The 57,671-nt window shown below is 53.9% G+C and carries 41 protein-coding genes (2 of these 41 running past the window's edge); 5 read left to right on the plus strand and 36 right to left on the minus strand.

Annotation, left to right across the window (positions count from 1 at the left end; genetic code table 11):
• The 18 genes from fba to ACFOLF_RS07450 all read right to left on the minus strand — a co-directional run.
• Positions 1-68, minus strand: the start of a protein-coding gene (fba, locus tag ACFOLF_RS07365; RefSeq protein ID WP_210037797.1) for a class II fructose-1,6-bisphosphate aldolase. 802 nt of this gene lie to the left of the window's left edge; 68 of the gene's 870 nt are visible here — the first part of the coding sequence; it begins with the start codon at positions 66-68; the stop codon falls past the left edge of the window.
• A gap of 66 nt (positions 69-134) precedes the next feature.
• A complete protein-coding gene (locus tag ACFOLF_RS07370) occupies positions 135-1,595 on the minus strand; it encodes a CoA-acylating methylmalonate-semialdehyde dehydrogenase (RefSeq protein ID WP_210037798.1) in 1,461 nt (486 codons plus the stop codon).
• 21 nt (positions 1,596-1,616) lie between these two features.
• Positions 1,617-2,612, minus strand: coding sequence for a 5-dehydro-2-deoxygluconokinase (gene iolC, locus ACFOLF_RS07375; RefSeq protein ID WP_210037799.1), 996 nt, complete (start codon positions 2,610-2,612; stop codon positions 1,617-1,619).
• 151 nt (positions 2,613-2,763) lie between these two features.
• Entirely contained in the window at positions 2,764-4,629 is a 1,866-nt protein-coding gene (gene iolD, locus ACFOLF_RS07380) for a 3D-(3,5/4)-trihydroxycyclohexane-1,2-dione acylhydrolase (decyclizing) (protein WP_210037800.1), read from the minus strand.
• A gap of 26 nt (positions 4,630-4,655) precedes the next feature.
• The gene (locus ACFOLF_RS07385; RefSeq protein WP_210037801.1) at positions 4,656-7,805 is read right to left on the minus strand and encodes an alpha-mannosidase; all 3,150 of its coding nucleotides are present in this window, start codon (positions 7,803-7,805) and stop codon (positions 4,656-4,658) included.
• 27 nt (positions 7,806-7,832) lie between these two features.
• Positions 7,833-8,585, minus strand: a complete 753-nt coding sequence (locus ACFOLF_RS07390; RefSeq protein WP_379114041.1) for a sugar phosphate isomerase/epimerase family protein — start codon at positions 8,583-8,585, stop codon at positions 7,833-7,835.
• Positions 8,582-9,523, minus strand: coding sequence for an aldo/keto reductase (locus ACFOLF_RS07395; protein WP_210037802.1), 942 nt, complete (start codon positions 9,521-9,523; stop codon positions 8,582-8,584). Before ACFOLF_RS07395 ends, ACFOLF_RS07390 begins: the two co-directional genes overlap by 4 nt.
• A gap of 33 nt (positions 9,524-9,556) precedes the next feature.
• A complete protein-coding gene (locus tag ACFOLF_RS07400; protein WP_210037803.1) occupies positions 9,557-12,598 on the minus strand; it encodes a glycoside hydrolase family 2 TIM barrel-domain containing protein in 3,042 nt (1,013 codons plus the stop codon).
• Positions 12,599-12,630: 32 nt separating this feature from the next.
• Entirely contained in the window at positions 12,631-13,911 is a 1,281-nt protein-coding gene (locus ACFOLF_RS07405) for a glycoside hydrolase family 125 protein (protein WP_379114039.1), read from the minus strand.
• A 20-nt stretch (positions 13,912-13,931) separates the two neighbouring features.
• Positions 13,932-14,888 carry a carbohydrate kinase family protein gene (locus tag ACFOLF_RS07410; RefSeq protein WP_210037805.1) on the minus strand — a complete coding sequence of 319 codons (957 nt, stop codon included), beginning with the start codon at positions 14,886-14,888 and terminating at the stop codon, positions 13,932-13,934.
• Positions 14,889-14,943: 55 nt separating this feature from the next.
• A complete protein-coding gene (locus ACFOLF_RS07415; protein WP_210037806.1) occupies positions 14,944-15,963 on the minus strand; it encodes a LacI family DNA-binding transcriptional regulator in 1,020 nt (339 codons plus the stop codon).
• Between the two features lie 51 nt (positions 15,964-16,014).
• Positions 16,015-16,830 (minus strand): carbohydrate ABC transporter permease, encoded by an 816-nt coding sequence (locus ACFOLF_RS07420; protein ID WP_210037807.1) that lies wholly within the window; start codon positions 16,828-16,830, stop codon positions 16,015-16,017.
• Between the two features lie 21 nt (positions 16,831-16,851).
• Positions 16,852-17,736, minus strand: coding sequence for a carbohydrate ABC transporter permease (locus tag ACFOLF_RS07425; protein WP_210037808.1), 885 nt, complete (start codon positions 17,734-17,736; stop codon positions 16,852-16,854).
• 89 nt (positions 17,737-17,825) lie between these two features.
• Positions 17,826-19,118 (minus strand): ABC transporter substrate-binding protein, encoded by a 1,293-nt coding sequence (locus tag ACFOLF_RS07430; protein ID WP_210037809.1) that lies wholly within the window; start codon positions 19,116-19,118, stop codon positions 17,826-17,828.
• A gap of 536 nt (positions 19,119-19,654) precedes the next feature.
• Positions 19,655-20,419, minus strand: a complete 765-nt coding sequence (locus ACFOLF_RS07435; protein WP_210037810.1) for a hypothetical protein — start codon at positions 20,417-20,419, stop codon at positions 19,655-19,657.
• A 144-nt stretch (positions 20,420-20,563) separates the two neighbouring features.
• Positions 20,564-23,899 (minus strand): AAA family ATPase, encoded by a 3,336-nt coding sequence (locus ACFOLF_RS07440; RefSeq protein WP_210037811.1) that lies wholly within the window; start codon positions 23,897-23,899, stop codon positions 20,564-20,566.
• A 332-nt stretch (positions 23,900-24,231) separates the two neighbouring features.
• Positions 24,232-24,420 carry a YezD family protein gene (locus ACFOLF_RS07445; RefSeq protein ID WP_210037812.1) on the minus strand — a complete coding sequence of 63 codons (189 nt, stop codon included), beginning with the start codon at positions 24,418-24,420 and terminating at the stop codon, positions 24,232-24,234.
• A gap of 102 nt (positions 24,421-24,522) precedes the next feature.
• The gene (locus tag ACFOLF_RS07450; RefSeq protein ID WP_379114122.1) at positions 24,523-25,542 is read right to left on the minus strand and encodes an aldo/keto reductase; all 1,020 of its coding nucleotides are present in this window, start codon (positions 25,540-25,542) and stop codon (positions 24,523-24,525) included.
• A gap of 471 nt (positions 25,543-26,013) precedes the next feature.
• Between ACFOLF_RS07450 and ACFOLF_RS07455 the strand changes: the two genes are divergently transcribed.
• Together ACFOLF_RS07455 and cysK are read left to right on the plus strand one after the other, a co-directional pair.
• The gene (locus tag ACFOLF_RS07455) at positions 26,014-27,357 is read left to right on the plus strand and encodes an LLM class flavin-dependent oxidoreductase (RefSeq protein ID WP_210037814.1); all 1,344 of its coding nucleotides are present in this window, start codon (positions 26,014-26,016) and stop codon (positions 27,355-27,357) included.
• 31 nt (positions 27,358-27,388) lie between these two features.
• Positions 27,389-28,330, plus strand: coding sequence for a cysteine synthase A (gene cysK, locus ACFOLF_RS07460; protein WP_210037815.1), 942 nt, complete (start codon positions 27,389-27,391; stop codon positions 28,328-28,330).
• A gap of 61 nt (positions 28,331-28,391) precedes the next feature.
• Here cysK and ACFOLF_RS07465 read toward each other — a convergent pair whose 3' ends face one another.
• The 12 genes from ACFOLF_RS07465 to ACFOLF_RS07520 form a co-directional block, all read right to left on the minus strand.
• A complete protein-coding gene (locus tag ACFOLF_RS07465) occupies positions 28,392-29,465 on the minus strand; it encodes an isocitrate/isopropylmalate dehydrogenase family protein (protein ID WP_210037816.1) in 1,074 nt (357 codons plus the stop codon).
• An 83-nt stretch (positions 29,466-29,548) separates the two neighbouring features.
• Positions 29,549-31,366 carry an ABC transporter ATP-binding protein gene (locus ACFOLF_RS07470; protein ID WP_210037817.1) on the minus strand — a complete coding sequence of 606 codons (1,818 nt, stop codon included), beginning with the start codon at positions 31,364-31,366 and terminating at the stop codon, positions 29,549-29,551.
• Positions 31,350-33,104 carry an ABC transporter ATP-binding protein gene (locus tag ACFOLF_RS07475; protein ID WP_210037818.1) on the minus strand — a complete coding sequence of 585 codons (1,755 nt, stop codon included), beginning with the start codon at positions 33,102-33,104 and terminating at the stop codon, positions 31,350-31,352. Before ACFOLF_RS07475 ends, ACFOLF_RS07470 begins: the two co-directional genes overlap by 17 nt.
• A 719-nt stretch (positions 33,105-33,823) precedes the next feature.
• Complete coding sequence (locus ACFOLF_RS07480) at positions 33,824-35,209, minus strand: ABC transporter substrate-binding protein (protein WP_210037819.1); 1,386 nt, start codon at positions 35,207-35,209, stop codon at positions 33,824-33,826.
• A 75-nt stretch (positions 35,210-35,284) separates the two neighbouring features.
• A complete protein-coding gene (locus ACFOLF_RS07485; RefSeq protein ID WP_379114037.1) occupies positions 35,285-36,250 on the minus strand; it encodes a carbohydrate ABC transporter permease in 966 nt (321 codons plus the stop codon).
• Between the two features lie 19 nt (positions 36,251-36,269).
• On the minus strand, positions 36,270-37,139 hold the full coding sequence (locus tag ACFOLF_RS07490; protein ID WP_210037821.1) for a carbohydrate ABC transporter permease: 870 nt from the start codon (positions 37,137-37,139) through the stop codon (positions 36,270-36,272).
• Positions 37,136-39,394, minus strand: coding sequence for a DUF5696 domain-containing protein (locus tag ACFOLF_RS07495; RefSeq protein WP_210037822.1), 2,259 nt, complete (start codon positions 39,392-39,394; stop codon positions 37,136-37,138). Before ACFOLF_RS07495 ends, ACFOLF_RS07490 begins: the two co-directional genes overlap by 4 nt.
• The gene (locus tag ACFOLF_RS07500) at positions 39,391-41,571 is read right to left on the minus strand and encodes a YIP1 family protein (RefSeq protein ID WP_379114035.1); all 2,181 of its coding nucleotides are present in this window, start codon (positions 41,569-41,571) and stop codon (positions 39,391-39,393) included. Before ACFOLF_RS07500 ends, ACFOLF_RS07495 begins: the two co-directional genes overlap by 4 nt.
• 20 nt (positions 41,572-41,591) lie before the next feature.
• Positions 41,592-42,440 (minus strand): carbohydrate ABC transporter permease, encoded by an 849-nt coding sequence (locus tag ACFOLF_RS07505; protein ID WP_210037824.1) that lies wholly within the window; start codon positions 42,438-42,440, stop codon positions 41,592-41,594.
• A 2-nt stretch (positions 42,441-42,442) separates the two neighbouring features.
• Positions 42,443-43,339, minus strand: a complete 897-nt coding sequence (locus ACFOLF_RS07510; RefSeq protein ID WP_210037825.1) for a carbohydrate ABC transporter permease — start codon at positions 43,337-43,339, stop codon at positions 42,443-42,445.
• Positions 43,329-46,295 carry an extracellular solute-binding protein gene (locus ACFOLF_RS07515; protein ID WP_379114033.1) on the minus strand — a complete coding sequence of 989 codons (2,967 nt, stop codon included), beginning with the start codon at positions 46,293-46,295 and terminating at the stop codon, positions 43,329-43,331. Before ACFOLF_RS07515 ends, ACFOLF_RS07510 begins: the two co-directional genes overlap by 11 nt.
• 29 nt (positions 46,296-46,324) lie before the next feature.
• Positions 46,325-47,431 (minus strand): ABC transporter ATP-binding protein, encoded by a 1,107-nt coding sequence (locus ACFOLF_RS07520; protein WP_210037827.1) that lies wholly within the window; start codon positions 47,429-47,431, stop codon positions 46,325-46,327.
• Between the two features lie 494 nt (positions 47,432-47,925).
• Between ACFOLF_RS07520 and ACFOLF_RS07525 the strand changes: the two genes are divergently transcribed.
• From ACFOLF_RS07525 to ACFOLF_RS07535, 3 genes are read left to right on the plus strand one after another with little or no spacing between them, the layout of a single operon-like run.
• Entirely contained in the window at positions 47,926-49,266 is a 1,341-nt protein-coding gene (locus ACFOLF_RS07525; protein WP_210037828.1) for an LLM class flavin-dependent oxidoreductase, read from the plus strand.
• Between the two features lie 36 nt (positions 49,267-49,302).
• Positions 49,303-50,529, plus strand: a complete 1,227-nt coding sequence (locus ACFOLF_RS07530; RefSeq protein WP_210037829.1) for an LLM class flavin-dependent oxidoreductase — start codon at positions 49,303-49,305, stop codon at positions 50,527-50,529.
• Between the two features lie 7 nt (positions 50,530-50,536).
• Complete coding sequence (locus ACFOLF_RS07535; protein ID WP_210037830.1) at positions 50,537-51,673, plus strand: NAD(P)-binding domain-containing protein; 1,137 nt, start codon at positions 50,537-50,539, stop codon at positions 51,671-51,673.
• A 458-nt stretch (positions 51,674-52,131) separates the two neighbouring features.
• Here the strand turns inward: ACFOLF_RS07535 and nfsA are convergent, their stop codons facing one another.
• The 6 genes from nfsA to ACFOLF_RS07565 form a co-directional block, all read right to left on the minus strand.
• Positions 52,132-52,881, minus strand: coding sequence for an oxygen-insensitive NADPH nitroreductase (gene nfsA / locus ACFOLF_RS07540; protein ID WP_210037831.1), 750 nt, complete (start codon positions 52,879-52,881; stop codon positions 52,132-52,134).
• Positions 52,882-53,167: 286 nt separating this feature from the next.
• Complete coding sequence (locus tag ACFOLF_RS07545; protein ID WP_210037832.1) at positions 53,168-53,857, minus strand: HAD family hydrolase; 690 nt, start codon at positions 53,855-53,857, stop codon at positions 53,168-53,170.
• Between the two features lie 309 nt (positions 53,858-54,166).
• Positions 54,167-55,507, minus strand: coding sequence for an LLM class flavin-dependent oxidoreductase (locus ACFOLF_RS07550; RefSeq protein ID WP_210037833.1), 1,341 nt, complete (start codon positions 55,505-55,507; stop codon positions 54,167-54,169).
• Positions 55,504-56,835 carry an LLM class flavin-dependent oxidoreductase gene (locus tag ACFOLF_RS07555; RefSeq protein WP_210037834.1) on the minus strand — a complete coding sequence of 444 codons (1,332 nt, stop codon included), beginning with the start codon at positions 56,833-56,835 and terminating at the stop codon, positions 55,504-55,506. The genes ACFOLF_RS07550 and ACFOLF_RS07555 overlap by 4 nt, the downstream gene beginning before the upstream one ends.
• 28 nt (positions 56,836-56,863) lie before the next feature.
• Positions 56,864-57,640 (minus strand): extracellular solute-binding protein, encoded by a 777-nt coding sequence (locus tag ACFOLF_RS07560; protein WP_210038079.1) that lies wholly within the window; start codon positions 57,638-57,640, stop codon positions 56,864-56,866.
• Positions 57,641-57,649: 9 nt separating this feature from the next.
• Positions 57,650-57,671, minus strand: partial view of an extracellular solute-binding protein gene (locus ACFOLF_RS07565; protein ID WP_210037835.1) — the final stretch only. It continues 599 nt past the right edge of the window; the window shows 22 of its 621 coding nt (coding positions 600-621); its start codon lies off the right edge, out of view — the gene reads right to left on this strand; the stop codon is at positions 57,650-57,652.

Raw genomic sequence — 57,671 nt, forward strand, 5'->3', positions numbered from 1 at the left:
AACTGACCGACAGCGTATCGGCCCCTGACAGCTTCATTCAACATTTCCTTCATCGAAACCAGCGGCATTTCCCCATCCTCCTTTTTTTATAAGTGTAATGAGAACAACCTTATTCTGCAAGGGAGACCTTAAGCTTACCAGCGGGAGGTTACCATTTTCTTTCTCGTATAGAATTCGACGCCGTCCGTTCCATTCGCATGCAAATCGCCGTAAAATGATTTCTTCCAGCCCGAGAATGGAAAAAAGGCCATCGGAGCCGGAACACCCAGATTCACACCAAGCATTCCTGCATCGATGGTTTCACGGAACTGCCGGACATTCCCGCCATCCCGGGTAAAGATGCAGGCACCGTTCGCAAATTCCGAGCGGTTGGCCAGATCAATGGCTTCCTCCAGGCTGTCAACGCGCACAACTGACAGCACCGGCGCGAATATTTCATCTTTCCAGATCTTCATGTCGCTGGATACCTGATCAAAAATCGTCGGCCCGACAAAGTATCCGTCGCCGCTGATTGCGGCATCCTTGCGTCCATCGCGAAGCAGCGCTGCTCCTTCCTGCACGCCTGCTTCGATATATCCCAGTGTACGTTCCTTATGCTGTTCCCTGATGACAGGACCGAGGAAAACTCCCTCTTCCATACCGTTGCCGATAGTGAGTTCGTCTGCCGCTGCGACGAGCTTGCGTGTAAGGGTCTCAGCCGCATCGCCGACTGCGACAACAACGGCGCATGCCATGCAGCGTTCGCCGGCGGAGCCAAACGCCGCATTAACAATTTGTGCGACCGTATTATCCATATCCGCATCCGGCATAACGATGGTGTGGTTCTTCGCGCCTGCAAGGGCCTGTACTCGTTTGCCATGCGCTGTTCCGGTTTTGTACACATACTCGGCGACCGGCTGGGAGCCGACGAATGAAATCCCCTTGACATCCGGATGCTCCAGCAGACCGTTGACGACATCATGCGCTCCATGCACCAGGTTCAGAACACCGTCCGGCAGACCCGCTTCCCTGAAGAGCTCAACAAGACGCTTTGCAAGAAGCGGCGTGCGCTCGGAAGGCTTCAGCACGAATGTATTTCCACAGGCAATGGCCAGAGGAAACATCCAGCAAGGAACCATCATCGGGAAATTGAACGGCGTGATTCCGCCTACAACGCCTATCGGATAGCGGTACATACCCGATTCTATGTTGGTGGCGATGTCCGGAAGCTGTTTGCCCATCATCAGCGAAGGTGCTCCTGCGGCGAATTCGACGCATTCGATGCCGCGCAGCACTTCACCGTGAGCCTCCTGGTAATTTTTTCCATTTTCCATTGTAATGATTCTGGCGAGCTCATCCCAATGCTCCACCAGCAGCTGCTGATATTTGAACAAAATACGGGCCCTGCGGGGAACCGGCGTTTTGCTCCATGTTTTGAAAGTGTCTTTGGCATTTTGGACAGCCTGATCAAGATCCCGTTTGGAGGACAAAGGAACGTAAGCTATAATTTCTTCCGTTGCCGGATTATATACAGGATCATAATTGCCTGATGTGGAAGCGATCCATTCGCCTCCGATGAAATTTTTTAACTGAGCTGGCGCATTCGTTTGAGACATATCGGGAATTCCCCTTTCGGATTAAGCTTGTTTGGAAGCGAGCATAAATTGTTCAACCTGCATGACAGTCGGCATGGCGTCGGAGCTGCTGTGACTGGAAATAACGATGGAGGCGGAAGCACTGCCGAATTCCATGCTGCGGCTCGGACTCCATCCCTGCATCAGACCATAGATAAAACCTGCCGCATAGGAATCGCCCGCCCCGAACGTCTTAATGACCTTGGCGGGAAAAATCGAGCCCCGGTGAGAGCTGCCATCCTTGCCGTAGGCAATGGAGCCGTCTTTGCCGTGCTTGATGACGACGATCTCGGCGTGACAGCCGAACCATTGCGCGGCTGTTACTTCATCGCTGCGGGTCGGATTCGCGGCGAACCGCTCCAGCATATCGAATTCTTCCCGGGTTCCGATAATGATATCGCTTTTTTCGGCGGCCAGATGGTAATAGATCGCCGTTTCCTCGGGAGATGTCCATGTATAAGGGCGATAGTCGATATCGAAGACGACCTTTGTTCCGTGTTTGCGGGCGTATTGGAGAGCAAGCAGCACGGCTTCCCGGGAGGGGCTTTTCGCCAGTGCCGTACCGGAAACAAGCAGTACCCTGCTGCCCGCAATCAGCGACTCGTCGACTTCTTCCGGCGCCAGCAGCAAATCGGCGACATGATCGCGGTACATCAGAATGCTGCAATCCTCCGGGCTTTTGATTTCCGTGAATGCAAGACCCGTGACCGCGCCTGTCCGGTCTGTCGTAATACCGGATGTTTCAATATCATTATTCTGCAAATATTGCACGATAAACCGGCCCATCTGGTCATCGGCCACTTTGCCGATGAAGGCTGATTTCATGCCAAGCCGGGACATGCCGATACAGATGTTGGCCGGTGAACCGCCCACATATTTCGTGAATGTCATGGTCTCTTCCATCGGACGATTAATCTCATTCGCGTTCAAATCGATGCACAGACGGCCGATCGCCACAAAATCGAGCGCTTTGTCGGCGGCAAATGAAACAGATTCCATCTTAATCCCTTCTTTCGATTCGGTTGGAGAGGCTACTTACAGGCGGATGCCTGTGTTAACCCCCTACCTTCTCCCATGTTCAGGCCAGCCTAAGGCAGGCTGGCCTGCTCAATAACGAGCAGGGCTTAACCTCTAATGTTCCGTCCAATTATTAGTAAGGCCGTGCAGCCTTCACATTCTTGCGCATTTGCTGGTGTGCTTCCAGCACCTTATCGCTCACCGACACCTCGGGCACGCCGACATGCCACCATGATTCATAGCTGTCCGTGTTCGTTCCCGGAAGCACCTTAATTTCCACAAGCACCGGTCCCGGCTCCAATTTGGCCTGCCGAAGGGCTTGCTCCAGCTCATCCGCCGTTCGCGCCGTATATGACGCTGCCCCCAGACTGCGGGCATGCGCGGCAAAGTCGATCGGCATATAAGAACCGTTTAAGCGGCCCGTCTCCTTGGCGCGGAAGCGGAATTCATTGCCGAAGCCGTCGCTGCCATGTCCGCGCTGCAGGTTGTGGATGCACTGAAAGCCATGATTGTCGAACAGCAGAACGGTCAGCTTCACGCCTTCTTGAATGGCGGTTACAAACTCGGAGTGCAGCATAAGATAGCTGCCATCGCCTACGAATGAATATACATTCCGGGACGGCTCCGCGAGAGCTGCGCCGAAAGCGCCGCTGATTTCATAGCCCATACAGGAGAATCCATATTCCATATGATACGTCTTGGGCTCGACAGACCTCCAGACCCGATGCAGGTCGCCAGGCAGGCTGCCGGCAGCGCAGACAATGACGTCTGTCGGTTCTACGAATCCGTTAATGACGCCGATCGCTCTCGTCTGAGTCAATCCCTCATCGCTTTCCAGCGCATACAGACGATTAACTTCCTCATCCCACTCCGCTTTGAGGCCGCTGATTCTTCCTTCTGTGTAGCCGGAGCGGTACCCTCGCTTGGTTAATGCTTCCTGCAGGGCGGCAATCGCCTCCTTCGCATCAGCCGTGATCACTGCGGCATCCATCTTGACCGCATCGAATGCGCTGATATTCAAGTTCAGGAAAGCGGCATCCGGATTCTGGAAGGCGGACTTGGAGGCTGTCGTAAAATCAGAAAACCGTGTGCCGACGCCGATGATCAGATCCGCTTCTGCGGCGATCCGGTTGGCCGCGAGCGTTCCGGTTGCACCGACGCCGCCAAGACTCAGAGGATGATTCCACGGGACAGCGCTTTTTCCAGCCTGCGTCTCCGCCACGGGAATACCGAAGGCTTCGGCGAACGCAAGCAGCTCCTGCGCAGCAGCCGCATAATGCACGCCGCCGCCTGCAATAATCAGCGGCTTCTTCTTGCCCGCAACCAAATCCGCCGCACGCTTAATCGCATGAGGAGAGGCCGGACGGCGATCAAGGGTGTGAACGCGCTTCTCGAAGAAAGAAGCCGGATAATCGTAAGCCTCCGCCTGAACATCCTGGGGCAGCGCCAATGTCACGGCGCCAGTCTCCACAGGATCAGTGAGCACCCGCATCGCATGAAGCAGCGACGTCATCAGCTGCTCCGGGCGGATGATCCGATCCCAGAACTTGCTGACCGGCTTGAAAGCATCGGTCGCAGAGATCGAATAATCGGTTGGAATCTCCAGCTGCTGCAGCACAGGATCCGGCTGGCGGGAGGCAAAGTTATCTCCCGGCAGCAGCAGGACCGGAATACGGTTGACTGTCGCCGTCGCTGCGCCAGTCACCATGTTGAGCGCACCCGGTCCAATCGAGGTCGTGCAGGCAAAGATCTGGCGGCGATTCTTCTGCTTGGCATATGCGGTGGCGGCATGAACCATCCCTTGCTCATTTTTGCCCTGGATAAATATCAGCTCGCCCGCCTGCCGCTCGAGCGCTTCGCCAAGCCCCGTTACATTGCCGTGTCCAAAGATGCCCATGAAGCCCCGGACAAACTTGGTTTCTTCGCCATCCACGGACAAATACTGCTGGTCCAAAAACTTCAGCAAAGCCTGTGCCATGGTCAATCGGATCGTTTTCATCGGCAAAACCTCATTTATATCAGATTTCATGACTTCACCTCAAGCTGTACAAGAAAGGTCTTGATTTCATATGGCTTCAGCGCGAATTCGCCATCATGAATCCCGGCCTCTCCAAGCTTGCGTTCCATCAGATCGCATTCCTCCAGCGAGCGGATTCGAAGATCGCTGCCGAGCTTCACTTGAGTGCGGATGCCCGCAAACTCATGGACACGCAGCACCAGCTGCTCGCCGTCCTCCGCTTTTTTGACGGCATCCACCATCACATTGGGAGCGGACAATTGGAACATCGAAAGCGAATGGAGATCCGCTCCTCCTTCGAAGGCGGTCAGCGGGTTATTCAGTGACCACGCCTCTTGAACGGTACCGCCAGCATACCAGTCTCCCTCATGCGGAAGGAGCGCATAGACAAAGGAATGCTCGCCGATATCCGCATCCGGATCCGGATTAATGGCCGATTTCAACAACGACAGCCGGATCACATTATCCTTGATGTCATAGCCGTATTTGCAATCGTTCAGCAGGCTTACGCCGTATCCGCGTTCGGATAAATCCGCCCATTGATGGCCGACCGATTCGAATCTCGCCAGATCCCAGCTTGTGTTCCAATGCGTGGAACGTTTAACATTCCCGAACTGAATATCATAGGTAGCCTCTGTGGAGCGCACATCCACGGGGAAAGCAACCTTCAACAGCTGCTGGTGCTCCTGCCAATTGATATGCGTACGGAAATCGATCCGTCTGCTTCCTGAATAAACCATCATCCGCTGCGATATCCTGGACCTCCCGTAGCGCCACTTGAATTCAACAACCGCTGCGAGCGGACCAATTTCCACAAGCTCGACAGAAAGCAGCTCGGAGATTGTCCGCATCTTTTCCTGATAGAAAATATCGATATCCCAAGCATCAAAATTAAGCGGCTTGTCTTCAAATACCTGCAGCACATTGCCAATTGCATCTCTGGCCAGAACATTCCGGCGATTGTCCAGGTCGTAAATGCGAACCAATTGGCCGGATCCATTCCACTCGATCTCATAATGAGGTGTCTTAAGCAGGCTGCCCTCCATCATGAAGGGAGCTTCGGCAATTCCGCCAGACGGCTGCGCGGAATCAACCGCATAATGAATGGCTGCCATGCCTAATGAAGGCAGATCGGCAGCTTCAACGAGCCAGCGTCCATTGGCATACTGCGAAAGCAGTCTTTGGCCATCCTGATTCGTCCATATGCTTCCGGGAGGCACATTCTCCCCGGTTATTTCCAGCAAATCGTTTCGTTTCCAGGACGAGCTGTTAAAGACGGTCCATGCACCTTGTTCCTGTCTGCTGCCAACCAGGGAAGCTGCCTCGTTCCAAGCTTCTGTGGCAATCGATAAGGCTTGCGCATACTCCTCTTTGCTGTCCGCGTACACTTCCTTAATGGAAGAACCGGGAATGATATCATGAAACTGATTGCGCAGAATGATGGTCCATCCGCTGTTCAGCTGCTCTTGGCGATAACGGCTCCAGTCGCTGCCCATCAAGACAGCCAGCGCGCTCAGCCATTCCGTCTCGCGGTAGAGAAGCTCGAGCTTGCGATTCATTCGTTTATTGTAAGCCTGGCTTGTATAGGTCCCGCGATGATACTCAAGGTAGAGCTCCCCGTCCCAAACATGCACGTAGCGGTCGGTCTCCTCGACGGTTTCATGCAAACGGTCGAAGTAATCATCCGCCCGCCCTGCCTTCACATTCGGCAGACCAGGCATCGTCTCCAGGCGGCGGCGCATCTCAAGCATCTCCCGGTTAACGCCGCCGCCTCCATCGCCATAACCATAAGATAGCAGAAGCTCTTGATTCATTTCTTTGTCCTGATAGCCGTCCCATGCCCCTTTGACGGTTTCCGGCGAGATCAAGCCGTTATAGGTATAGAAGAAGTTGTTGGCTCCTTCCCAATCGTCCGGTGTCGTAATAAAATGCGTCAGAACCTCGGAGCCGTCGATTCCGCGCCATTTGAAGGTGTCATGCGGCATCCGGTTGAACTGGTTCCAGCTGATTTTCGTAGTCATAAAGGTTTTGAAACCGGATTTCTTCAAAATTTGCGGCAGCGCCCAGCTGTATCCGAAGACATCGGGCAGCCACAGGTACGTGCTCTCCACGCCAAATTCCTCTCGCATGAACCGGGTTCCAAACAGGAACTGCCGCACCAGCGATTCCCCGGAGGTCAGATTGCAATCCGCCTCCAGCCACATGCCGCCGCCAATCTCCCAGCGCCCTTCACGGATCCGGTCACGAATTTGCTCATAGATTTCCGGGTAATCCTGCTTGATATAGGCGTATAACTGTGGCTGCGTCTGCAAAAACACATAATCAGGGAAGCGTTCCATCAACCGCAGGACAGTAGAGAACGAACGGGCGGATTTCTCCCGGGTATGCTTCAGTCTCCAGAGCCACGCAACGTCGATATGCGTATGTCCGACACAAGTGACCGTAACCGGATGATGCTTCTCGAACCGGGCTAATTCGGCAGATAGCAGCTCTCTTGCTTCATATACCGAATCATAATAAGCGGCAGAGCCGGGCTCGGACCAATCCACCTTGAGGAATGCGCGGTCCAGCGCTTTGATAAGGCCCATGCGATCAGGGCTTCCTGCATCCAGCACCTGAACCGTTTCAAGAACAGCGGTTCCCGTGTAGTAGAAATCGTCAACTCTTTCATCCAGCCAGCACAGATCGGCACGGTTTATCGTATGCTTTATCTCGCGCGGCTTGCCGCCTCCGTCCAGCCCGGACCACAGCCGGATATCCAATCTTCCGGACGTTCCGGCGGATTGCTCCGGCAGAAAAACCTCCTGATGGTAAGAATCGACGCCTTGATACGGAGTGCCGTTCCAGTAAAGCAGCGATTCAAAGCCCTCATTGTTGCCTCCGCCGGTCTCACCGAAGTCGAAGAGTGCAAGCACCGTTTTACCGTTCCATTCCTGAGGAACCTCAATGCTGCGGGAGAGCCAGATATACCGGTCGCGGCCGCTCCAGCTGTCTCCGGTCTTCAGCTCAAACGTCGGAGGGACGTCCATCGGCCTTGCCCCTGCTGCGCCATGCTCGTCCTCCGCTGCGGAGAAGCTCCCGAGCGGTATAAGATTGCGATAGCGGGTCTCGCTTAACTCATGCAGCCTTGCCTTGAGTTTCTTTTCTGCAAATAACATGTCATCCTCACCCTTCGGGATTCAACTTTAGAGAGCCTGCTCCAGCTTCAATAAATTTTCCAGGCTCAGTGCCAAGCTGTCCATTGGTTTTCCCGGGCAGTAATCCTGTTCTACGGCGAACCATTCGACTCCATGATCCAGGCCCCAGCGGAGAATGGGAGCAAAATCGATAAGGCCGGTACCAATTTCCGCGAATGTTCGCCGATCGTCTGCCGTCATATCCTTCAAATGCAGAATCGGCATGCGATTAGCGTAATTGCGAATGAACGTAAGCGGATCCTGGTCGGCTTTCAGAACCCAATACGTATCGATTTCGGCATAAACAGCCGGATCCTCAAGCAGATATTCGAGGGCAAACTTACCGTCGATCAGGGTATGAAATTCAAAGTCATGATTATGGTAACCCACCCTGTAGTCCATGCCTTTTACTTTGGCGGCTACATCAAGCAGATCTCTTCGCACACTCCTGTAGCCTTCCAGATTCTGCAGGCCATCCGGCAGCGAGTGGCAGATGAAATCTCTCGTTTCGAACAGGTCCGCTTCCTTAAGGACAGCATCCAGATCCGTCTTCATCCGTTCAAGACCGACATGCATGCCTGCGGTTTTCAATCCCAGTTCCTTCATAAGTGAAGAGATATCCCTGGCGGAGTTGCCGTGCAGCCCGTCGATTTGAACGGCAGCCCAACCCATTTTGCTCAAATCTCGAAGGACGGCTTCAAAATCCTGTTTAATTTCGTTTCGCAATGTATACAGTTGTGCAGCCAGTTGATGTCTGATCATTTTGAAATTTCCTCCCTTTGTAAATCCAGCCATTCCACTTCCTGTGGGGTTAATTCAAGATTCAACGAAAGAATGGAAGACTCAAGCTCCTCCGGATTACGCGGTCCGATAATTGCGCTGGTCGGGAAAGGCTGGTAGAGAACATAGGATAAGGCAATTTGTATAGGAGTAACCTGCTTCTCTTCCGCCAGCTTCACGGTGCGGCGGTACCGTTCCCAGTTGCCGCTGCTGTAATACACTCTTACCATTTCCTCATTGGACCGGTCTTCCGGCGTAAAGTTCCCCGAGAAAAACCCACCCGCTTGAGCAGACCAGGACAACAGCGGCAGCTGGTTGCCCGCATGCCAGCGGCAGGTATCCTCGTCAGCCGACACAACGCCTTCCCATCTGGGTTCGATAGGCTTCGCCAGGCTCAGATTGGAGCTGCTGAAGGCAAAGCCTGTCAGCTTGTGCCCGGCGGCATATTCATTGGCTTCCTGGATGCGCTGGTACGACCAGTTAGAAGCGCCGATCGCCCGAATCCGCTTGGCTTGAAGATGCTCATTCAATTCCTCCATAATCGGTCCGACCGCTACGCTCGGATCATCGCGGTGAAGAGCGTACAAATCCACATAATCGGTACCCAGCCTTTCCAGGCTCTCCATCAAATCTTTTCTGATCGCCTGCGGATTGACCCGCGGACCCGGACTCCCGTCATCATGATGGGCGCCCTTGGAAAGAATGACGACCTGCTCCCGCAGCTGCTTTTCCGCCAGCCAACTCCCGAGTATTTGTTCTCTTCCCCGATACTGATGAGCCGTATCAAAAGCATTGCCTCCGGCTTGAATATAGGCATCCAGCATCATCCGCTCGGGCTCGCCCAAGTTCCTCAAATCCCCTGTCCCCATGATCAGGCGGGAAATTTGCTTGTTTACTCCTTCAATCTGCATATATTTCATCTTATTACCTCCTTGGCATGTCTCAGCGAGCTTTTATTCATCTTCTTTAAACAGCGGCCTCAGCCTGAGTTCGAACTGGAATTCCTTTTCGTTCAGACGGTAGGGCTCAGCCAGCTCCGGTCCGCAGGAATTGGAGCCTACGCCGCTCATCCGGTAATCCAGATGGACGATCGTTTCCTTCCTCTTCGCCAGCTCCCAGCTGTGTGCGGCATTCGTCAGGTCCTCTGGCGTAAAATGGGATGCGTGGAAGGAGAATCCCTCCGATGCGGAGAATTGAAGGCCCATGCCCTGCTCATTGGAAAGGATTGCCCAATCCGTACCATATCTCGCACCATTTTCCTGGGGCATGATGTAGTTTTCGAACATTTCATCAACGCTCGTCAGGAACCGGCCTCTTCTGACGCTTTGGCGCTTGTCGATGTAGCTCTCATGCGGCCCGAAGCCGGAATACTCGACTTCTTCCATCCCTTGCGGCATGGACAGCCTCAGTCCGAAGCGGGGCAGATACGGAAACTCGCGCTCCTCCCCCATCTTCACCTTTACCAGCAGATCGACCGCTCCACTCGGGCTCACCCTCCAGCATGCTTCACCTCGCAGGATCGTAAAGCGGGAAACAGCGCCTATTGAGAACCGGCTTCTGACTTCGATTGCCCCTTCGCCGGTTTGTTCCCAATCGCATTGATACACCTTTGTGATTGCCCGGTCATAGCCTTCATTACACCATTTTTCCTTCACATGCATATCATTGTCTGTCGGCGCCCGCCAGATCGAGAACCGGGCGGGGGCATCCAGCATCTCCACTCCGTTCCTCGACAACCGCTGCAAAGTACCTTCAATCAAGTCAAATTCATGCTGGAAATCAAAACCTTCGACCATCAGCCGATGGCCCTTATGCTCCACTTGAATTGGCGGCTGCCACGCATGCACCGCTTCAGGCTTCGGATCGCTTTGTACACCGCTCATCCATTCCAGCTGATGGAACGTGATTTCATGGCCGGCTGCCGCCCAGGCTGTTTCTTCCTTCAGCCAGCAGGATAAGGTGAGGACAAACTGCCCATTAACCGCCTCCGGCAGTTCGTATGGAAGGCTCACAATCCGCGAGCTGTGAGGCTCGATCCCGCCAAGCTCCAGCTGTCCTTGGTGAATCATCTGTCCATCGTGTTCCAGCTTCCAGAAAACGCCAGCATGGGAAAGATCAATAAAGTCATACAGGTTCGTGACCTTAATCTCTCCGGTTGGCAGGTTTTGTTCCTCGATCCGGATGGGAGCAATAACCTTCTTGAGCTCCAGCAGTCCCGTGTGAGGCTTGCGGTCAGGTGTGACAAGTCCGTCGATACAGAAGTTGCCGTCATTGGGTGTATCTCCAAAATCGCCACCATAACCATAAAAAGGCGTTCCGTCCTTAGTCTCTGTCTTGATCCCGTGATCCGTCCACTCCCACACGCAGCCGCCCATCAACTTCGGCTGGCGATAGATCGCTTCCCAATAATCGTTCAAATCGCCGGGACCGTTACCCATCGCATGACTGTATTCACACAGGAACAACGGCTTTTTGTTATTCTCATCGCGGGCATACGCTTCTATCTCTTGCACAGAGGTATACATCCGGCTTTCCAGATCCAGGCATTCGACATGAGGACTGCCTTCGTAATGGGGAGCTGCCCCCTCGTAATGAATGGGCAGGGAAGCATCACGCAATTTCGTCCATTCGGCCATCGCGATATGATTAGCCCCATAACCCGACTCATTTCCCAATGACCACATTACGACGCATGGGTGATTCTTGTCCCGTTCAACCATTCGGACAGCCCGTTCCACAAACGCTTCCTTCCACGCCGGATCACGGGACAGCTTATGGAAAACCCCATTTTGAAAATCACCGGCGCTTCCGATTCCGTGACATTCCAGATCGGCTTCATCTACAACATAAAATCCGTATTCATCACACAGCTCCATAAAGCGGGAATCATTGGGATAATGGGAAGTTCTGATTGTATTGATATTATGTTTCTTCATTAGAATAAGGTCCTTGATCATATGCTGGACCGGAATCGTCTGCCCGAGCTCCGGATGGGAGTCATGCCTATTGACGCCTTTGAGCTTGACAGCCTGTCCATTGATCAGAAATACGCCATCCACAATCGCAACTTGCTTGAAGCCCACCGGGAACTGGAGCGTTTCTCCGCCGCCATAAACATAAAGGCGGTATAGATAAGGCTTCTCGGCATTCCATAAGACGGGATCTATCAGCTCGAACCGGAGCGCGCCTTTGCCATCCACATGCTCTTGTGCCGAAGCGACGACGCGCCCCTTGGCATCCTTCAATTCAGCACGGACCTCCAGAGGTCCTGTCGTATCAATCTCCGATACCAGTGCAGCCTTGCTGAACCCGTCCTCGAAAGTCTGTTTATTAAATACATCCCGGATATGGACAGCGTCACGCGCAAGCAAATATACATCCCGGAATATACCCGTGTACCGCCAAAGATCCTGATCTTCCAGGTAGGAGCCGTCGCACCATTTCAGCACCATGACAGCGATACGATTCTTCCCCTCCCGAAGGAGCGGGGATATATTAAATTCCGCCGGCATGCGGCTGCCTTGACTGTAACCGGCAAACTGCCCGTTAACCCATAAGTAAAAACAGGCGTTAACCCCTTCAAAGACAATAAATCGTTCTTTATTTAATCCAACTGGCGCCGCATTAAACTCCCTCACATAAAGTCCGGCCGGATTATTTTCCGGAACATAGGGAGGATCGCATGGAAAGGGATAATTGAAATTTGTATATTGAGGCTGATCATAGCCCTTTACCTGCCAGCAGGACGGAACCGTTAAATCGTCCCACCCGCTAACATCGGCAGTCTCCTTATAAAAAGCTTCTTTCACATCATAAACCGTTCCGTGATATTGGAATTTCCAGTTTCCGTTCAAGGTTTGATAATAAGGGGACTGTCCCCGTTTGCCTGATTTCGCCGCCCGTTCATCCGCATAGGGAATATAATAGGCCCTGGGAGGCTGTCTGTTCACCTGAAGAACGTTCAGATCTTCCCAATATCTCTTGATTTGAATCATGTATCCCATTCCTCTCTGTTAAAGGAAAAACATCAATCGAAGTATCCGTCTCTCATCAGGCCGTGGATCATTTCACTAAACAGACTGTTGGCCCAGGCAAACCAGGGGCGCGTGTAATTCTCGGGACAATCCTTGTCAAAGCCTTCGTGCATGTATCCCGTATTCCCATCCGTCTGAATCAGCGTCGTCAAGATTTCTCTTATTTCGCGCTCATCCTTCGATGTCATGGCCTGCATAGCCAGGCTGATTGGCCAAATATAACCTTCCGGCGTATGCGGACTTCCGATTCCTTTTGCAAATTTACCTTCATAGTAATAAGGATTATCGGCGCTTAACACGAACCGGCGCGTATTCTGATAGATCTGATCCTCGCAGGTCGTGTAGCCCAAATAAGGAATGGACAGCAAGCTGGGAACATTGGCATCATCCATCAGGTTATGGTTTCCAAAACCGTCTGTTTCGTATGCGTAGATCTTTCCGTATTTCGGATGTACAAAGGTGCCGTAGGTCCGGATGCCAAAATCGATCTCTTCACGCAATTCCGCCGCCAGCTTCGCACCATTTGCATCCTTCCATATTTCACTGGCAATCTCCTCGATGTAACGAAGCACGACGACAGCAAACATATTAGAGGGAATTAAATAACCGAAGGTGCAGGCATCGTCGCTTGGCCGGAAACCTGACCAGGTCATTCCCGTATAATTGACCGGCATCCCCATTCTGTTATTGCGCAGCGTATCGCTTGGCGGACAATCGATGCGTGCGAACCGGTAAGGAGATTGCTCCGCATGTCTTTGCTCTGTCCGCCACAGGTCCATAATCTTGTACACTGTCGCTTGAAAAGCATCATCGAACAGATCCGTTCTTCCCGTCTCCCTCCAGAACAAGTAGGCTAACTGAATCGGATAACAAAGGGAGTCGATCTCATATTTCCGTTCCCAGACCCACGGGTTAAGCTCGGTCAAATCTTCATCATACCGGTTGTCATTTGCTTCTTCGTTGAACGCATTGGCATAGGGATCGATATGAATATAAGTGATTTGCCTGCGGATTAATCCTATAAACAATTCCTGCAGCTTGTGATCCCCGGCAGCGAGCGGCAGGTAATGCCTGATCTGCGCGCTTGAATCACGGAGCCACATGGCAGGAATGTCCCCCGTAATGACATAGACGGATTGGTCACTCAGAAATTTTGTTGTCGTTTCAAGCGTATTTGGATAACAATTCTTGAACATTTGCAGCAGCTTGGGATGGGCAGCAAGCTTCGTTTCCGCTTCTTCAAGCAAGGCTGTAACTGACGCTGGCAATGTCATTGTCGGTATGGTCTCCCTCTTCATCTTGTTGAGTCAGATACACTCAAACCCTCTTCGCGCTGATTGATAAATACGTTCAACTCTTCAAGATCAGGTGCGCTTGTACTTCCGCCATAAGCGCCAACTGAGAGTGCGCCGCACGCATTTCCGTAACGAAGGCTGGTGGCGACATCCTTGCCTGATAAAAAACCGTATAGATAGCCCGCGTTAAAGGAATCCCCTGCGCCGGTTGTATCTACCGCTTTAACCTTATAAGCCGTGCTGCGGGTCAGCAGCCCGTCTTTCATGGCAATGGCGCCGCTCGCTCCAAGCTTCACCACCACATGATTGCAATATTTGCTCATATAACGAAGGCTCTCTTCCTTGTTCTCAAGTCCTGTATAATGAAGAGCTTCCGTTTCATTCATGAGGAAAACATCAAAATACCGCATAAAGTCAAATATGCTTTTGTCCCATTCTCCGGAATCATCCCAGCCTACGTCGCAGGACAGAGTAATTCCCTTTTCCTTGAGCGACCGGGCTAATTTCACATACTGCTCATGATTCCGTCTTCCTTTATATCCGGTGATATGAACATGCTTGCCTTGGGAAATTTGGTCCAGATCCAGTTTGTCTACCTGCAGCTCCATATTCGATCCCGCATATGTAATGAAGGATCGATCCGTTTCCGGATTGAATGCAATGGAGATGCCGGTACTGTGGATTTGACTGGTTTGAATCATTCTGGTATCGATACCATATTCGGCAAAACGATTCCGAATAAAATGTCCGTTGGCATCATCCCCCAAGACACCGTTAAAGGCTACCTGAAGGCCTAGCTTTGCGAGAGAAACCGAGAATAAAGCGGCTCCCCCGCCCAAGTGGATCATCATATTGTCCACAAAAACTTCCTGACCAGACTCGGGAACCTGGCCGGACCCTACTACCACAAGATCGATATTAGCATCGCCGATTACAACAGCATCAAATGTTTCCAACTCTTTCTCCCTCTTCCAATCGCTTATGATTTGGTTTCTTTATCTTTATCTTTATTCAAACATGCTCCTGATAAGCCTTGCAGCTGTCACGCACCACTAATTTATGCTTCAGAATAACGTCATTCACAGGTGCGCCTTCGTTGCCTGAAATCATATCAAGCAGCTTCTCAATCGTCACTTTGCCCATCTCCAGGATAGGCTGCTCCATAGACGACAACTGCGGACGCACCTGCTCCGTCAGCTGGCTTCCGTCAAAGCCAATTACGGATAGATCCTCCGGAACCTTCAGCCCGTGGTCATGGATGCAGTTCATGGCGCCGACAGCCATATCGTCACTGACAGCAAAAACGGCCGTCGGACGCGTATCACAATTCAGAATTTCTTTCATTAAATTATAACCGCTTTGGGTTTTGTAATCACCGAAACGGATATAGTCGATAGCGACCGGGATACCGCTCTCGGCCAGGGCGTCGGTGTAACCGATGTAACGGTTTTGTCCTGAGGTGACGTCACTCATATCTCCGCCAAGAAATCCGATTCGCTTGTGTCCAAGTCCGATCAAATATCGCGTTGCATCATAGGATGCCGCGTAATCGTCTATAATGACGGAAACAAACGGCTGATCCGCCGGCTTCACACTGGAGAACAAGAGCGGAATGTCCAGGCTCATGATGAGCTCCCGAATTTCATCGCTTAATTTCTCATGCATGATAATAATGCCATCGACGCGCATCTGCTTGAATACCTGCAAATATTTCAGTTCTTTATCGTTATCCTCAATAATATTGCACAGCATAAGATTGTAATCATTGAGGCTTGCGGTTTTCTCAATCGTGCTCAGGATTGTGGAGTAGAAGCTCGATGTAATATCGGGAACGATTACGCCAATAAGGTTCGTTTTTTTCAGTACAAGGCTTCTGGCGATATGACTGGGTGTATAGCCAAGCTCGGCAATCGCCCGCTGCACCCTTTCCTTCAAATCGTCCTTGACATACCGTTCGCCATTCAATACCCTCGAAACTGTCGTTACAGAGACGCCCGCTTGCCTGGCGACGTCTTTAATCTTCGGCGCCATTATTGTCACCCCGCCTTCTGAATAACTGAACCTTACTCGATATCTGCGTCCTTAGCTTTTAACCGCTCCTTCCATGATCCCGGCAATGAACTGCCGGCTAACCAGCAGGAAGAAGATGATCAATGGAACGGTCGCCATAAGCGTTCCTGTCATAACCATGGAGTAATCTGCCGTATGAGCCGACTTTAACTGCTGCAGCGCCAGCATCAACGTGAATTTGGACGTGTCCGTCAGGACAATCAGCGGCCATAAGTAATCTTCCCAAACTCCCATGAAGGTCGTGATGGCCAGAAACGCAAGGGCAGGCCTCAGGATGGGAAGCGCAACACGCCAATAAAGCCCGAATTTGCTGGAGCCATCGATACGGGCAGCCTCAAGCAAATCATCGTGAATGGCCAGCGCATACTGCCTGATCCAGAAAATCCCTAACGCGCTTGCTATACTCGGAACAATGAGCGCCTTGTAGCTCCCCAGCCACCCCAACTCCTTGATAATAATGAATTGTGGCACAAGCAGCATTTGTGCGGGAATCATCATCGTCAGGATCATTAAATAGAACAGCGCCTTGGAGCCCGGAAACTTGAATTTCGCGAAAGTAAATCCGGTCAATGAATTGAAAAACAGCTGCAGTGTAGTGCTGATCACAGCAATAAACACCGTGTTCAGGAAAGCCCGTGTAAAATTGATATTGTCCATGACATGGTTAAAGTTCATCACAAAATAACCGCCGAAAGTCAGCTTCGGAGGAAACGCAAAAATCGCGCTTGTTTCATTCGTTGACATGACTACAAGCCAATAAAATGGAAATATAGAAAATATAACACCGATTAACAAAAAAGTATGCACGAATATTTTTTTTGAAATCATCTTATTATGCTCCTTTTAGTATTAATCGTCTGATTTATTAAAGATTTTCCAGTTCAATAACGATATGATACCAATAATGAAGAACAGCACCCAGGATACAGCTGCCCCATATCCATAATTCTGATAGGTGAAGCCTTCCCGGTACATATAAAGCACGATGGTATCAGAGCCCGGGTAAGGAGCTTGATTCCCGGCCAGCACCTGAGGCTCCGTGAAAATCTGAAAGCCGCCGATGGTAGACATCATAACGGAGAACAGGATAATCGGTCTAAGCATTGGAATCGTAATTTTGGTAAAGATCTGGAATCCGCTGGCACCGTCGAGATTTGCCGCTTCATACAAGTCCTTGGGAATCCTCTGCAAGCCGGATAAAAAAATGATGGCATTGTAGCCCATATATCTCCAGCCAATCATTGCGGCAATGACGGTCCTGACACCGGCGCTGGTATTGAACCAGGCAATTTTATCTAGCCCAAGCTTTTCAAAGAAAAAGTTGATCAGCCCGTACTCATTGCCAAACATAGACTGAAATATTATGACAACGGCAACCATAGCCGTTATATTCGGCAGAAAATAGGCGATTCTAAAAAATCCCTTGAAATTCACGATCGACAGATTAATCACAAACGCCACGATCAAAGCGATGACTAGCATAGGTCCATTAGATAATAACCAGAGCGCTACGTTGTTGATTAATGCCTGCCAGAAAGTGGGATCGTGAAACATGTAAACAAAGTTGTCGAAGCCTACAGGCGTCATTTCCCCGATTCCATCCCATTTGTGAACAGAAAGATAAATGGAGAAGAAAATGGGGAACACGGAAAAAACCAAGAACAAGATATAGAAAGGAGAAATAAACAGATAAAACATCCTGCTTTTATAAATCTCTTTTAAAAGGCCTCCCATATTACTCCTCCACGAATGCGGGCGAGGCAGGCTTCAAATCCCGCCCGCCTCAACCCTTATTTGATTCCCTATTTCAAGGTGGCTAACGCTTAGTGCGACAGCTGGCGTTTGATTTGATCCTGCGCGTCTGTCCATGCCTTCTCGGGATCCTGTTTCTTCGTATCTACATAACCGAGATCCTGAACCAATAAATTAAGGACCATATCGTCTCTTGGATCCGTATGCGCGACTTTAACATCCTTCGCCGCATCGGCAAATATGGGGCTCAGATCCTGATTTCCGAAAAATTCATTCTTATTCTCCATTTCCGGATTCGAGTAGACAGCAGGTGTAGAAGGATAATTACCGAATTCCTTATATCCCTTAACAAGATTGTCAGGGCTGACCAGGAATTTAATGACCTCATAGGCTTCCTTCGGATGCTTGGTCGATTTCAAGGCACCGAAGAAGGAGCCTCCCTGATTGCCTACGCCAACCGGCGGATAAGCAATGCTCCATTTTCCCTTCGTGTCGGGTGCCGCACCCACCAAGTCTCCCACTGCCCATGAAGCCCCGCTAAACGAAGAAATTTTACTGTTATTCATCGCGGCATTCTTCTCGGAATCGCTGGAGTAAGGGAATGTCAAACCTGCTTTATAGGCTTGTACCGAATCATCCCAGACGCTTTTGATGTGATCCTGGTCGCCGATGTAATTGCCGCCTTCATCGAAGAAGCCTTTACTGTTCTGACCCAGAAGACTTCTGAATATATCTACGAGCGTTCCGGTTTGCGTACCTGTTTTATCCTTAACCTTTTGGAGAAGATTCATGTAATCATCCCAGGTTTTTACTTGACTCTTGATGTCTTCCGGCGTACTTGGCACTCCCGCCTTCGCGAACAAGTCGCTGCGGTAATAAAGGACAACCGGCGCGACGTCAATCGGCAGCCCGATCAGATACTGATCATCGCTGGTTGCTGCCATTTTCCACTTCCAGTCCAGATATTGGGATTGAATATCGCGGGCTCCCTGGTCATACAGATTGACGTATTTATCTTTATACTCCAGCATGGATGAAACCCAGCTGTCCATCGCGACAATATCCGGTCCGCTTCCGCCGCCGGCTATTGTGGTTTTTAATTTGGTCAGATAGTCAGGTCCGGACGGAAGCTTCTCCGCCTTTATATCGATATTAGGAAAGTTTTTCTTGGCAGCCTCTATTGTTGAATCGGATATCGCGCCGTTCCAATACCAGAGATCCAATGTAATTTTTCCGTTTGCAGCGCTTTCACTTCCAGCATTATTGTTACCCGTATTGGTATTCGTATTACTTTGACCGCATGCGGTCACGACAAGAACAAAGCACATAGCTAACAGAACGCCGAACAAGGCTTTAGATTTCATTTGTTGTGTTCCTCCGATTCGATAAGTTCAGAAATGTAAGGTATGCGTAAACCAGTTACTGCTGCTTTTTCATGCTGTTTACGAAAGTATTCCCATGCTTGACACGAAAAATTCGATTCATCAAGCCTGTTAAACCACCGCCTTTTCAGTCCTGCTTTAAATAAAAAATTTTATGGTATCGATACCAGATTTGGATATGGTATCGATACCATAATTACTTCCCTTAAGCCCCCGAAATGTTTGAGAACGATCTGGTATCGATACCAGATGCGGCTTGTGTACAAGTATAATATCTTAAATGATGTTTGACAATAGCAATTATGTATTTTATGAAAATGCTCTTGCAGGTAATATTTCACTATGAAATAATTATAGGCTGTTCGTCTGTGATGTAAGTTCTCATCAAGATTGCTTACCCTGCATACCCGCCCGACGCGTTCCCTCCGCTCCGGCAGCGGAGGGAAGCAGTCCGGAAATCGAAACAGCGGCCGATCAAACGATCCCTTTTTTAGTGTGTATGGCTATTAAGTGTCATTTCATTTGCTGCTTGCTGCGCCTGCGGCAGGATCCCCGTTATCGAAATAAGACGTATCCATAATCCGGGCGTAAATATATGGATTTAAATTATGGCTTTGCACATGAATTTTAATTTTTTCCAGACCCTCTACATTGAATATAAGCTGCTTCACATCATCTTCCGGGCTGACGGCATGAGTCTCCAGGACAGTCGAGGCTGTTGATCCTGCATCATCCCCCACGTTATAAAGCGAATATTCCACATCATATTCTCCGGGGCTAATGACGGCGGCATCCAGGACGAGACGCTTGTATTTACGGTCAACCGTAAAAATAACGTCCCCATACTGGTCAATCTTCAAAACCTGCTGGAACTGTTTATCTTTCACCTTTGTTTCTTTGGGGTCTTTGGTCAAAATGGCGTAGATGTTGTCGATCTCCATCGGTGCGGCAAAAATCGGCGTCTTTTCTCCGAGTTTTCCTCCGATATAAATTTTTTGATCGGCAGCGTCATAGTCGATCGGGACTTTCAGCGCTTCAGACAAAGCGCGGACAGGCAAGTAGGTGCTTCCATTATAACTGATTGCCGCCAGCGATTTGCCGGATGGATCTTTGGGCTGCCATAGTGCACCCTTCAGCACAAACGACACGCTCCGGTTAAGAAAAGCATTGATCGGCTCCAGCTTGACCGCTGCATATGCGGATCCCAACGAGCTCGCGATAATGGCAGCTGCGAACAAAACACCAATTTTAAACGTTCTCTTTTTCGTAAAATTCAGCTTCAATGAAATTCATCCTTCCGTAATGGTTTGGACAACTGCTGTATCGGCGGCGCAATCAATCTCCGGCTTCTATGGCTATCTGAATAAAAAATCCCCCCTTTAGATACATCCTAAAGAAGGGAGTGCTTCAAAAGCGTTTCACATTTATCAGCCGTTTAAAAAACGGTCGATTTCATCCAGCATGCCCGGTGAGATTCTTTTGGATCGGATGATCTCGGTTGTATGCTTCTGCAGCGGATGCGCGGCGGCGGCATGGCACAGACCGCTTAGCTCGCGGCAGCGGTCGAGATATTCCTGTTTGCCCGATTTCCGGTAACGATCTTCGTTCAACGAAAGCGCGGCGGTCCGCTGCTCTGACGAACCGGGATTCAGCTTCCATATGGCGAAGCGAATGACAGCCTCCTCCTGCTGGCCGGGAAAGTGCTCCAGCATCCGCTGCAGCTCATCCGCTTCTTCGGCGGGCGTGATCTGACTTAAATCAGCCTTCAACCGGATGAGAAGCATCTCGAGCCTGAATTGCATATCTCTCCTTTTCAGCCGATTTGCCAGCCCCAGCCCTTCCTCTGCCGTCTCCACAGCGCTGTCGAATTGCTGCCGTCTCTGCTGCAGCAAGCTCATGGAATAAAGCGCTTCGGAAGCAAAGTAAGGGGTGCTCAGCTGTTTGAACAGCCGAACCGAGCGGCCAAGCATAAGATCAGCCTCCTCCAGCCGCTGCCGCGCCAGAAGGCTCAGCCCTTCAAAGCCTAGCATGATGCCTGCAATTCGCAAGTCCTTGACCCATACGGCTTCTTCCAGACAAAAAGCGATGCAGGGCGCCGCTTGCTCAAGCTCGCCGTGACAAAGATAATATTTGCCCAGCATGCCGTGAGCAATGGCAAAGCCCATACGATCTCCGATCGATTTGCTGATCTCCATCTTATCGACAATGAAGCCGAAGGCCAGATCCATTTCATCCATGTCCATATACACCATCGCCAATACGCCCATAGCTTGCTCGATCGTATACTTGTCTCCGGTCTCCGTTGCTAGCGCGATTTGTTTCTTGATCCAATGAATCGACTGATCGTACTCGCAGCGGTCATAATAGATGTGACCAATGATACCGAAGGATCGGCAATCCTCCCTGGTTTGGTTTCCGATACCGGGCAATTCCATCCTTTTCATCAGATAGTAGAGTACCTCGTCGTACTTCCCTCTATAGTAATGCAGAGTACCAAGCGTTACATAGACGGTGCTGAGTCCGGAATAATCGTCCAGCAGCTCAAAGCAGCGCAGCGCCCGTTCCAAATGAAAGCTTGCTTCCTCATATTTTCCCTGCATTCGCAGACAGTTGCCCAGCGCAACATCGCAGAGGGATCGCTCCTGAATCGTTGCGGAGCTCCCCGAACGTTCAAACCATTGTTTATAAATCCTCTCCGATTCTTTCCAGTTTCCTGTGATGATCAAGGCCTCGCCAAGCTTCATCAGAATAGGCAGAATCTGCCCGAAAGGCAGCAGAATGCACAGCTTCTGATAATAGTTGATCCGCGTTTCATTGGCGTAAATCTTCTCCGCCGCCAATGCGGCCATTTCATAATAGACAATAGCCTCCCTGTTCATGCCCGCAAGCTCAAAGTGCAAGGCGATTTCCGCGGCAGCGGTTTCAGTCTGTCCATGATGAAAAACGTTCAGGCTGTGTGCAATCTGCCGGTGGCATTGGCGGCGCCTGCTCTCGCTTTTCAGCTTGTACGCGGATTCCCTGATCATATCATGTGCAAAATCGTACTTCCCGTCCCCCGTTTCCTGCAGAACCTTCACCAGCACGAGCTGCTCTATCCGTTCCAGAACGGCTTCCTCTTCCATGTCCGTCAGGATCGTCATAAACGCTGCCGATGCAGGCCTGCCGATTGCGGCCATGGCCGATACAAGCTGGCGATCAATGGGAGAGAGCCTGTTTAAGCGGTTCTCGATGACGGTGATTACCATTGGCGAAAGACGAAATTCGTTCTTGTCGCTGCCTGTTTGCCACTCCCTCATCGTTTCTACTATAAATAATGGATTGCCGCCCGTCTCTGCATATAAACCGGCTGAATGGCGGTCGGCGAGGACATCGCCGACCGTCGCTGTCATCAGCCGTTTCGTATCTGTTTCGCTGAAGGGAGCAAGCTCGATTTCCGTCAGCTTCCGTTCGGTCCGCAGGCTGGACAACAAATGTGTGACAGCCCCGTTTGCGTCCTCGTCTGTCCGCATTGTCGCGGCCACAAGCAGTTTGGTCCTGGAATCGCCGCGCAGAAGAAAGGAAATAAGCTGGAGCGTTCCCGTGTCGCTCCATTGGATATCGTCCAGGATGAGCAGCAGCGGCTGCTCGGCAAGCAGCATCCGTTCGATCGCCTCATACCATTTGTTCAGCTGCCAATTTTCCTGAACGGGATTTGGCGCCGCCAGGTCCGGGTATTCCTCAAGAAGCTCCGGCAGCAAGCGGGCTAATTCGGAAAGACAGACCGGATTCAGCTGCGGCAGGGGAAGACTTCTCAGCCAGCTTGTCACCGGCGTATAGGAAATGGACCTTACCGATAGATAGCAGCCGGCAAAAACCGTTTGAATTCCCCGCCCTTTCACCCATGCCATAAATTCACGGGACAATCTGGTTTTGCCGATTCCCGCCTCTCCCTTCAATACAATCAGAGAGGACTGGCCTGCCGCGGCTTGCTTCCAAACGCTCAGCATGCTTTCCCATTCTGCGGTTCTGCCGATGAACGGGGTTTCGCTGTGCACGGCAGCCGCATGTCCGCATCTGTTCTGCACAAGTCTTTCAAATAGCTGCAGGGTCGCCTCCGCAGGACCGATTCCGAATTCGGCCTCCAGAACACCCTGCAGCTGCTGATAGGTTTGCGCGACGCCGGCCATATCGTTCTTCAAGGCGTACAGCCTCATCAGCGTGCGGTAAGTTTCCTCTCTTAGTCTATTTTGGATCAGCAGCTTATTGGCAAAAAATAAGGCCGACGAATATTCCCTTTGCGTTTCCAATATGGCGATTAGTTTCTCAAGAACATCAGCATACAGCTGCGCCAGCAATTCCCGCTTCGCATTGAGCCAATCCTCGTAATATCCGGGCAGCAGCTCCCCCCGGTACAGCTCTTCCGCTTCTTGCAGCATATGCAGGCTTTGGCCCTTCGCCGCCTGTTCAAATTCGTACACATCCGAATAACAGGGCAATTCATTATTCCATTGCAAATATGCGGGGGTAATCTTCAGATAGGGGTCCATTTGCGGAAAGCTTTCACGAAGATCGTGGATGACCTTGCGTAAATTGGAAAGGGCCTGTTTCTCGGTGGAATCCGGCCAAAAATCAAAGGCAATTTGCCTCCTGCTCTGCGGCATGTCAAATGAGAGGATTAAATAGGCCAGCAGCAGCCTGGCTTTCCCGCCGGGAAGCGGCGTAATCACCTCGTCATCGAGCTCGATTTGCAAACTGCCTAATAACTTAAATCGGCAACCGGCCAAAAATGACGCCCCCCATCAAATCCGATCGAATATTGACTTGCTTTATTTAAACATTACTGCACACAGCCTTCCTGTCAATAGTCAAAAATATTAATATATTGCGAATGACAAGCCCCTATTCATTCCTGGCTGATCCATCGACGATTTGCCGACTATCGGCATTTGATTATCCCTAATATAGACCAGCTCTCGCCCTGCATCCGGGACAGGTATACGGGCGAGTCTTCGCATAACGGGCAACTCTATATGGAAAGTCAATCGTCCTCCAAAAGTAATAAAGCCAGCCATTCTCATTAAGAATGGGCTGGCTTTATTCATTTCCTGTTTACTATCTACGTACGGGGGGATTGTTTTTTGACACCGCCGGACGTATTATTTTCGAATCTTTTGCGGTCAGTCCGTTCAATCTGGACAATCCTTCCGTCATGCACCGTTATTTGAACAGAGCCATATTCCAATCCGTTGACCTGCTCCTCGACCTGTCTGATCCAGACTTCGTCCAATTCCAATCCTTTCGCCACTTTTCGATCCTCTCCTGTTCGTTTATGGAATTCTTTCCTCTTCTATACGAATTGCATATCAGGCGGGCTCGATACGAGTGATTCCCAATTATATTCGTTCCATTATGACTTTCCAGCAGCGGTTTCACGCAGCGTCTTCAGACTGCCGGGAACGCCCTGCGTAATCTCGTCAATTTCCGCAAGCTCTTCGGAAGTCAGCTTCTCCGCCGCTTTGGCAACGGAATCCGTTATATTCTGCGGGCTTGAAGCACCAAGAATAGCGGACGTTACATGCGGCTGGCTGATGACCCAGGTCAGCGCCAGCTGCGCCAGCGTCCATCCTTTCCTTGCTGCGATCGGCTTTAGCCCCTCTACGATCTGGAAGTTGCGTTCGTTCTCCAGCAGCGACTTGATCCGCGCTTCTCCCGCAGCACCGCGGGAGCCGGCCGGCGGCGCCTGATCGAACTGGTATTTGCCTGTGAGCACACCGCGGCCGAGCGGGCTGTATGCGATGATCGCCAAGCCTTCGGACGCTGCAAACGGAAGCAGCTCCTGCTCGATCCCCCGGGCTATGAGGCTGTATTCGGGCTGGTTGCTCTCGTAACGGTGCAGACCCAGCTGAGCCGATATGCCGTGAGCCTTGGCAAGCTGCCATGCGGCGTAGTTGGAAGCCCCGATATAGCGGACTTTGCCCTGGCGGACAAGATCGTCAAGCGCGCGCAGCGTTTCCTCGAGCGGTGTCTCTTTATCAAAACGGTGAACCTGATAGAGATCGATATAATCGGTTTTAAGGCGGCGCAGGCTGTTCTCTACGGCGCGAATAATGTGGTAGCGGCTCTGGCCCTGGTCGTTCGGCTCGCTGCCGACGCGTCCATGCACCTTGGTCGCCAGAATAATCCGATGCCTGCGGGCACCCAGCAGATGGCCAAGTATCGTTTCCGATTGGCCGCTCTCCTGCGGGTTGCCAAGGTCGGTTCCTTTGCCATATACGTCAGCCGTATCGATAAAATTAATTCCGGCATCGAGCGCCGAATCAAGCACCTCCGCCGATTTCGACTCATCGATCCAGCGGCCGAACGCCATTGTTCCCAGCGCCACCTCGGATACTTTCAGACCTGTCCTGCCGAATTTCTTCAATGAGATGCTCACTTAAATGCACGCTCCTTCTATTTGGGAATTGGTAAAAATGAATAAATGCGTCTGCAGTCACCCCCCCGTTATGGATAGCAAAATGACCGGAGAGGCGCAGCTTCTTACGTCTCTCCGGTCGACCGGTCGATTATTTACTAGTAATCCAATGAATAAACTATGATTTAGAATATAGCATCGTCCATAATCTGTGTCAAGATGTGGAAAACGATTTTGCACATGAAGGATACAGTCAGTTATTGACGCCCTATCCGATTGGTGATAACATTTAACTTATTATTCCACTAGGATTACAAGTATATAGTTGACCAGACTGCTGGAGACACAAGGATTAAATTGTGTTCTCCTTTTTTTTTGCGGTTGTCTGGCGTAACGATGAGCGTAAGCGCGCCTTCATGGTCGGAATTCTTGGTGCTTGCAGGCGATTGAGGAAGCACAAAAAAATACAGGGAGGGTTTCAGCTTAATGGGCAAAGCAAAGAAGCAGGTGCATTTGAATGTTTTTCTTCGGCAGGCAGGCCATCATGCCGCCGCCTGGCGGCATCCCAAAACGACGCCCGAACTCACCTTCGACTTTGGGTATTACAAACAATTGGCGCAAACCGCCGAACGCGGATTGCTTGATTCCGTCTTCATGGCAGACGGCTATGTCGGTACGGGACGCCGGCTTGAGCCTTTCACGCTCCTCTCCGCTCTCTCCGTGGCCACTACACATCTTGGTCTGATTGGCACTGTCGGAACAACCTACAACGAGCCGTTCCATGTCGCCCGCAAATTCGCTTCTTTGGATCATATCAGCGGGGGCCGCTCGGGTTGGAATATCGTTACCGGACATACGGATGCGACAGCCTTCAACTTCGGCAAGGAAACGCATCTGGAGCATTCGGAACGGTACAAATGGGCGGAAGAATTCGTCGAAGTGACGAAAAAGCTATGGGACAGCTGGGAGGAAGAGTCGCTCGTCTTCGACAAAGCCTCCGGCATCTCCATAGACGAAGCCAAACTGCATGAAATCAATTTTGATGGCAGCGTATACCGCGTGAAAGGGCCGCTCAACATCCCCCGTCCGCCTCAAGGCTATCCCGTTCTCGTACAGGCGGGTTCTTCAGACAGCGGCCGCGAGCTGGCAGCCCGGACGGCGGAAGTCATTTTCACTGCACAGCCTACACTGGCCGAGGGCCAGGCGTTCTATGCGGATGTCAAAGGCCAGCTGGCGAAATACGGACGCAGCGCTGACGAATTGGTTGTCCTGCCGGGCTTCAGCCCGATTATCGGCCACACCAGAGCTGAAGCCCAGGAGCTCGAAGATGAGCTGAATGCCTTTCACGATATCCATGACGCCGTAGCCAAGCTGTCCGAGCGCTTCGGCGTTGACTTGACCGGCTTTCCGCTTGACGGCCCGATCCCGCCTATTATCGACCCGAAAGGGATCGAATCCGTCAACGGCAGCAAAAGCCGGCACCAGCTTATATTGGATATGCTGCGCAGCGATTCCAGCCTGACGCTCCGCCAGGTTGTGAACCGGCTGGCAAGCGCGCGGGGCCATCTGACCTATACCGGCACGCCGATCGAAGTCGCGGACGTCATTCAGCGCTGGATCGAGAACCACGCAGCTGACGGCTTCAACCTTATGCCTCCCATCTACCCGGGCGGTCTCGATATCTTCGTCGACAAGGTCGTACCCGAGCTGCAGAACCGCGGTATCTTCCGCACCGCTTACGAAGGCAGGACCCTTCGGGAGCATTACGGTCTGACACGACCGGCCAATTCCTACAGCATCGGCCCGGAAGAAGCCGCTGCGGCACCTTAACGATAATCCAATAGGACAGGAGCTCACCACGATGGCCAAAATCGCCACCAACCTCACCCAGCTGATTGGCAATACGCCCCTGCTGGAGCTGAGAAATTTCAATGCCAAATACAATGTCGGCGCAGTACTGATCGCCAAGCTGGAGTATTTCAATCCCGCCGGAAGCGTCAAGGACCGGATCGGCTTCGCCATGATCAAGGATGCGGAGGAACGCGGCGTCATCAACAAGGATACGGTCATTATCGAGCCCACAAGCGGCAATACCGGGATCGCCCTCGCCTTCGCGGCGGCCGCGCTCGGCTATAAATTGACCATTACGCTTCCCGAAACGTTCAGTATCGAGCGGAGAAAAATACTGCTTGCCCTGGGGGCCGAGCTTGTTCTCACGCCCGGCGCGGAAGGCATCGCCGGCGCGATCAAGAAGGCCGAGGAGCTCGCAGCTGCGACCCCGAACTCGTTCATACCGCAGCAATTCCAGAATCCGGCCAACCCGGAAATCCATCGCAGAACAACGGCAGAGGAAATTTGGCGGGACACGGACGGATCGGTCGATATTTTCGTTGGCGGCGTCGGAACCGGCGGTACAATTTCCGGTGTCGGCGAAGTCCTCAAAGAGCGGAAGCCTTCGGTCCGGATTATTGCGGTTGAGCCTTTCAGCTCCCCTGTCCTGTCGGGCGGGGAGAGGGGCCCCCACAAAATCCAGGGAATCGGTCCGGGCTTCGTACCGGACAATTTCCACCGCCATATAGCGGACGAAATCATCGCCGTCACCAATGAAGATGCGCTCGAGACGACCCGCAAGCTGGCGAGAAGCGAAGGACTGATCGTCGGCATTTCCTCCGGCGCGGCTGTCTATGCGGCTGTTCAGATTGCCAACCGGCCGGAGAATGCCGGGAAAAACATTGTCGTACTGCTGCCGGATACCGGAGAACGTTATTTGTCCACCGAGCTGTTCCCCATCGAAACGATTTAGGTATCCATCAGTCAGGAAGAACCGGTTATCGCCATTCTTGCCGGTAAAGCAATTTTCTTAACTAAAACCTATCCATAGATTGGATGACAGCCTCCGCGAATTCGCTCGTGGAGGCTGTGCCATGCAGGTCGGCGGTGCGGATGCCTGCGGCAGCTGCACCCTCGACTCCCCGTACAATCTGTTCCGCGATGCGCTGCAGCCGCGAATCCCCGTGCCGGCCGGCCAGCCATTCCAGCAGCAATGCCGAGGATAACAATATCCCGACCGGGTTCGCGATATTCCGGCCCGCTATATCCGGCGCCGAGCCGTGGGCGGCCTGCGCCATTGCAAAGTGATCCCCCGCATTGATCGCCGGCGCCATTCCAAGGCTTCCAACCAGCTCTCCCGCGAGGTCGGACAGAATGTCGCCGAACATGTTCGTCGTCAGAATGACGTCGAAGTCCCCTGCCCTCCTGACCAGATGGGCTGCGGCCGCGTCGATGTGGTAATCGTCCACCCGCACATCGGGATACTGTGATGCGACTTCCCGGCAAACGCCGAGAAACAAGCCATATCCGAGCTTGATCACATTAGCCTTGTGGATAATGGAAACATGCCTCCGGCGCGACCTGGCCGCCTGAAAAGCAGCATGGGCAATCCGTTCGGCTGCTTTGCGCGTAAAGACGCCGGCCGAGATGACTACATCCGGCGTCACCTGCCACTCTCCCGTTCCGTACGCCATATTCCGGTCAGCATAGAAGCCCTCCGTATTCTCGCGGTAAATAACGAGATCCGCCTGCTTCGCTACGCTGTCGATGCCGGGCAGCGTCCGGTTCGGCCGGATATTGGCAAACAGGTCGAAGCTGTGCCGCAGCTCGCCGCTCGGATTTCGGCCGGTCTGGTGTACCTCCGGATAGGAAACGGAATCATGAGGTCCCATCAACCAGCCGCTGCAATTCTGCAACGCCTCCTTCGTCGCCTTCGGCAGCGGGTCGCCATACTGCCGGATCGCTTCAAGCCCCACCGGCAGCCTTACCCAATCCAGCAGCTCAAGCCCGCAGCTTCTCTCCGCAGCCCCTATCACCTTTACCGCCGCAGCGACGATTTCCGGTCCGATCCCGTCCCCTTCCAATACCCCAATGCGATAAATTTCCATCTAACCGCCTCCCATTCTTATTAACCAGCAAAAACAAAAAATTCCCGGACCGCCCGTAAAAGCGGTTCGGGATAAGCGATCTGCTAAACAAGCACGCCTTGCGCATTCAAATACAGCCTCGCATAATAACCGTTCAGCTCCATTAATCGGTCATGGGCACCCTCCTCCACGATGCGGCCCCGATCCAGAACAATGATTCTGTCGGATCTCCGGATCGTTGACAGCCGGTGCGCAATGACCAAGGTCGTCCTGCCCTCCGATACGATCCGCAGCGCGGACTGGAGCAGCTGCTCCGTATGGGAATCAAGATTGGCGGTCGCTTCGTCGAGAATCAATATTTTCGGCTGGAAGACGATAATGCGGGCAAACGAAATCAGCTGCTTCTCGCCGGAGGACAGCCCTGTGCCGCTCTCGGCAAGCCGGGTTTCGTAGCCATGCTTCATCCGCCGCACTAGCTGATCCACTCCGACATGCTCGCAGGCGCGAATAACCGTCTCCACGGGAATCGTTTCATCGAACAGCCGGATGTTGTCAAGCACGCTTCCCGAGTAGAGAAACGGCTCCTGCTGCACGAGCCCGACAATCCGCTGCAGCGTTTCCTGCTTCAGACTGCGGATGTCGGTTCCGTCAATGCGGATGCTGCCTTCCTTCACATCGTAGAAGCGGCACAGCAGGCTGATCAAGGAGCTCTTGCCGGCTCCGGTGGCGCCTACGATTCCCAGCAATTCGCCTGGCCGGATATTCAGATCAATATCAGTTAACACCTTATGGCCGCTGCCGTAGCCGAAGGTTACGCTGTTGAATTCCACTTTGCCCTCGACCCCAGCCTTCTCAGCAGATGCGGCTTTCTCCGGATCGCGCACATCAGGCGACACTCCGAATATGCTCCAGATCCGGTTCACGGACACGATGGTCGACTGAATCGTATTCCACTGCTGGGTGATCGAGTTGATTGGCTGAAAAAACTGGCGGATATAGGTGATGAACGCGTACAATACGCCGAATTCGATATGACCTCCCAGCACAGCGCGGCCGCCGAGCCAGACGACAAACGCCACGGACAGGTTCCCGAGAATATCAAACAACCGGTTAAACAGCACCATTGTGCGGACTTCCCGCAGGTTGGTGCGGTAGAAGGCATCGTTTCGCTCGGTAAACTGCCGCTGCTGCTCCTTCTCCTGATGGAACACCTGAATGAGGTTCATGCCGGAAAGATTCTCCGCGGCGAATGCGACCATCCTCGACAAGGCCGTCCGGACCATCTGATACGTTGTCCGCATATAGGACCGGAAGCCGTACGCAATCATCGTAATGACAGGCAGGACCAGCAGACAGAACAAGGTCAGTCTGATATCCAGCTGAAACATCAGCACAATGATGATCAAGAGAGTCAAGCTGTCCCGCAGCAGGCTGGCCAATACCTGATTGAAAAACCGGTTCAGGCCTTCCGTATCGCTGGACACATTCGTAATGAGGCTGCCGGTCGACACGCGGTCAAAGTAGGAAACCGACAGCTTCACCATATGCCTGAACATGCCGCTGCGGATGCCGGCCACGATGCTCTGCCCGATTTTTTGCAGCAAATTGTTCTGCAGATACGTGAAGACGAAGCTGACGACTGCCAGCAGGAGATAGATGCCGCAAAGAAGCAGCAGCGACCGGTAATCGGCATGCTCAGCGGTAAATACGTCATCGATGGCGATCTTGATCAGATAAGGCTGCAGCAAATCGGCCGATATGGACAGCAAAATAAAGAAAAACAGCAATAGAAACGACCAACGATGCGGTTTGGCGTAGGTGTAAAGCGCTTTGAAGGCAGAACCGTAATCAAGGGCGGCATTGTTGTCCTGCGGGATGCCCGTCCGTTGGTCTTGCTGCCAATCGCTAATGGCTCTCGGCATTGGCATCCCCCTTCTCCTGGATATTGTACAGCTCCGCATAGACACCATCCATGTAAACAAGCTCCTCGTGCGTGCCGCGCTGCACGATCCGGCCTTCGTCCATGACGATGATCTGGTCCGCATGCTTGAGCGCGCTGATGCGATGGGAAACGATCAGGGTTGTTTTGCCCTGCCGCCCGGCACGGAGCGAGTCGATGACCGCTTTCTCGGTAAGCGAATCGATAGCGCTGACGCTGTCATCGAGAATCATCACGGGAGCCTGCTTGAACAGCCCCCGGGCGAGGCTCGCCCGCTGCCTTTGGCCTCCGGACAGCGTTAAGCCGCGCTCCCCGAGCCTTGTCTCGAACCCGTCGGGGAACGCATTCACCTCAAGATGGATTTGCGCTTGAATCGCAGCTTCTTCAATTGCCGCAAGCTCCGCTCCGCGGTCGCTGAAGGCGATATTTTCACGGATCGAGGTGCTGAACAAGAAGCCGTCCTGCGGCACATAAGCAATGCTGCTCCTGAGGCTCTCAAGCGTCAGATTGCGAATATCCCGGCCGCCTGCGAAAATCGTGCCTTCAGGCGGATTGTAGATCCGCAGGAGCAGTTTCATAAGCGTCGTCTTGCCGCTTCCCGTCTTTCCGATAATGCCTACCGTTTGACCGGGCCCTACCGTTAAGCAGATATCCGACAGTACGGGCGAGGAGCCGTCCGGATAAGCAAACGACAGATTCCGGATTTCGATGGCGGCATGCTCTGCATTCTCCAAGCGCTCTGTCCCGGTATCGGCAACATTGGGTTCTTCGCCAAGCAGGTCGTTCAGCCGCTCCAGGGAACCGCGGGCACGCTGCATCGCATTGATCACATCTCCGATCCGCTGCAGCGGATTGATCATCATGCCGATATACAGGACCAGCGAGACAAAATCGCCAAGGGAAACAGTCTGATCCGCCGTCAAATAGCCGACAAGCGCGATCGCGGTAATCATCGACAGCGCCCCGAGAAATGGAATAACCGCCTGCAGGAGTGAAGAAACGCGCACCAGCTTCAGCTGGTTGTCGCGGATCTGGGCAACCGTTGCGTCGAAACGGCCGATCATGATCGCTTCCACCGCAAATTTTTTTGTGACCCGGATGCCGCTGAACTGCTCGGAGGCCGTTTCCGTCATTTTCCCGAGCGCTTCCTGCACATGGACGGAACGTTTGCGGATGACGGGACCCAGCCACGCAACGACCCATGGAATGAAGAGAAGCGGAATAATGCTGATAAGAATCGTGTATGCCGGGATCGGGCTAAGGATCATGGATACAATGACGGAAATAAGCAAAATCGATGAGTTCGTAATATGGTTGATGCCCATCGATATCGATTCTCTTACCGCGGTCACGTCATTGATCAGATAGCTCAGAAGCTTGCCCACCCCGTACCGGGAATAATTGTTCAGACTGAGACGCGTAAACTGGACAAACAGCTTGTTTCGCGTAATCCGCTCGAACAATCTCCCCGAGTACATGATGAGAAATTGCCCAGTCCCCCCAAGCAGACCGTAGCTCAGCGCGATCGCCACGATGAGCAGGCTGTAGTGCACGACCTCATCGAAGGACAGCATGCCCTTCTGGAGCTCATCCGTAAAGCTGCCGATTGTTCTGGGCATGCGCGCCAGAATTACATTCGCCGCCCCGATAACAAGGACGGCGCTGATGTACAAGTACCACCTCGACTTGATATAGCCGCTTAATATTCTCTGCTTACTCAACAAGCATTCACTTCCTGTATCTATCATTAATGTTGCGCATAAGAAGAGACGGCAGATGCCGTCCTTTGGCGCTTTGCAGGTTTTTCCCTAGAAATCCGGTGAAAAAAACAAGCAGCGACTCTGAAGTCACGATTCTCGATTGATATCGGTCGAGAAATCCCATCGGTCTGCCCAGATTGTTTGAAGCCATTCTAATAAGGAAATTCCGGCCTGCATGCTCCCAAGCGGTCCCCTTCCACCTTCTAGCAAGGAAAATCCTCACTGCACCCGCTGCCGCTGCACATTCAGCCCCTTCGGACCGCTCCAGCAAGGAAATTCCGGCCTGCATGCTCCCAAGCTGTCCCTTCCACCTTCTAGCAAGGAAAAACCTCACTGCACCCGCTGCCGCAGCACATTCAGCCCCTTCGGACCGCTCCAGCAAGGAAATTCCGGCTTGCATGCTCCCAAGCGGTCCCTTCTACCTTCTAGCAAGGAAAAACCTCACTGCACCCGCTGCCGCAGCACATTCAGCCCCTTCGGACCGTTGCAGCAAGGAAATTCCGGCCTGCATGCTCCCAAGCGGCCCCTTTCACCTTCTAACAAGGAAAATCCTCACTGCACCCGCTGCCGGCAGGCCAAGGAAGAGCGCTCTCCTTTTCTATCCGTTTCGGACTCCTGCAGCGCTGAGTATTCAGCAAAAACCGGGGCCCAATAAGCCCCGGACTCTTCAATTCACTCTATTATGGCGCGCCGATTGTCGTTTTGAGCGTCTCGACATCCTTGTTGATCGCTTCCTCGGCTTTCCGGATAGCGGAGTTGACGTCGAGACCGCCGATTGCCAGATCCTCAGCCGCCTCAGTCAGACGGGTAGCAATTTCCAGCTCGTACGGATGGGTGTAGTGCTCCTGCAGCGCCTCGCCGACGAATACATTTTGCACCGTCTTGCCCTGGAGAACCGGAATGTCGAGGCCGTATTCCTTGTTCAGCTCGTCATTGATAATAGCGGGTACGCGGCCGTTGCGGGCCAGAATGCGCTGCCCGTCGTCCGACAGAATTTCGGCGATGACCTGGAAGGCCTCATCCTTATGCTTGCTTTTGCTGTTTATGGAAAGCGAGTGGATCTGCGCTTCCCTCGTCTTGCCGAGCTGGTCCGGGAAGTTCGGAGCCGGCGCGATATCCCAGTTGAACTCGACGCCCTGCTGGCGCAGCTCCTCCAGCGGACCGACCATGTTGGCCAGCCAGGTCACACGGATTGCCACATTCTGATCCTTCATGAACTGGTCGCGTCCATAGTTCCAGGTCTTGTCAGGCGCCACATAGCCGGGGATTTCGAATATTTTTTTCTGCAGCTCGAACACCCGGCGCCATTCCGGCGTATCGAGCGCGGCTTCGCCTGTTTCGCGGTCCACGTAAGGCAGGCCGAGGCTCTTCGCCAGACCCGTAAGATTATCTACAGAAAGGCCGACATACCGTTTGCCGCCATCGGTGCGAGTCAGCTGCTTCGCCAGCTCCAGCACTTCATCCCAAGTCAGCTGCTTCTCGGTTGGATAAGGCACGCCGAATTTGTCGAAAATGTCCTTGTTATAGTACATCACATGCTGATTGGAGTTGAACGGGATCGCAATGATTTCGTCCCCTTTGCCCGCCGTAATCTCCGTGATGTAATTCCATAGAATCGGCTTGATCCGCGAGGTATCAAAGTTATGGCGCTTGATCAGCTCGCGCAGATCTTCATAGGCGCCGGTGCGGACGATCTGCTGATGCGAGGACGAGGAGGAATAAATGATATCCGGCGTATACGTCGACAAGACCTCTTCATTCGTCGTTTCCGCAGCCGGCGTAATCCGCTCAATTGTCACGTTCGGATATTTTTTCTTGATCGGGTCGGCGATAAGCGTATTGAATTCCACATCCGGAAATGTGCCGCTGGTATTGTAGAACGTAAGCGTCAGCGGCTCGTCGCCGAGCTTCTTGAAGCTCGCGGTATTCTCTGCAGCCGACGACGCACCGTCAGCAGACGCATCCGTACTGCCTGTCGTGCCCGCACTATTGCCGGCATTCCCGCTGCATGCGGAGATCAAGCCGGCAACCAGCAGCAGATTTAGTATTGTGAGCAACTTCTTCATGAAACAAGACACCACCTAATAATGTAATTGTTTGCCGGTGTTTCGCCGGGGAGCGGCTTCTATCCATCTTCAGTCTCACTCCACAAGCCCCGTGCGCTCCACCCCTTCGATGAACCAGCGCTGCGCGAAAAAATAAACAATCAGCAGCGGGAAAATAATGAGGAATGCAGCCGCCATCTTGATCGATTCCTCATATACCGACATCTCGCCCGCCCCTGCGGCCAGGGCCATCTCCGCGGCCATTCGCGCAAGCGTTATCGAGAGGGGCACGTTCTCGGCCGTAAACATGAAAATCGACGGCAGATAAAAATCATTCCAGTTCCACACGAAGGAGAACAAAACGACGACGACGATCGCCGATTTGGAAAGCGGGAACATGACCCGGAAGAACAGCCTGAACGCGCTTGCCCCGTCCATTCTCGCCGCTTCGTCCAGCTCCTTCGGCAGCGTGGAATAGAAGGATCGGTAGATAATGACGAACAAAGCCCCCTTCAGTCCATGGCCGAAAACGGCGGGAATGATCATCGGCAGCACGGTATCCAGCCAGCCGAAGCTTTTGAACATCATGATGGTCGGCAGAATGACGACCTGCGGCGGCATGATGAACGTGAACAGCAGCATCACCATCCAGAAGCGCTTGAACGGAAAGTCGAGGCGGGCGAACGCATATCCGGCAACCGCGCAGGAGAACACCTGCAGCACGGACACCGCGCCGGCCAGCGATACGCTGATCGCCAGACTTTTCGTGTACTGAAGCAGCCGCACCGCCTCCTGAAGATGTCCCAGGAAAATGCTTTTGGGCACCCAGATCACCGACGGGTCGAGAATGTTTTTGGCGTCCTTCACCATCGTGGTGACCATGTACAGGATCGGCTTGATATAGATGAAAGCCACATTGATCAGGATGATATACATGACGATTTTGAACAGGATGCCTTTGTCGATTTCGCCGCCGATCAAGCGGTATCGGACGAATGCCCCGATCCGGTCGAAGGCGGCGGACGGCACGCGCTTCACTCCGTTGATCGTTATTTTGGCCACTTGCGAATCCCTCCCTTCTTTACTCACGTGTGCCTGAGAGCGCCTTATCCACCCTGCTGTACAGCAGCAAAGTCAAGCCGACGAACAGCAGAATGATGGAGAAATAAATCCAGGCCAGCGCGCTGGAGCTGCCGTAATTGGTCGTGTTGACCTTGCTTACGATCGGATTGGACGGGAATGTAAACAGATCGACGACCGTATACATCAGATTCAGGAAAATATAGGGTACGAGCCCCGGCAGCGTTATTTTCCAGAAGGTATTCCATGGCCCCGAGCCGTCGATCCTTGAAGCCTCGTACATCGACGGCGGCAGCGTCTGGCGTCCCGCAAGGAAGATCAGAATCTGTACGCCCGAGTACCAGAGCACCAGCACGAATGAGCTCATCACCGTCTGGATCGGCTCCGCCCATGACGCCGGCACGTACTCCTGCAGATATTCCTCGATATGCAGCGACTCCAGGACGCTCAGCGAGCCTTCCCCCTGATTGATGAATTCCTGGACGATTTGTCCGGAAGAGAAAATAACAGGCAGGAAGAAGATGATCCGAAACAGCGTGCGTCCCGGGAATTTTAGGTTAAGCAGTATCGCAACCAGCAGCGAGAAGACGAGAATGATCGGAATCATCATAATGGACTCGCGCAGGAACGGGATCAGATCCTCATACAGGAGACTTCCGTTCGATACCAGGATCTCCTTGTAATTCTGGAAGCCAAGAAAGGTATAGACGACCGAGTCGACGGTAATCCGGACCTGATGAAAGCTCATATACAGGGAATAGCCGAGCGGGAACGCGACAAAAGCAAGAAAGCCGAAAATCCAGGGTGCGATGAATATCGAGCCTTCGATTTTTCTGATCGTCGATGCTTGCAGCCTCAGCTTCCGAATCATCTGCCTGCTCCCCCCTTGATAACGGTGAAATCCTGCGCAGGCACATGAAGATCGCCCTGCACGAACTCGCTTGATCCATAGTTGACGATGACGCGCTGGCCGCCTTCGTAGGTCGTTTCCTTCACGTTCCCGGCAAGCGTGCGGTGGCCCATGATCCGCTTACCCTGTACATCGCCGAGCGCTTCGTTGACCTTTGCATATTCATCGGTCAGGCTGTCAAGCCAATCCCGGTAATCCAGACTGTAATACCAGATCGAATAGGAATGCCGCAGCTTGTCGGAAGGCGCGGAGGCGAATACATAGGTCGGATAAGCGCCGTATTCGATGCTGCGCAAATATTCGGTCCGCGATTCCTGACGCACATTCGCCCACTCGGATGTGTACGTAACGGACCCGTGCAGGACGATCTGGTTGAACGGCACGGCTTCATCGACGAATACATCGTAGGAATAATCGTCCATAAGCCGGGGAATATGCTTCAGATCCTGCCATACATAGGCATTGGCTTTGACAGCCGTGACCGCGCCAAGCTCCTCCTTCGTCCGCTTGAAAATGTCGCGCTGGATATTGGCCACATCCGTACGACTGGCCGCATAACGGTTATTGAAATCGGTGTTCAGCTGATATCCGATCCCTGAGCCGTCGTAGAGGATGCCGTCTGCTCCCAGCTTCTTGTACTCATCCAGATCGGATGCGATGACTTTGCTGTAGAACCGCGGGCTTACGAGCCAGGTGTCCTCACCCGCCTCAAGCGTATTGCCGGACAAATCGCGCTGGCCGTCGCGGCGGTACCAGAAGCCGTCGTCCCCGTTATTGTTGACCGAATAATTAGCTGTCAGAAAAACGGGGATATCCAGCGTATGCGCATAATCGATAAAGGATTTCATCCCTTTATTCCCGCCAAGCCTGGACTCGACCGGAAAATAGCCGCCCTGCGTGCTGTAGCCATCCTGCTGCCAGCCGTTATACTGCACGACCAAATTGTGGATGCCGCGGTCATAGATGCTGCCGACCAGTTCCTTCGCCTCGTCCGTCGTCGTGGCAGTCAGATAGGAATCCAGCAGCAATCCCTGCTCGATATCACCCCCGACAATATCCACATACAGCGGAATATCCTTCTTGGGCTGCTCCACCGGCTTCAGCACGCCTTCAGCAGACAGATAATCGCGATACCTGGATGCCATGCCCACATAATCGCTTTGATCCGGCGGCAGCAGATAATAGCGGACCGTTCGTCGCGGGGAATTGAAACGTTGTTCCCCGTACGTGAAAAATCCCGCATCCGTGCTTTTGCTTACACTTTGATAGAACCGCTGGCGGTACTGCCATTCGGTCGTTACCCAGTTCGACAGGCCTATCGATCCGGAAGGAGCCGCGAACACGTTGGCATGCTCCGGCCCTTCCGTGACAACGGCTACGAACGCCTGATCGCCGGATTTCAGGCCGAACACCGGAACCGAAGCCCGCTGCCGGGCCATATTATCGAGGTAGAAAGAACCGTCATTGCCGTAAATCGGTTGATTGTACGTGAGCTGCGGGAGGATTCGGCCGGTTTTGAACCGGATCAGCGCGCCTGAGCCGTCAGGTATGAAGATATAGCCATCCTGGCCCTGGGAGAACTGTCCGCCGAACAGCGGATACAGCTTTGCATTCAACAGGCTGAAGGCGCCTGCCTCCACAATACCTTCGTCGCGGATGGTCGTTTCAACATAATCATCCCCCAGCGTCACCTCAACCGGAATTTTAAACGAACCCTTCGGCAGCACGAGCGTGGCGGTAAAGCCGCTTGCCGTCGTCTTGAAATCCTCGACATACCCGCCCTCGTCCACTAGGCCGACCGTTTTGGACGCCGACTTGTAATTGGACAGATTCGTATATTCCACGATGATGGGGGACAGCAGATTGTTTTTCCATGCCCCGCCGATCTTCTCTTCCGCCCACTGCGCGGGATCGGGGTACGAATACCAGACCTTGCCGGTTTGTTTGCTGACGACCTGAAAATGCCCGGTCTCTTTGTCTGCCGACAGCTTCAAGGAAGCCGATTCGGCGACCGGCTGAAACCTGCTGCCGGGAGGCAGCTCCGGCTTGAACGGCACTGTACCGGCACCTGGAGTGAAGGACACGGCCGCAGCGGCCGTGACTGCCGGAGCGGCATTTTGCCACGACACGATCTGGAGCGCCAGCCATACCAGGGCGGCAATGACGACCGCAATGCCCGTAATCAGGAAGGAAAGCCGCAGCTTGCTGCCGGTCATCGGATGATCACCTCCTGATAGATGGAATAAATAAAGTTGATCAGTTCCCCGCTTAAGCTGAAGAAGATAAAGATGAGCGTCGCGATGATGGCCAGCGCCAGAAGAGAGAAAATGATGTTCAGGATCGCTTCGCCGACGCTGTAATTCTGGATGCCCTGCACCATCCAGAAAAACTGCAGGAACGTCCACAAATACATGGCAAGCTCCAAAAATTTGAAGATCGACGCCTCGCTGAGCGTAAATCCATGGGATATAACCGTTAAGGGTATGCCGATCGCTATAATCGGTATTAGGGCGTAAGAGCTTCCATAGAAAACATCCCGCAGCCGGCCCTCACCGCGCATCAGGGAGCTGACCAGATAATGCGCAATGACCCATCCGATCCAGATTGCAATAAACTGCACGAGGACAGGCCCGAGCTTGACGCCCTCATAGATTTCAGGATTAAAGACGAAGCTCGTCTGGGACCGGATGAGACCAAGGGCGGCGAATGCAAGCGCCAGCAGCGTCAAGCTGCTGGCAAGTCCGGCGCCGTCCTGGTAACGTATCGCATGGTACCCGTCGATGGGGTGCTTCACGAGCGTCCCGACATGCTTCAGCTGCCTGAAGTAACTGCCCCGCAAAGGCATCTTGGCGTACCAGGCGCCGGCCCACGCGAATCTGCGCGACAGCCTGACGAGTACAAAAACAGCCAATCCCGCCGCGACGACGATGTTCATCAGCAGGCCAAACCGGTTCTGGAACCAGACCAGCCTGTTCTGCCAGAATGAATCCGAATAGCCTTTATTGACCCCCGCCTTATAGAACAGCTCCTCGGCAAGCTCGAACTGCTCTTTCTTGAAGGCTGCTTTCGCGAGCCCGACCAAAGCCGGCGTATAGAAGGCATTTTGCCGGTAAGCCTCAGCCCACAGCGGCTCGCTCTCCTCATACCTGCCGTCCTGGGTCAGCCTGTTGGCCTGATGGACCAGCAATCCGAACTCGGTCAGCCGAAGCCTCTGGACGAGACTGTTGACGCTGTCGAGCACCAGCAAATCCCCATTTGCGGTCGTTGCGATTGCCGCCGGCGTCTTGACAAGGCCAAGCTTCGTCGTCCCCGCCAGATCATCGCTGCCCCAGAAGAAGAGCAGGTTGCCATCCGCGTCATATTGGCTGATCGTATTGTAGAGCGCGTCGATGACCGTTAAGTTGCCGTCCGCATCCACGCTGATATCCTGAAGCTGCGGCAGTGCGCCGTGTGGCGCCCACCAGGCGTTCTCTCCGAACGTCCTTTTCTTCTTCTTCGCGGCCGGCGTGAATTCACCGCCTGCTTCCAGCTGATTCAATCCGGCGATATTGAATTTCTTGACCTGCTCGCTTCCGATTTCCTTGGTCACCGTATAGATGAAGCCATTGGAATCGATCGCCGTGTTCACGACCGCTCCGGGCAGCTTGCTCAACTCCCGCTGGTACATCTCTCTTGTATAGACCGCCCTCTTGAACGAGTCAAACAAGGAGAACTGGACCTTGTTGGAGCCGAAGAAGCTTTGATAATTGCCTTCGGGATCCAGCTGCAGCAAGCCCTGGAAAGCGCCCAGCGTCGTAATGTACAGGAAGCCCCGCTTGTCGACAACCAGCTTCGTCGGTTCGTATTTGAACGAATCCGGCAGGTAGGCCGAGTCCGGCCGTTTGTACTCGCGCAGCAGCCTGCCTTCGGCATCCAGCCGGACGACCCGCTGGTTGCCGGTATCCGCCACATAAATATCTCCGTTATCGGCGACGAACAAGCCGTTCGGGCTGCTCAGCGGGCTTTCCTTTACATCGATGATACCGATAAGAAGCCCCTGCTCATCCAGATGCACAACACGGTTATTGCCCGTATCGGCAATGAAAATATGGTCCCGCCCGTCGACGAACAGATCCTGCGGCTGGTTCAATGCCAATGTCTGGCTTCCCCCATCGCCGGCAGACGCCGTTTGCACGGGTGCCTTCCATCCGGCTGCTGCCTCCCCGCCGATATCCGGACCAAGCACCTGCTCAGGCTGGTAGGCGGATTGAATTTGCGCAAGCTGCCCATACGCGTCCTTATAAAACGTGGTGTATGGGGAATATGCGTCCGCCGCAGGCAGATTTAGCGACACCGCCGCAATTGCCGCAAGCAAGGAAACCGATGCCGCGCGAAGCCACCGTTGCCTACTCAATGATGCGCCCTCCCCTTCTTTCATTTGATTCCCGAATGCGCCATCGTATCGATAACCTTCCGCTGCAAAATAATGAAAAACAACAGGTTCGGAACAAGAATGATCAACGCCGCGACTGCGGCCGCCCCCTGCCTGGCCACGTTGTTGGCCAGATTATTCGTCAGTGTGGTCAGAAAAAACGGGAATGTCTTCATATCATCATCCTGCATGAAGAACGTCGACGTCTCCAGATTGCTCCACGAATTCTGGAATGACAGAATCGCAACCGTGGCGACGGCCGGCATACAGACCGGAATGACGATTTTCAGAAATAGGCCGAATTCCGTCGACCCGTCTATACGTGCAGCCTCCAGCAGTGCAGACGGAATCTGGTCCATAAACTGTTTAAGCAGGAACACGCCGACCGGCAGCGCCACCATCGGGAGAATATGGCCTAAATACGTGTTCATGAGGCCTAATTCACTGACGACAAGATAACGCGGAATCTGTACAACCTCCGGCGCAAACATAAGCATCAGGATGATGGAAGAGAATACGAATCCCTTGCCCGGAAACTCATGCTTGGCAAGCGCAAAGGCGCACAGGGAGCTGACGATCGTGACCGTAACGACAGTCACAACGGAAATGAACAGGCTGTTGAACAAATATCGGGACAGCGGAATGATGGAATTGGACGTGACCCACAGCAGTTCAATAAAGTTCTGTGTCGTGGGCTCCTTGACAAGAAACGTCGGCGGATATACGAACAATTCGTGATAAGGCTTAAACGCATGATTGAAAATATAAATGATCGGCAGCAGCATAAATACCGCGAACGCGAGCATAAAGACGATATACAGAATCCTTGATATAGAGATTGTTTTCAGCATGCCTACTCCCCCTTGCTTCCGAACAAACTCCAGCTGAGCTTGTTGGAAGCGTACATCAGCAGCAGGAGAAAGACCGAGATCGCCGCCGCATAGCCCATCTCGAAGCGGATAAACCCGAAGTCCTGGATATGGTTGACGATCAGATGGCCGGAGTACTCCGGCGTCGGATTCTGGCCTGACAGCTCCACCCCGATCGAGCCCGTCTTGAAAGTCGTTACAATCGCCATAACGGCGCCGAACAGCATCTGCGGCTTCATGGACGGGATCGTGATGTACCAGACCTCCTGCAGCCGGCTCCGGATTCCGTCAATTCTCCCAGCCTCGTACAAAATCGGGTCGACATTGAGAATACCGGCCAGCATAGCCAGAAATCCCACTCCCATGCTCGACCATAACGAGACCGCAATCATGGAATCCATCAGCAGCTTCGGATCCGTGACCCACAGCTTCGGCACGTCGATCAATCCCTGATTAAGCAGAAAGCTGTTCAGGTAACCGATCCGGTCCCCCGATAGGAGCGGCAGCCAAATGATCGTCATCGCGATGCCGACCGTCAGCGAAGGCGTATAGACGGCCAAAGCGATCCATTTGCGGAGCTTTTTGCCCAGCAGTGATATGAGCCAGGCCAGGATGAAAGCCAGCGCGTAACCGCCGGGCCCGACGATGATCGCGAACTTGAACGTATTCGGGAGGGCATATTTCAGGAACAGCAAATCCTGCGAGATCAAATATTGAAAATTGCTCCAGCCGATGAAGCGGGGCGGTTCGACCGCATTATAATAGGTGAAGCTCAGACCGATCGCGATCAAGACCGGTATGACGATGAAGATAATGAAGCAAAGCATAAACGGTGCGATGAATAAATAAGATTTACGGCTCTGCCATATTCTACTCCACATATCGGTCGATTCCTTCCCACGGCTTGTCGACAACCGGTACACGGAGCTCCTTCAGCCTGTTGCCGTCTGCGTCTATAAACCCGAACTCCTGCTGTTTTCTGCGGAGCTCCCGGTTAATGTCGCGGACCGCCTGCTCCAGCGATGCCCTGTAGTTCATCTTGCCGATTACCGTCCTGTTCCAGGCGTTGTTCGTTTCCCGTTCCAGATAATAGCCGCCGGGTACATTCGGAATATCCTTGTACCACCGCCATTGATCCAGAATCACCTCCGCATCCTCCCTTTTCCAGGGCAGACGGGTAAAGGCTTGCACATTGGAGGTATTCCACCGGAATGCGACGCCGTTGATCGCCTCAAGATCGGCGCCGTACTGCTGCTGGACATCAGCGGACAGCCACCATTGCAGGAACTTCCAGGCATCCTCTTTCTTCTCCGACTGCTTGAAAATGACTCCGGTGCGCTGCCCGCCCCCGGCCCACCGGGAGATCGTACCGTCTGCCTGCCTGACGCCGGGAATGCCCGCGATCTTCCAGCGGTCGTTCAGCTCCGGCGCAGCTGCCGACAGCTGGACGTACATATTGTAATCCGAGATGCCGATCGGCATCGTACCGTCGCGGAAATGCTGATAGAAGCTCGGCACCTCCTTCTCGATGGCGTAGGTGTTGAACAGATCGGTCCACTGCTTGAACGATTGGAATGCGTCCGGATTGTCCAGAGCGGTCTTCAGTCCGTCCGGTTCATAGAATTCAACGCCATTCTGGTAGAAGTACTGGGAGAACTGCAAAGGATTGATATAGAAATTCATATAATTCTGCTGCAGCGTCGGGAGGATGTCGTACACCTCATCCCATGTTTCCGGCACCTTGATCCCGAGTCTGTTCAGGATATCCTCGCGGTAGAACAGTACCTGGAACGACTGCGTTTCCGGCGTCCCGTAATACCCCCCGTCATAATACAGCGGCAGCCAGGAGCCCGGGCTGAACTGATCGTACAGCTTGTCGAAGCCGTCAAATCCGGACAGATCCTGCAAGCTCCCGCGTATGGCCAGATCAACCGGCAGATCCTGCGTCAAGCCAAGGGCGATGTCCGGCTGCACATCCGCCGCATTGGACATCAGCAGCAGCTCGGGATTCGCCAGCAGATTCACCTTCACTTCGATACCGGTTTCGGTGGTGAACGATTCATCCGCCAGCTGCTGAAGCTGGTCCACATAATCGCGCCCGCGCTGCACCCAGATATTCAGCTTATGATTGTCAAGCTTCGTAATGCTGTCCCTGCTGTTGAACGAATAGCCGAAGTTCTGGACTCCGCCCCATACCCGGTTCCACAGCGTCGCTTCCATCCCCGGGAACTTCGTCTGGACCGGTGAAATATATACTTCGTCCAGTTGAAGCGGCTGCTTCAGCAGCGATTCGATAAACAGATTGAGCTTCTCCCGGATCGAGGAAATTTCGTTCACGTTATACGGGATTTCCTCCGGCTTCTTCAAGATCGACCGGATATCCTTGGCTGCCGTTTCGAGGCCCTGGCTGATAGAGTCCTTATTCCCGTTGATCCGGACGCTGTTCTGCGACAGCAGCTCCATCCGCTCCGCGAGCCCCAGCAGACTGCCGGGAAGCTTCGGGTAATCCCGTTCCATCACCCAGGTCCGGTTGCGGTCGACGACTGCGCCTGTCAGTGCCCGCAGGTCCCAATCTATCGAATCGAGCGCCTGCGACAGCGAATCGATCTCGGCTATAACCGGCTCGACTGGGGCGTGAGTAACGGCAAGCGATAGCGTATGCCTGCCTTTCTCCAGGTAAACGGAGTAAGGCTCGCCATCCGCATTCTCAAGCACCCTTCCCTGCCAGCTGGCGGAATAGGGGAACGCATAGGACTGAAACTCGCGGAATGGAACCTTGCCGTCGATCCGAACGGTGCGGAACGACGTCTTCTGCGAGACGACATTTTGCAAGGCCCGGAAACCGAATTTGTACCTTCCGCTTTCATTTACTTCAAATGACCATGTAATTTCCTGGTTCTGCTCAACCCAGCGCGCGCCGCCGACCGTGTTGTATGTAATTCTGCCTTTGGCCCTCGGCACGCTGCGCGGATTGCGGTCGGAGAACAGCTTGATCGACGTATCATTCTTATAGGCGAAATCTTCAGCCTGAAGCGTAATGGCTTCCGCTTCGTTACCGGCGGTTTCGGGGTAGGCGGCAGATACCTCCGCATAGGTTCCAATAGATTCGCTTGGCGCCAGTTCAATCCGCTCCAGGGCAGCAGGCTCATACCCCGAGAAGCGGATCGTATGGCTTCCCTTGGTAAAATGCCACTGCAGCGGGCCTGCGTAAGCCCCCGCTGAATCTACCAGCGGCCGCACGCTCCAAGCGGAAATATCCGTCGACCTCGGCCTGATCTGGTCGCCGTCGCTGTTCGTCAGGATCGGCCTGGAATCCTGCCAGGTGCGGTAAAGAGCGACCGAGGACGCCTCCGCGAACGGACGCTTGCCGTCGAGCTCAACCTCCCAAAGAATCGGACTTGTACCGCTGTCACCGGCAATTGGATGATACGAGACGCGGATTTCGTACAAGCCGTCCTCCGGAACTTCAATTGAATACTCGGCCCATTCCTTGTCCGGCGATTCCCAGCGCAGCACCCCGGATTTGCCTTCATATTCGCCGGCCGTTAAACGTTCCGTATTGGATACCGCCTGGGGAACCCCGGCATTCACCGCAACCACGGACCCCGCGCTGCCAATTCCTTTCTCATTCCATGCGGATAACGCCTGGGCGTATGTGAGCTCATCATCAGGACCGGCTGGAGCTAACGGGGTGGCTGACGGAGCCTGATCGGCACCGCTCGCCGTTTCCTTATCCGGTCCGCTTGCGGTTTGCGCAGTCAGCGAAGACTGCACGGAGAACAATAAGACAACCGCCAGAGTGGCGCTGCATATCTTCTGCCATAACCGAGTGTTCAAACCACTCTCTCCTTCCAGCGTCAAGCTTATTACGAGAACCGCTCGCCGGTTTCCCGATGAAAGAACAGCACCTTCAATGTATCAATGCCCAGTCTTACCGCCTCATTCTTTTCGAAATGGACGGATGGGCTGACGCGGGCGATCAGCAAATTGTCCTGGCCGATATCCAGATAAAGATATCTGTCGGCGCCCATCAGCTCCGTGAATTGATAGGAACCGGATATAACCGCCTCCGAGAAAAGCGCTTCAAGGCTGATATTCTCCGGCCGGATGCCAAGAACGACCTGCTTGTTGACCTGGCTGTGCTTCCTCAGCGCCGTCGCATTGGAGCCGTGGACCGGAAGCTTGAAGCGCGAGGTATGGAACTCCAGCACGCCAAGCGCATTCTCCTCGATTTTGCCCCGGATAAAATTGATCTGCGGCGACCCGATAAAGCTCGCGACGAATGTATTGGCCGGCATCGAATAGATCCGCTCCGGCGTGTCGATCTGCTGGATGATCCCGTCACGCATGACGACAATGCGGTCAGCCATCGTCATTGCTTCCGCCTGATCATGGGTGACATAGATGAACGTGGTCCCCAAATTCTGGTGCAGCTTGATAATTTCCATCCTCATCGATACGCGGAGCTTGGCGTCCAGGTTCGACAGCGGCTCATCCATCAGAAACAGCTTCGGATTGCGGACAATCGCCCGGCCCAGAGCGACGCGCTGCCGCTGTCCGCCGGACAGATGCCTGGGCTTTCGGTTCAAATACGGATCGATTTCCAGAATGCGGGAAGCCTTCTTCACGGCGATATCGATCTCATGCTTCGGCAGCTTGCGCATCCGCAGGCCGAACGCGATATTCTCATAGACGCTTAAATTCGGGTACAGCGCATAATTCTGAAACACCATCGAGATGTCGCGATCCTTCGGCGGCAGATGGTTGACCAGCTGATCGTCGATGAAGATCTCCCCTTCCGATATGTCCTCCAGGCCGGCAATCATACGCAGTGTCGTTGACTTGCCGCAGCCGGACGGACCGACAAACACAATGAATTCCTTGTCCCGGATTGTCATGTGAAAATCCTTCACGACCGGGTGTTTGTCTTTTCCGTAGCGCTTATAGAGATGATTGATTTGCAAGCCCGCCACTTCGAACCCCCCTGTCATTTTCGCCCGCTTTTTTTCCACGAAAAAAAGAGGTTATCCATTCAGGTTTCCAGAAAGAAACCTGATCAGACACCTCCGTTTGAACGGTCGATCATTTGATTGTACGTGTAATAGCCGATAAATCCGATGAACTTGGTTTGATTTGAATCAACTTGGTTTTTACTATATCAACGGCCTTTAGCTTTTGTCAACACCGAATCCCGCCCATTTTTTCCAGTATGCATTGACGAGTCTTACAAGATCATATAATATTCTAGTAAATCGATGGGATTACCTTATGATTAGAGACCGGTCAACCGGATCCTTGGCTTTTTAGCCGCGGATCCGGTTTTTTGCGCCTTATAGAAGGTAAAAGCTTCACTTTTACACATTTCTATAAGGGTTGAGGGAAGAAACCGGGGCTGCCGCCAAACGCAGCTGTTTCTTCCAAGTCCGGCTTCATGCACAAGGGGCCATCAACGACAGAGGTGAGAGGCATGGGACAATCGAAGAAGAAGGCGCATTTTAATGTTTTTATCCGTGGGGCCGGCCATCATGCGGGGGCATGGAAGCATCCGCTCAGCGATCCAAAGGCCGATTTGGATCTGGACTATTACGCGGGCCTGGCCAAAATTGCCGAGCGCGGCCTGTTTGATTCATTATTCACCGCGGACAACTACTCCGGCCTGGGCAGAAGACTGGAGCCGTTCACTCTGCTGTCCGCACTCGCGGCGCTGACCAAGCATGTCGGATTTATCGCGACCGTAAGCACGACGTACAATGATCCGTTTCATGTCGCCCGTAAATTCGCTTCGCTTGACCATATCAGCAAAGGCCGCTCGGCATGGAATATCGTGACCGGACATTCGCAGGCGGATGCCGACAATTTCGGCAAGCCCGGGCATCCCGATCCGGCGACGCGCTACGATATCGGCACCGAGTTCGTCGAGGTGACCAAGCAATTGTGGGACAGCTGGGAAGAAGATGCGCTCGTCTATGACAGGGATACCGATGTAACGCTGGACCGGGATAAAGTATACGACATTGATTTCAAAGGCAAATATTTCAACGTCAAGGGGCCGCTCAACATTCCGCGTCCGCCGCAGGGCTATCCCGTGCTCGTGCAGGCTGGATCGTCCGAGAATGGCAAGGAGCTTGCCGCCCGTACGGCGGAGGTTATTTTCACCGCGCAGCAGACGCTCGGGGCGGCGCAGGAATTTTACACTGATGTGAAGTCCCGCCTGGTCCGTTACGGAAGGACGCCCGACCAGCTGCTTATCATGCCGGGTCTTAGTCCGATCATCGCGGACACGGAGGCCGAGGCGAAGGATCTGGAAGCGGAGCTGTTCGATTTGGTCGATTCCGGCAAGGCTTTGAAGCGGTTATCGAATTATTTTACAGTCGATCTGTCTGAATATCCGCTTGACGCACTGGTTCCGGTCGACAAATCGAAGCCTTACGATTTCTCGAGCAGCGGCATAACCAGCCGCCATGAGGTGGTCGTCGACGCTGCGCGCCGCGACAACATGACAATCCGCCAGTTTCTGAGCCGGAGCTATGCCGGACACGGACATGTTTCATTCACCGGTTCGGTTATCCAGGCAGCCGATTTTATCGAGAAGTGGCTGGCGGAAGGCGGAGCCGACGGCTTCAACATCCTGCCTCCCCTCTTCCCGTCCGGCCTCGACACCTTCGTCGACAAGGTCGTACCGGAGCTGCAGAACAGAGGGCTGTTCCGCACGGAATATGAAGGCGCGACGCTGCGTGAAAATCTTGGCCTTGCCCGTCCGGCCAACGCGCATAAGCAGATCTGGGCGCTGAGCAAAGTCGCGGAATAAACACCGGCCATTCTACGAAACGGAGGGGTTCGCCAAATGGAAGCCATCAATGGAACGGAAGTCGAATTCGGCTGGTATATGCCGACCAGGGGCGACGGCCCTTATATCGGGGTCAAATCGGAGCGTGTGGTCGATACGCCCTATATGGTCCGTGTCGCGAAGGCGGTAGAAGACGCCGGCTATACGTTCGCCCTTATCCCGACGGGCGGCACCTGCAGCGACGCCTGGATTATGGGGGCGACGCTCGCCGCCCATACGCGCATTTTCAAGCCGCTCGTTGCGATGCGGCCAGGACTTATTGCACCCGCGTTAGCTGCACGGATCGGCGCTACGCTCGACGAGGTAACGGGCGGGCGCGCCCTCATCAACATCGTCACCGGCAGCTCGCCGGAGGATATGAAGGCGATGGGCGATCCCCTCGCCTACGACAAGGATGCCCGTTATGAGCGGACGCTGGAATACATCAAAATCGTGCGCGAGCTGTGGATCCGCTCGCACGGCGCAGAAGGCCGGCAGTTCCTTGCCGGCGGCAATCTTGCTGCGGGCAATCCGGAGGGCGCCGCGCAAACGTTCGACTTTGAGGGCAAATATTTCACGATCGAAGGCGGCAAGAGCTATCCGCCGCCGGTGCAGCGCCCCCATCCGCCCTTCTACTTCGGCGGCAGCTCGCCGGGAGCGAAGAAAACGGCAGCCGAAATCGCCGACGTCTATCTGATGTGGGCGGAACCGATCGACTGGATCAAGGAGCAGATCGCAGAGGTCGAGCATCACCGCGGGCAACTGCTGGCACGCGATGGGGTCAACCGCAGCATCCGCTACGGGCTGCGGGCGCAGGTCGTCATCCGCGACACGGAAGAGGAGGCCTGGGCGGCTGCCCGCCTCATCATCAGCAAAGTCGACCAGAGCGACTTGGATGCGACGGAAATCCAGTTCGCCGGCTCGCAGTCGGAAGGCCAGCAGCGCCAGAACCATGTGCGCGCTCTCGCCAAAGCGAATGATTACGTCATCGGGCCGAACTTCTGGGCGGGCCTGTCCGCCATCCGCGGGGGCGGTGCCATGGCATTCGTCGGCACGCCCGATCAGGTCGCCGACAGGCTGCTGGAATATGTCGATATCGGCATCACCTCGTTCATTCTCTCCGGTTATCCGAATCTGGAGGAAGCCACGATATCCGGGACAAAGCTGATTCCGGCTTTCCGCCGCAAGTACGCCCGGCGGCTGGGAGAGCATGACGGCAGCGCCAGCCTGACCGCTGCGCCGTGACCGGCCGATGATTGATCTTGCCATTATCGGCGCCGGTCCTTACGGCATCTCTCTCGCCGCCCATGCCGCTGCCCGCGGGCTAGACTATCGGCTGTTCGGCCCTCCGATGCACTTCTGGCGGGAGCGGATGCCGCAGAATATGTTCATACGAACCAATCCCGCTTATGTGAATCTATCAGACGCAGAGGGCCGCTTTACTCTGGAGCATTTTGCGGAAGAGACGGGCACGGAGCTTGGAAAGCCGCTCCCCCGCCCTGTTTTCGTCCAATACGCCATGTGGTTTGCAGAGAAGACCCATATCGTATTCGAGCACCAGCTTATTGCGCAGCTGCGGCGCAGTACAGGCGGATATAAGCTTCTGACAGGCGACGGCTCCGCCAGCTATGCGCGCCGCGTTATCATCGTAACGGGCCTGCAGCATTTTGAGCATATCCCGGATGAGCTTGCCGGTCTGCCGGCCTCCCTGGTCTCTCATCCAATCGGCTATTCGGACTACAGTATCTTCGGCGGCAAGAGAGTGGCTGTGCTCGGCAGCGGCCAGAGCAGCTGGGAGGCAGCCGCTCTGCTCCACCTTGCCGGAAGTCATGTGGAGTTGATCTACCGCCGGGATGAGCCGCATTACAGTCCTGCGGACAATCACGGCTCCGGCGCGAATCTGATCGCGCTTGCCGAATCGTTCTACGACCTGCCGCTCGAAGAGAAGCAGGAACGCTGGAAGAAGCCCTCCGGCAGCATCGCCTCCTTCCTGCGCCCCTACGTCGATGGCAAAATAAAGGAAACCTCCGGCGTGATGATCTTCTCCGCGGGACAGACGCGCGACCGGCGGCTCCTGCTTCGACTTTCGAGCGGCGAGGAACGGATTGTGGATCATCTGATCACCGCGACCGGCTACCGCATCGACATTCGAAAACTCCCATTCCTGCATGAGGATCTGCTGCAGGACATTGCGGTCGAGGAGTCGGGTTATGGTCTCTTCCCGCGGCTCGACCGCCATTTCGAGAGCAGCCTGCCCGGCTTGTTTTGTGCCGGACCGCTCGCTTCGCACAGCCACGGCCCGGCACACCGCTTTATTGCCGGTCTGGATAATACATGCCATTCCATCATGTCGGGCATCCTGGAGCTAGATTCCGGGAAGGCGATGTAACACTTCGATGAACAGAGATTTTCTTACAATGCAGGCAGCGCCCGCTTAGAATGGGCGCTGTCTGTTGTTTGTTGTCCATGCCGCCGAACTAGATATGCTATTCCACCATGCTGCGCATCTTGGAACGCAATCCACAGCAGGAGATATGAGCCCTCCATGCACAACTATTTATGACAATGCAAGCAGCGCCCCGTTAAAAGGGCGCTGCTTGTTGTTTATGGAGCATTATGCTGTGTTGCTGCTTTTTCAAAACGGCTGTTCGAACGCAAGATTGAGGTGAGGTAAACATTAGGCCTCTAAGCGGGATTGGATTGACATAGAGCAATAACATTATGCGATCACATAGAAAAAGACAATGATGCCCGATCGAAATGCTGATCAGCAGGTTCGACACCAACTTTTCCAGATGGGCGATAAATATCTACCACAGATTAAACGTCGGGCCTCGTTTACTTCACTTATTTGAAGCGGAACCCCTGGCCTTCAATAAAGCCGTGCAGATGCTGCCGCAGCCGTTCTTTGCGGAAACGCGACGACATCTCCTTGGACCAATACGTAGCCTTGCTCCCCCCGGCACGGGAGGCGTAATACTTCTCGGTTGTCTCATCGTAGATTCGAATGCTGTCCGAGAACGCCGCATCATCATATACTTCCTCATGGTAAATGGCGGCTTTCGGCAGCCTCGGCCGGGTATCGGGCTCCTGATCGGGCACGCCCACACACATGCCGAATACCGGATAGACCAGCTTCGGGAGCTTCAGCAGCTCTGCCGCGCGTTTCGGATTATTGCGGATACCGCCGATGTACACCATGCCAAGTCCCAGCGACTCTGCCGCCACGGTTGCGTTCTGCGCAGCAAGCGTAGCATCGATTGTCGCTAGCAGGAACGTCTCCACATTCTGCTCGGGTACAAAATCCTCCGTGCCTTCGTGCAGCCGGACAGCCGTCTGAATCCGGTTCAAGTCCGCACACCAGACAAGGAACAACGGCGCCTCCTCGATATGCTTCTGGCCTCCGGCCAGCTCGGCGAACTGCCGCTTTGTGTCCTCCCGGCGCACGCCGACGACGCTGTAAGCCTGTATATTGGATGAGGTGGATACCGCCTGGGCGGAAGCGAGAATCAGAGCCAGCTGTTCCTCTGTCACCGGATCCGGCTTGAACTTGCGGATGGAGCGATGTGCCTGCAGCTGCTTAATAATGTCGTTCAAAAAAATTCCTCCCCTACAAAATGAATAACGCCAAACGCAAAAAAAGAGCACAAGCGTCTCTTGTGTCTCCAGCAGTCTGGTCAACTATGCAATTATTCCAACAGGTATAATCGGTTTTATGCTATCATCATTTCCGCAACCCGTCAAGATCCCAAAGCTTCCATGCACCGATCATTCTGACCGGCCGCCGTCATGCCACCATGAAGGCGCACCACGAAAAAAGAGGCATGCTTCTTAGGCTGCCAATAGCCCGCTTAGCTGCCTCATGACCATGGCCAAAAGCATTTCAATTGCCGAGCAGCAGCGGCAGCAGCTCGTCAATCCGGTCCACAACCGCATCAGGCCTATCAGCGCCTTCAGGCAGAGGCTGTTCGCAGGCGTCGCCTTGTCGAACCAGAATCGCTTTCATACCCAGCCGTTTGGCCGGAATCACATCGTTGTCGATGCGGTCGCCGATCATGACCGCTTGCTCCGGCTGGCAGCCTGCCTGCTCCAGCGCAAGAAGAAAAAAACGTTCGTCCGGCTTCGCCAGTCCCGCCTCGGCCGATGCGCAGCATACGTCAAAGTACGGCGAGAAGCCGTATTTTCCGATCCTCTCCTGCGTGCCGGGGCCCTGATTGGCGATAATGCCGAGCCGATAGCGGCTGGAGAGCTCCTCCAGCAGCGGAATCGCTGCCGCAAAAGGGCGTTCCAGATCCTTGCGGTATTTCATGCCCTGGCGGATCTGCGTGCGCTGCTCGGCGATTGGCACCCACTGCTCCATTACACTGCGCATGGGAAAGTCTGCGAACTGCCGGTAAGCCTCTCGGATCGCCAGCCTTACCTGTTCCGCAGAAAAATCGAAATCCAATTCGCCTGCTGCGGATATGAACTGCCGTATGCTTTCATTAATAGCTTGCGATTCGTCGATCAGCGTTTCTCCAAGATCGAAGAATATCCACTCAATTCCCCTCAGCCAGGGCTGTATGTCCGTCATTAAACCCATTCCTTTCCGATCACGCCTGCCGCTGCCGGGCTGTCCTGGTTCCTTCAAGAGGCCGACCGTCATTACATTTCAATAAAATGATGAAAGATGTATATCGTCTAGTATTATACTCGGAGTATATGTAATTTCAAACCGCGTCCAAAAAGAAATAGCCGGCAAGCATCCCCAACTATGCGCAGCGGCAGTCAGAAACATGAGAATAATGTCCCGGACTGCCGCCGCATTTATACTGATCCTGCCTATCGCTCCTCAATCAGGTGAAACGCGCAATCCACCATCACACGCAGCATCCAAGGAGTATTAACCGGCGGGCCTATCCGCCGCCGCAGACGAATGATGCCGCGTGTTGGCCGGACGAGCCAGTCCAAGATTTTCCCGCAGCGTTGTCCCCTCATATTCCGTGCGGAACAAGCCCCGGTTCTGCAGCTCCGGCACGACCTTGTCGACGAAGGTCTCAAGACCGGTCGGGAACAGCTGCGGCAGCACATTGAAGCCGTCCGCCGCATAGTTCCGGAACCACTGCTCGATGAAATCGGCCGCCTGCAGCACCGAGCCCGTGAACGTGATGTGCCCGTGCCCGCCATTGCTGCGGTGCAGCAGCTGCCGGATGGTGAAATTTTCCCTCCGCGCCGCGTCAATGACCACCTCCTGCCGGCTCCGTATTCCGTTGAACGCCTCCGCTGCCTTTGCCCTATCCACCGGCACCGGATCATCCAGATCGTAATCGTTCAGGTTGACCTCGAACCGTTCCGACAATTCGTTCAACGCGCGCTTCGTATCCACATAGCTGTGCAGCTCCTGCTCAATATCCCGCGCCTCCGCCTCCGTATCGGCAACGATTGGCGCGAAGCCCGGCAGAATGACGAGCTGATCCGCCGTACGGCCATACTTCGCCAGCCTGCCTTTGACGTCCGCATAAAATTCCTGACCTGCTCCGAATGTTTGCTGGGCTGTGAAGATGACCTCCGCCGTCTTCGCCGCAAGCTCCCTTCCAGCCTCGGACGAACCCGCCTGCACCAGCACCGGATATCCTTGCGGTGGCCTCGGGATATTGATCGGTCCCTTCACGGAGTAGGTATGGCCCTTGAAATTGATTTCATGGACGCGGTCCGGCGCGATTTGGACGCCGCGCGCCTTGTCGAAGACCAGTGCGTCGTCCTCCCAGCTGTCCCACAGCTGCTTGACGACCTCCACGAATTCCTCGCCCGATTCATACCGCTGCGCATGCTCGGGATGCTCATCCCGGCTGAAATTATGGGCGGCCGAGCCCGCTCCTGTCACGATGTTCCACCCGGCCCGGCCGCCGCTGATATGGTCAAGCGAAGCAAACTGGCGCGCCACATGGAACGGTTCATTGTAGACGGTCCCTACCGTCGCGATAAACCCGATATGATCGGTGAGGGCTGCCAGCGCCGACAGCTGCGTAAAAGGCTCCAGCTTGCTCCCCCGGCCGGCATAGCCGTCTGCCAGAAAGACGGAATCCAGCTTGCCGCGCTCGGCAATCCGTGTCAGATGGGCCAAATACTCGATATCGTGCTCCAGCTCCGGATGTGAATCCGGATGGCGCCAGGCTCCCGCATGATGACCGGTCGCCCGCAAAAAAACATTCAGATGCACGTTCCGCTGCGGCTTGCCGCTCATATTGCCTGCACCCCTTTTCCCGATTGATGGCGGGTGTTCGCCGGATAGGCAAGACCGAGATTCTCCCGCAGCGTCGCGCCTTCATAAGCGGTGCGGAACAACCCCCGGTTCTGCAGCTCCGGCACGACCTTGTCGACAAAACGCTCCAGACCGCTCGGGTACACCTGCGGCATTACGTTGAAGCCGTCGGCTGCGCCGTTCTTGAACCAATGCTCGATTACATCGGCAAGCTGCAGCGGCGTACCGGTGAACGTGAAGTGGCCCCGCGCCCCGGCCAGCCGGTTGATGAGCTGGCGCAGCGTCAAGTTCTCGCGGGAAACAAGATCAAGCACCAGCTGATGACGGCTTTTGTTGCCATTGACCTCGTCTGTTGTGCGGGCCTCGTGAATATCCAGCGGCTGATCCAGCGGGTGATGGGTTAAGTCGATGCCGAACCGCTCGGACAACCGCTGGATCGCATTTTTCTTGTCGATCAGCTCGAACAGCTCATTCTCGATGTCGCGGGCCTCCGCTTCGTTATCGGCCAGAATCGGACTGATGCCCGGCAGTATTTTCAGCTGTTCCGGGCTCCGGCCGTACTTCAGCAGCCTCGTCTTCAAATCCGAATAAAAGGATTGCGCTTCTCCGAGCGCCTGATGAGCGGTGAAAATCACCTCCGCATACCTTGCCGCGAACTCGCGCCCCGTATCCGAGGAGCCGGCCTGCACGAGCACGGGATAACCCTGCGGGGGACGGGCAATGTTGAGCGGGCCTTTTACGGAATGGCGCTGCCCGGTGTAGTTGATATCATGTACCTTTGACGGGTCGATGTGGATTCCCGCCGCCTTGTCGTTCACGAATGCGTCGTCCTCCCAGCTGTCCCACAGCTGCTTGACGATCTCGACGAATTCCTCGGCGTTGGCGTAGCGTTCCGAATGCTCCGGATGCTCGTCGCGGCTGAAGTTAAGGGCCGCAGGACCTGCCCCCGTCACAATATTCCAGCCCGCGCGCCCTTTACTTATATGGTCCAGAGAAGCAAACTTCCTCGCCACATGGAACGGTTCGTTATATGTGGTGCCTACTGTGGCAATCAGCCCGATATGCTTGGTGGCCGCCGCAAGCGCCGAGAGCATGGTGAACGGCTCCAGCTTGTTCATTCGCCCCGCATAGCCGTCCGCAAGAAACAACGAATCCAGCAGCCCGCGCTCGGCCGTTTCGGCGATTTTACGAAAATGCCTGATATCCAGGTTCTTCTCCGGCTGCGCCTCCGGCAGCCGCCAGGAAGCCTCGTGATGTCCGGTATTATACAAAAATGCGTTCAAATTCAGCTTGCGTCCCGCTTCACTCATCGGACCCCGCCGCCTTTCCTCCAATTTATTATTTCAAGTCTCCCAATGTTGTCCGCAGCGTCCCGACATCCTTATTGATGGCTTCCTCCGCCTTGCGGATCGCCGAGTTGACGTCCAGCCCGTTGATTGCAAGATCCTCTGCCGCTTCCGTCAGCCTGACGCTGATTTCAGATTCGTAAGGATGCGCGTAATGCTCCTGCAGCGGCTGTCCGATGAACACGTTCTGTACCGACTTGCCTTCTAGAACGGGGATATCGAGCCCATATTCCTTCTCCAGCCCGGGATTTACGATCGCCGGTACACGGCCGTTGCGGGCAATAATACGCTGCCCTTCGTCGGACAACAGCTCCTCCAGCACCTGGAACGCCTCATCCTTGTGCTTGCTCTGGCTGTTGATGGAGACGGAATGAATCTGCGCCTCGCGCGTCTTGCCCAGCTGGTCGTCGAAGTTCGGCACCGGTACGATATCCCAGTTGAAATCCACCCCCTGCTGGCGCAGTTCTTCCAGCGGACCTACCATATTGGCGAGCCAGGCCGCCCTCATCGCAATGGTCTGGTCCTTCATGAAATGATCGCGGGTCCAGGCCCATACTTTATCCTGCGCAATATAGCCCGGTATTTCATAGATCTTCTTCTGCAGCTCGAAAATGCGGCGCCATTCCGGCGTGTCCAGCGCGGCATTGCCGGTTTCCCGGTCCAAATACGGCAGAGCCAGCGATTTGGCGAGGCCCGTCAGGTTGTCGCCCGTCAGACCGATATAATGCTTGCCATTATCGGTCCTCGTCAGACGCGCTCCGATCTCCAGCGCCTCGTCTCAGGTCAACTGCTTCTCCGTC

This window comes from Paenibacillus sepulcri (genome assembly GCF_042647105.1).
Classification (GTDB): Bacteria; Bacillota; Bacilli; order Paenibacillales; family Paenibacillaceae; genus Paenibacillus_Z; species Paenibacillus_Z sepulcri.

Coding starts and splice junctions, on each gene's coding strand:
- ACFOLF_RS07545 (WP_210037832.1), bottom strand. CDS start 53,857: ATGACGGACATACAGCCCTGGCTGAGGGGAATTGAGTGGATATTCTTC.
- ACFOLF_RS07525 (WP_210037828.1), top strand. CDS start 47,926: ATGGGACAATCGAAGAAGAAGGCGCATTTTAATGTTTTTATCCGTGGG.
- ACFOLF_RS07455 (WP_210037814.1), top strand. CDS start 26,014: ATGGGCAAAGCAAAGAAGCAGGTGCATTTGAATGTTTTTCTTCGGCAG.
- cysK (WP_210037815.1), top strand. CDS start 27,389: ATGGCCAAAATCGCCACCAACCTCACCCAGCTGATTGGCAATACGCCC.
- ACFOLF_RS07510 (WP_210037825.1), bottom strand. CDS start 43,339: ATGTGGAGTAGAATATGGCAGAGCCGTAAATCTTATTTATTCATCGCA.
- ACFOLF_RS07465 (WP_210037816.1), bottom strand. CDS start 29,465: ATGGAAATTTATCGCATTGGGGTATTGGAAGGGGACGGGATCGGACCG.
- ACFOLF_RS07550 (WP_210037833.1), bottom strand. CDS start 55,507: ATGAGCGGCAAGCCGCAGCGGAACGTGCATCTGAATGTTTTTTTGCGG.
- ACFOLF_RS07385 (WP_210037801.1), bottom strand. CDS start 7,805: ATGTTATTTGCAGAAAAGAAACTCAAGGCAAGGCTGCATGAGTTAAGC.
- ACFOLF_RS07425 (WP_210037808.1), bottom strand. CDS start 17,736: ATGGGAGGCCTTTTAAAAGAGATTTATAAAAGCAGGATGTTTTATCTG.
- ACFOLF_RS07490 (WP_210037821.1), bottom strand. CDS start 37,139: ATGATTCGGAAGCTGAGGCTGCAAGCATCGACGATCAGAAAAATCGAA.
- iolC (WP_210037799.1), bottom strand. CDS start 2,612: ATGGAATCTGTTTCATTTGCCGCCGACAAAGCGCTCGATTTTGTGGCG.
- ACFOLF_RS07400 (WP_210037803.1), bottom strand. CDS start 12,598: ATGATTCAAATCAAGAGATATTGGGAAGATCTGAACGTTCTTCAGGTG.
- iolD (WP_210037800.1), bottom strand. CDS start 4,629: ATGAAAACGATCCGATTGACCATGGCACAGGCTTTGCTGAAGTTTTTG.
- ACFOLF_RS07370 (WP_210037798.1), bottom strand. CDS start 1,595: ATGTCTCAAACGAATGCGCCAGCTCAGTTAAAAAATTTCATCGGAGGC.
- ACFOLF_RS07505 (WP_210037824.1), bottom strand. CDS start 42,440: ATGCTGAAAACAATCTCTATATCAAGGATTCTGTATATCGTCTTTATG.
- ACFOLF_RS07405 (WP_379114039.1), bottom strand. CDS start 13,911: ATGACATTGCCAGCGTCAGTTACAGCCTTGCTTGAAGAAGCGGAAACG.
- ACFOLF_RS07390 (WP_379114041.1), bottom strand. CDS start 8,585: ATGATCAGACATCAACTGGCTGCACAACTGTATACATTGCGAAACGAA.
- ACFOLF_RS07430 (WP_210037809.1), bottom strand. CDS start 19,118: ATGAAATCTAAAGCCTTGTTCGGCGTTCTGTTAGCTATGTGCTTTGTT.
- ACFOLF_RS07420 (WP_210037807.1), bottom strand. CDS start 16,830: ATGATTTCAAAAAAAATATTCGTGCATACTTTTTTGTTAATCGGTGTT.
- ACFOLF_RS07470 (WP_210037817.1), bottom strand. CDS start 31,366: ATGCCGAGAGCCATTAGCGATTGGCAGCAAGACCAACGGACGGGCATC.
- ACFOLF_RS07395 (WP_210037802.1), bottom strand. CDS start 9,523: ATGAAATATATGCAGATTGAAGGAGTAAACAAGCAAATTTCCCGCCTG.
- ACFOLF_RS07480 (WP_210037819.1), bottom strand. CDS start 35,209: ATGAAGAAGTTGCTCACAATACTAAATCTGCTGCTGGTTGCCGGCTTG.
- ACFOLF_RS07530 (WP_210037829.1), top strand. CDS start 49,303: ATGGAAGCCATCAATGGAACGGAAGTCGAATTCGGCTGGTATATGCCG.
- ACFOLF_RS07535 (WP_210037830.1), top strand. CDS start 50,537: ATGATTGATCTTGCCATTATCGGCGCCGGTCCTTACGGCATCTCTCTC.
- ACFOLF_RS07555 (WP_210037834.1), bottom strand. CDS start 56,835: ATGAGTGAAGCGGGACGCAAGCTGAATTTGAACGCATTTTTGTATAAT.
- ACFOLF_RS07415 (WP_210037806.1), bottom strand. CDS start 15,963: ATGGCGCCGAAGATTAAAGACGTCGCCAGGCAAGCGGGCGTCTCTGTA.
- ACFOLF_RS07495 (WP_210037822.1), bottom strand. CDS start 39,394: ATGACCGGCAGCAAGCTGCGGCTTTCCTTCCTGATTACGGGCATTGCG.